We start from the raw sequence: 57,671 nt of genomic DNA on the forward strand, positions 1-57,671 counted from the left end.
GAGCTTTGTGATCTACCTCTTCACCATAAATAGTGACAAAGATTTTAGCGTGGGCTAAATCGCGCGATATTTCAACATCAGAAACCGTAATAAGAGGCATGTCGCCAACACGATGTTTATATTCGTTTTGAATAATGCTGGCGACTTCTTTATGAACCTGCTGGCCCACTCGGTCGGTACGGGAAAATTCACGTGCCATGATATAACTCCTTTAGATATTACACAGACAAAAACGGGGGCGCCCGGCCCCCGCTTTATCTAATGTGCTCGCTGCAGATTAAATCTCGCGGGCAACCTCAATCACCTGGAACACTTCGATCTGGTCACCGACCTTAACATCGTTGTAGTTCTTAACGCCGATACCACACTCCATTCCGTTACGTACATCTTGCACGTCGTCTTTGAAGCGGCGTAATGATTCAAGCTCACCTTCATAAATTACAACGTTTTCACGTAGAACTCGGATCGGTGCACTACGTTTAATTGCACCTTCGGTAACCATACAACCGGCAATTGCACCCAGTTTTGGCGACTTAAATACATCACGCACTTCAGCCAGGCCAATAATTTCTTGTCTGAACTCAGGTGCCAGCATACCGCTCATGGCTGCTTTAACTTCGTCAATCAAATGATAGATAACACTGTAATAGCGCAGGTCTATCTCTTCGCTTTCAAGCACGCGACGCGCAGAAGCGTCGGCACGTACGTTAAAGCCCACCACGATGGCGCCAGAAGCAGCAGCAAGTGTTGCATCAGTCTCGGTGATACCACCTACACCACTGCCCACAATGTTCACTTTCACTTCACTGGTAGACAATTTCGCTAATGATTCAGAAATAGCTTCTACAGAACCTTGAACATCGGCTTTTAATACAATGTTTAACTCGCTAACTTCACCTGAGGCCATATTAGCGAACATGTTTTCAAGCTTCGCTTTTTGCTGACGTGCCAGTTTAAGTTCACGTTTTTTCTGATGGCGCTTGGAAGCAACTTCACGCGCTTTACGCTCGTCGTTAACCACTGCCGCATCTTCACCGGCAACAGGTACGCCTGATAAACCCAGAACTTCTACCGGAGTAGACGGACCCGCAACTTTAATTTCCTGACCATTTTCATCGCGCATTGCCCGAACACGACCGTATTCTTCGCCGCACAACAAGATGTCACCAGCACGTAACTCACCTTCCTGAATCAGGACTGAGGCAACCGGCCCACGACCTTTATCAAGGCGTGATTCGATAACAATACCGCGACCCGGACCTTTATCAACCGCCTTAAGGTCTAACAGTTCGGCTTGCAGATTAATGGCTTCAAGCAAAGAATCAACACCCATACCGGTTTTAGCCGATACGTTAACGAACTGGTGTTCACCACCCCATTCTTCTGAGATAACGTCAAGCTGCGACAGCTCAGTTTTCACACGCTCAGGGTCAGCGGCTTCTTTATCCATTTTGTTAACAGCAACAATCAATGGTACACCGGCAGCACGGCTATGCTGTACCGCTTCTTTGGTTTGCGGCATTACGCCGTCATCGGCGGCCACGACCAGTACAACGATATCGGTTGCAGTAGCACCCCGTGCCCGCATCGCAGTAAACGCGGCGTGTCCCGGCGTATCCAGGAAGGTTACATCGCCATTATCTGACTGAACCTTATATGCACCAATATGCTGGGTAATACCACCGGCCTCGCCTGCCGCTACTTTCGCGCGACGGATGTAATCCAGTAACGAAGTCTTACCATGGTCAACATGACCCATAATTGTAACAACCGGGGCACGAGGTACAATTTCACCGTCGTTGCCATCAGCTAACAATTCTTCTTCAAGTGCATTGTCGTTAACCAGTTCGTATTTATGACCCATCTCTTCAACAACTAAAACAGCTGTTTCCTGGTCAAGAACCTGGTTTATTGTCGCCATCTCACCCATTTTCATCATGGTTTTGATAACGGTATTCGACTTAACGGCCAAACGGCTGGCAAGTTCACCTACCGTAATAGTCGCACCAATTTTTACTACACGCTCAACGGGTTGAGCTGGTTTATTAAAGCTTTGCTTCAAATGTTCTCCTGCATTTTTCTTCGACTTCTTACGACGTCGTGAAGTGCGTTCAACCTGCAGATCTTGTTCATCTTCAGCCTGTTGCGCATAGCGATTAGAATGCAAATGTACTTCTTCGGCTTCTTGACGTTTACGGCGCTCTTCTTCTTCTTTCCAGCGACGTTCGTTTTCTTCAGCCAATTTGCGTGCCTCTTCGGCAGCACGTTTTGCTTCTTCTTCGTATTTCTTTTGCGCTTCTGATTCCTGAGCCTGGCGAAGACGCTCTTCTTCTTTACGAGCGGCTTCCGCTTCGGCTTTCTCAGCGTCGGTCATTTCTGCTTCAGGTTTTGCAGCCGCCTGTTGTTCAGCGGCGTTCTTTTGCGCTTCACGCTTTGCTTTAGCGGCTTCATCAGCTGCTTTTTTAGCTGCTGCATCTGCTGCTGCTTTTTCCTGAGCTATGCGTCTGGATTCTGCTGCTTCTGCCGCTGCTTTTTCTTCGGCTTCCTGCTGCAAGCGAGCTTCTTCTTCCTGACGCTTTTGCTCTTCTACGTCACTACGTTTAACGTATGTACGCTTTTTACGAACTTCAACCTTTACTGATTTAGATTTACCTACATTCAAAGTACTGGTTGTCTTACGTTGCAAAGTCATACGGCTTGGTTCGCTATTGCCACCGGTACTACCGTGTTGTTTGCTCAGATGATCGAGAAGTTGTCGTTTTTCGTCTTCAGTCACCTGTTCATCGGCACCCTTAGTGATGCCGGCATCTTTAAACTGAGTAACCAGACGGTCAACGGTCGTTCCGATGTCACTGGCGAGCTTTTCTACAGATACTTCTGCCATTACGTGTTTATCCCCTTGTTGACCTTATTCTTCATTAAACCAAACGAGATTTCGGGCTGCCATGATAAGTTTACCGGCGCTCTCTTCGTCTAGTTCATCAATATCGCTAATATCGTCAGTGCCTTGCTCTGCCAACTCTTCTAAGTCGGTAATGCCGCGGCTGGCAAGGACATAAGCGACATGCTTGCTCATGCCTTCTATATTCAGTAAGGCTTCTGTAGGTTCAGCACTTTCCAGCGACTCTTCACTGGCCAGCGCCTTAGTGGTCAATACTGCACGGGCACGATTACGCAGCTCTTCAACCGTATCTTCATCTAGCCCATCAATAGCCAGAAGCTCGCTGACAGGCACATAAGCCACTTCTTCCAGCGTACTGAAACCCTCGTCTACCAAGACACCGGCAAACCCTTCATCAATGTCCAGATATTCAACAAATAGCTGCAACACTTTTGAATTTTCTTCTTCGTGTTTTGCATTGAGATCATCAATGGTCATCACGTTTAATTCCCAGCCTGTTAGCTGGCTGGCCAAACGGACATTCTGTCCGCTACGGCCAATGGCCTGAGCCAGATTGTCTGCTTCAACCGCAACATCCATGGTGTTGTTGTCTTCATCGACAACAATAGAAGCCACTTCAGCTGGCGCCATTGCATTGATAACAAACTGAGCCGGGTTTTCGTCCCAAAGCACAATATCAACCCGCTCGCCGCCCAACTCGCCTGAAACCGCCTGAACCCTGGAACCCCGCATACCTACACAGGCACCTACCGGGTCAAGACGTTTATCGTTGGTCTTCACCGCAATTTTTGCCCGCGAACCTGGATCACGTGCAGCTGACTTTATTTCCAGTGTTTCTTCAGCAATTTCAGGAACTTCTAAACGAAACAATTCAACCAGCATATCCGGGTGTGTACGACTGATGAACAGCTGTGCACCCCGGGCTTCAGGGCGGATAACGTAAAGTAATCCGCGTACGCGGTCGCCGGGTCTGAAAGTTTCGCGAGGTAACATGTCATCGCGATAGATAACGCCTTCAGCATTGTTACCCAAATCAACAATGATATTGTCGCGGTTAACCTTTTTAATGGTACCGGTAACCAGTTCGCCTACTTTATCTTCGTACTCAGCAATCATCTGGGCACGTTCAGCTTCACGAACCTTTTGCACAATAACCTGTTTAGCCGTTTGCGTGGTTATTCGGTCAAATTTTATAGATTCAATTTGTTCTTCAACATAATCGCCCAACTGCAATTCAGGTTCATCTACCTGCGCAGCCGATAATGTAATTTCAGCGTACGGATTAGTTTGTTCCTGATCATCTTCAATGATTAACCAGCGACGAAACGTATCGAAGTCGCCGGTGCGTTGATCAATACTTACGCGTACTTCAATGTCACCTACATTTTTCTTTTTTGTTGCGCTGGCAATTGCAAACTCCAACGCTTCAAAAATCTTTTCTCGCGGCACTTGTTTTTCATTTGAAACGGCTTCTGCCACTAACAAAATTTCTTTATTCATGTTCGCCTCACTAATGCTTCCTGATATGAAAGCGCGTGCTGTTCCATTAGTCGAATGTGGGAACAACGTTAGCTTTTTCGATATTCGCCACAGCTAACTGAAACTGCTGGCCATCCACTTCAATACTTACCATGCCGTTATCGCAGGAAAGTAATGGTCCTTTAAAGTTGCGTCTGTTATCCATGGGCATTGTCAGACGAATCTGTACTATTTCACCTACTGCCTGTTCAAAGTGTTTTTCTTTAAACAAAGGGCGATCCATACCCGCAGAAGAAACTTCCAGATTGTATTCGTTGCTGATGGGGTCTTCTACATCCAGAATTGCGCTAACCTGATAACTGACATCCGCACAATCGTCTACGGAGATGCCATTCTCATGCTCGATAAAAACTCTCAAAATCGAGTGTTTACCGGCTCGAACATACTCGACACCCACAAGTTCGAAACCTAAAGCCTCAACCGCAGGCTCCAACATTTCGGTCAGCTTATCTTCAAGCTTTGCCAATCCTAACCTCCAAAAACAAAAAAAGGGCCTAAAGCCCAACTGATATTTAACACCCTGTTTGAGCAGCTATGGCTCAATGTCGATACAACAAAAAGCCCCGGACCAGCGGGGCTTTTTGGAAAAAACTGAACCCAAACTACCAAACCGGCAGTTGCACACATTTTTTAATACGATACTTATCGTTAATTAAAAAATGGCTGAAACCAAATAATACCCGAAGGTATCTTTACTTCAGCTGGTTATGTGGCCATAGTATACTGACTCTGACCGCACTTGGCAACCTCAGGTTACTCCTCTTCCCAACGTGCTTTTATTGTCAGTATTTCATCCAAATTTTGTTCCAGCAGTTCTATTAGCCGGGGCTCAAAGTGTCGGCCTTTTTGCGCGTTCATCTCGGCCAGGGTCTCCTCTATGCTCCAGGCTTCCTTATAAGGGCGTTTGCTGGTGAGAGCATCAAAAACATCGGCAACCGCTACAATTCGGCCTTCAACAGGTATTTGTTCGCCTTTCAAGCCATACGGATAACCACTTCCATCCCATTTTTCATGATGCGTTAATGCCACTGATTTAGCAATTTGTAACAGTTTGGAGTCCGCATCGCCCAGAATTTCTGCGCCAATAAGCGGATGTGTTTTCATAATATCGAATTCTTCGTTTGTCAGCCTGGCTGGTTTTTGCATAATGGCATCGGGAATTCCTATTTTTCCAATGTCATGCATAGGTGCGGCGTGTAGTAAAATATCGGCTTGCGCGGGGGTGAAACCGTAGGCCAGTGCTAACACCTTAGAAAAGTGGCTCATGCGTAAAACATGCATGCCGGTTTCGTTATCTTTGTATTCAGCGGCCCTGCCTAACCGTTGAATAATCTGCATACGGGTGCGGCGTAATTCGTCCGCTTGAACCAACGACAGATGGGTTTTAACTCGCGCCAGCACCACTGAGGGCGATATGGGCTTGGTGACGTAGTCTACTCCCCCCACTTCAAAGCCCCGTGTTTCATCGTGTTCATCACTTAATGCGGTAACAAATATCACAGGTATTGCACTTGTTTTACGCTGTTCTTTTAAAGTTTGACACACCTCGAAGCCGGTCATGCCCGGCATCATCACATCCAGTAAAATGAGTTCAGGCAGCTGAGTGGTGGCTAACCGTAGTGCTTCTTCGCCATTTTTGGCAAAGATTAAGTGATAATAAGGGGCTAGAAGCTGTTTTAGTACGCGTAAATTAACGGGTTCATCATCTACCAGCAATAACGTAGCGGTTCGTTCCGTGTTTAGCATCGGTTATACCTCTTCTGCAACGCTTTGCAGTTGGGCCAACAATAATTGTAGCTTATCGGCCGCGTTTTCAAACTCAAAGTCGTCAATATCGGTGATGATATCTTGTAGTTCATGATTGTAATGGCCCGCTGGCATCGCCTGTACCGCTTCTAAATGTGCTTCGTTCACCTGGTTTTGAACCACACTGGTATGCAATGCCTGAACCGCTCGTCGTAATGGATCTGCATCAAAATTACCGTTTTCTTTTTTAACATCGGCGACGTTGTTAAGTGCCGACTCTGCGCGTAGATGCTTAACCTGAAATGTGAGCATCTCAATAAGATCCTGCGCTTTACTTGTTTGAGTCGCGCTTTGCTCAAGCTGTCTGAAGCTGGTCATCAACAAGTTAAGCCCTAAATTTCCGGTCACGCCTTTTAGCGAATGACTCACCGATTTAATGGTTTGAATATCGCCCGTGGCCACCGCGTTTTGCAACGTGGCAAACGAGGTATCAAACCCACTCAAAAAACGATTAATCTCAACAATATGGGTGGCTTTGTCGCCCCACAAAAGCTCACCTTTTGCCCAGTCGACCATATGAACCTGATCAGCGTCTACCAGCTCAGTAGTCGTCGGCTCGGGGATAGCATCAATAAGACCTAAAACACGGGCCATTTCGCGGTTAAGCTGTTCGTAATCAACGGGCTTGTTGGCAAAGCCTTCCATACCCGCTTCCATTGCAGCGGTTTTGTCCTGCACCAAGACACTTGCGGTTAACGCAATAATCGGTAACGTTGGCAACTTTGTTTGTTGTTCGAACGCTCTACGCTGGCGCGCCGCGCTCAGACCATCAAGCACCGGCATTTGCAAGTCCATCAACACCAGATCAAATTTATGGCAGGCCATTAAATCTACCGCTTCCTGACCATTTCTGGCTACCTCTGTGCTATGTCCGTGACGCTTAAGCATCAGACAAATCAGGTCAATATTTTGTTTAATATCATCAACCACCAGAATGTGCTGAGGCGGCACTTCCAGTTCGCTGTCGCTAATACATCGCTCGTTAGCTTTTGCTATCGCCAGAGGTAATTCAAAATAAAATTCGCTGCCCTGTTCAGGTTCGCTTTTAGCCGAAATTTTCCCGCCCATCAACTCTACCAATTGTTTGCTGATGGTCGTTCCCAAACCCGTGCCGCCAAATTTTCGACTCATGGTGGCATCGGCCTGCGCAAAAGCATCAAATACGCGCGATAACTGGTCCTTACTCATCCCAATTCCGGTATCGCGGATCGTAAAGCCGACCCAACCAGGTGCTGCTGGCCCTACTTTTAACGTAATGCTGCCCTGACTGGTAAATTTAACCGCATTGTTAATAAGGTTGCCAAGAACCTGGCGAATACGCTCAGGAGCCCCGTTATAGGCGGGCTTCAAACCGTCTTCCATAACAATTTCAAGCTCTAACGACTTACGCTTTGCTTCAAGCCAGAAAGTACTGATCACGGTGTCAACTTCTTCGCTTAGAATAAAGTTACGCAATTCTAAGTCGAGTTTGCCTTTATCAAGTTTGGCGCTATCTAGTATGTCATTTAATAAATGCAGCAGCGATCGGGCCGAACGGTTAATGTTAACCACATGCTTGTGTTGCTCTTTGTTCAACTTCTCATGCAGCATAATGTCACTAAAGCCGATGATGGCATTCATTGGTGTGCGAATTTCATGGCTCATATTTGCCAAAAAGGCAGAGCGCGACGCGGCGGCCTGCTCAGCGCCTACCTTTGCTTCAACCAGTTCTTCTTCCATAATACGGCGTTCGGTAATATCAAAAATGAAACCATCTAGCCAACTTACACCTTCGTCTTCACTTTTAACCTCAACACCCTGCTCTCTAAACCACCGAATGCTGCCATCGCGATGAATAATTCGATACTCAAGTACAAATGAGCTTTGCGACTGGATGGCTTTTTTAATACGTGAAAGATCGTCCGGGTGATAGAGATCCATAAAGCTACGTCGGGGGTTGGGTAAAACAAAGTCGCTGGCTGGATACCCTGTCATACTTTTCACCGCATCGGAGATAAAAAGCATCGGCCAGCCTGGTTCTTCTAAGCATCGATAGGCAAGGCCAGGAACATTATTAAAAAACGACCTGAACTTTGCTTCGTTGCTACGCAGCTTTCTTTCCATTTCGATGCGCTCACGAATATCGCTTATAAAGGCAACAAAGTAGTGCATACCAGCAACTTTTGTATGGCCAACACCCACCCTTACAGGAATAAAGTCTCGGGCTTTATTTAAAATTCTGACTTCTTTTGTTCCGCCAAGCAGTTCACTACCCATAGCGTGGAGGCTATTGGTCACCAACGCCTGATCGTATAAGTAACGGCGATACTCTGGAATAAGTTTTCGAACATTCTGGTCAATTAGTTCATCCCGGTGATAACCGGTAATATCGCAGACCGCATTGTTGGCATTGATGATATCGCCTTTACTATCAAAGGTAAGAATGCCATCAACAGCAGTATCCATCATAGCCAACAAGGTACGCTGACTGTGGTTGGCTTTTTTAGAGGCGTTTCGGTATTTAACCAAAAGAGTTACGCCCAATACAATTGTGATAAAAATGACAATGACTAAAGCGACGGCAGCGGCGAGAAATATCGAGATCTCCCCGTGTTCACTGGGTATTTCTGCATTGGAGGGAGCAACAAAACGGGCGGCGGTCATGCCGGTATAGTGCATCGCACAATTTGCCAGGCCCATAACCACACTGGCGGCACCCACAATACGATAACGCGTACCGGCGAAGCGCTTCAGGCGTGATAAACCAAATCGAATCCAAATAGCCAACATGGCTAAACCCATAGCCACTACAATTGATAAACCGAAAAACCACGGGCTATATTTGAGCAAAGCCGACATTTCCATGGCCGACATACCGGTATAGTGCATCGCACCAATTCCCGCACCGGTTAAGAATCCGCCGGTTAAAATTTGGCGCACAGCAATAGATTGGCCGGTGAGGATAGACAGCGCTACCCACCCGGCAATCCATCCTGGAATGTACGAAAGAAACGTAGTCCACAAGTCGTAGTTTACCGGCGTACCCAAATCAAAGGCCAGCATGCCTACGAAGTGCATGCCCCAGATACCGGTACCCAGGGCCATACTACCGACCGCCAGTAAAGTATGTCTTTGTAAAACACTGGAAACTAGAGCCGCCTGATTAGCAACAGTAAATGCCATAAACGATGCGAAAACAGCAATCGTTACTGACAGTAAAACAAGCGAAGAAGAATATGCGCCGGACAGCACAATTGCATTAGCAGGGATTTGAAAATACCCTAGCGCCCACTCGAAAAACTGCATGTTGTTCTGACATCCCTTTGTAATATAGGTGCTAGTGTAATAAAAAATTCAATAGCTGATTTCAGTTGTTCAAATACAACTTTTTTAATGTCGGTATTTTAGCAATTCAAAGGACTGGCGGGGGTATAATAGTTTTCGTTAATGTATTGGAACCAATACGAAAAAATAAAAAGCAGGCCAATAGATATAAATTTTGAAGTATTAAAGCGATAAACAAAAAAGGCCACTCGATAAGAGTGGCCTCAAATGTGGTTGCGGGAGCTGGATTCGAACCAACGACCTTCGGGTTATGAGCCCGACGAGCTACCAGACTGCTCCATCCCGCGCCAGAAATATTGTTACAACATTAACTGTTGTGAGTACTAAACGTACTTTATAGCAACTGTTCGGTTTGGTTGCGGGAGCTGGATTTGAACCAACGACCTTCGGGTTATGAGCCCGACGAGCTACCAGACTGCTCCATCCCGCGTCCGAACTAACCTTGAGTGACTCAGCGTTTAATGACTGGCTTCGCTCAAGTGGTGCGTATTATACATAGCCGCGAAGACTTGGCAAGGGCCCTATTCGTTTATTTATTCAGAACGTGTTTGTTCGATGAATAATTAATCGAAGTGAGTGTTATTCACCCGTTATTGCTAACTCGATGCTTTTATTATCTGAACTTTTCCATTTTTTCAGCTAACTTAAAATCTAATTCGCTTAAACCGTTTACATCGTGTGTAGTCAGACGAACGTCCACCTTATTATAGACATTAAACCATTCAGGATGGTGGCGAAGTTTTTCAGCCCATATTGCCATTTGTGACATCCAGCCAAAGGCTCGAATAAAGCTTTTAAATTTAAACGTCTTTTTAATACAGTCACCTTCACGCTCCCAAAGAACATCATCAGAACACAATTTATTCAGTTCATCTAAAGCGCGGTTAATTTGCTCGTCTTTCATTTTTGTGGTCATGATGTTTTTCCGTTATTGATGTGAAGATTGATGCCTATATGAATGTTTAGCAAATTAGTAGGGGTGAATCGACCTTACGGTTCTCAAACACAGCATTTCATGCCCTTTCATTTGCCAAAAAAACTTTACAAGCTTTGTACAGTAATGCGTTTTCTTACCACAAACTATTGCCCATTAACCATCCTGTTTTTACAAGATTGTATTAATGTAAATCTATTTTATGACTTTATGCCTATAAACACATACTTATATAGAAATCGCTATTTATACAAAGGCTGCATCGGCGCTGGTAGTAAAGATAAGGAGCTGCATGGATTTTCCTCAGGTAAACGAAGTTTACTCGTTGATAAACGACAAGTTAGAAATTTGGCTTGAAGAGGGCATCAAGCTTTTACCCAATCTCGTGGTGGCTATTTTTATTGCGATATTGTTTGGCATAGTATCCAAGATTGCCGGCAAACTTATACAGAGGTTACTTCGCAGTGCCTTTGAGTCAAGACAAATCGCCGACCTTATTACCGCGATATTCAAGGTCATTATTCTTGTTGCCGGTATGTTTATTGCGCTTGACTTTGTAGGGCTACAAGGAACGGTCACATCGCTTTTAGCCGGTGCGGGTATTGTCGGACTTGCCATTGGTTTTGCGTTTCAGGACATTACAGAAAACTTTATTGCCGGTATTGCTATGGGCATTCGCAAGCCGTTTCAAATTGGCGATGTTATTGAGGCTGAAGGAGTGTTTGGCAATGTTGAAGCCATTAACTTAAGAAACACTCTGGTAACCACCTTCCACGGTCAACGCGAAATCATTCCCAACAAAATATTATTTCGAAACGTAATGACGAATTATTCGGCATTGGGGGTTCGCCGGATAGAGATTCCGGTAGGCATTTCGTATGCCGATGATCCTGCTCGCACACGCGACATATTAAAAGAAGCCTTAAATAAAAAAGATTACGTAATCAATAAGGAAGAAACCACCGTATACGCTAAGGGCTTTGGAGACTCAAGTATAGATTTGTTGGTTTGGTTCTGGATTAAGTATCCCGGCGAAACCGGCTTTATGGAAGCGCGTCACGATGCGGTAGTGGCTATACATCGTGCCTTAAAAGATGCCGACATCCTTATTCCATTTCCTATTCGTACATTGGATTTTGATGCTAAAGGCGGCACTAAACTCGATACGATGCTGAGTTCCGGTCAGTCCGAAACTCACTCAGATAACGACGCTAATATAAGAAGTAGCGCCAATAGTAACTCGTCTGCCGAAGCAAGTAATGCCGATGCAGACCGTTAATATCACTATAGAAGGAAACATAAAATGACATCACTTTTAGATTCAAAACAGCTTAGAAACCGTTCTTTTGTTGTACTTGCTGCTTTTTTAGCATCAATGTTAGCCGGTTGTTCAACCATGGAAGGCGCAGGTGAAGACATCGAAGACGCAGGTGAAGAGGTTTCAGAAGCGGCTGAAGATGCCTCAAATTAATGTGCACTGATTAACGCAAAGCGGGCAGTCCTGAGCTGCTCGCTTTTTATCCCACCTACTTGACTTGCTCGTGTATTTGTCCGCTAGTTTCCCTTCCCCACTCTTTTAAAAAGCCATAGGTGCTAACAAAAGCAGAAATAATAACGTTAATTGCTATTAGTCTGTTGAATGATGTCAGGTTTTATTAATAAAATGTGATGATGGATGTTCATTGAAGCGAATAATCAGTCTTGGAAAAATCTCGTAATTCTTTACCTGTTAATTTAAATCGCATTGACCTTAATTTATTTGCGGTCTTTGATGCGATTTACACTGCAGGCAGTTTGACTAAAGCTGCAGATGTATTGTGCATTACACAGCCCGCGGTAAGTAATTCATTAGCACGCTTGCGCGACATGCTGAGCGACCCGCTGTTTGTCCGAACCGGTCATAGCATGACACCTACCCCCGTCGCTCAGAATATTATCGTTCCGGCGCGTGAAGCGCTTAAATTATTGCGAACCAGTGTTCAGGATAGCCACACTTTCAATCCTTTAACCTCTGAAAAAGCCTTCAATTTTGCCAGTAGAGATTTGCTAGAAGTCAGTATTATGCCGCGTCTTATGGCTCGTTTACAAAGTGCGGCTCCTGGAATAAGCCTCACAAACTATGAAGTAAACCGCCCTAATGTAGTTTCAGCCATGGCCAGCGGCAGTCTGGATTTTTTTGCGGACGCCTCGACATTTACTGATGCTCATCTTTGTAAGCAAAAAATTGCCGATGACAATTTTGTTGTACTTGCCAGAAAAAATCACCCGGCTCTAACCGAAGGTATCAACCTGGATATTTTTTTGAGGCTGGGGCACATTAATGTATCACAGCGAAAGTCTGGCCCCGGGCCTATTGATATCGCATTAGATAAACTAGGCAAACGCCGGCGTATTGTAATGCGTGGTCAGCATTTTCTGACTGTACCCAGCACGGTGGTAAAAACGGATTTAATTACCTGCATGCCTTATCACTTAGCTAAACACTACGACCTGGACATTTTTGAACTGCCTTTTACATTGCCTCCTATAGAGTACTTTTTATATTGGCATGTGAGCGCCGATCACGATCAGGCTCATAGATGGATGCGAGAACAGATTCTTAGTGTGGCCCAGGCTTTTCAACCTCATTAATAACGTCCGGTTGTGCCGGCGAAAAGTACCCGGCTTATCGTTTTTCATTCTTATGTATATTCCCTTGCACGCCAGCTATTTTAATCTTTGCTTTACTTACCTGTACGTCAGCTGTGTTCTGACATCTAAGCATTAAACGCCCGACGAGGATACTATGGGAATTTTGGTAAAAGGCTTGCTGGCTTCAGTTGCGATTTCATGCGCATTTTCAGTGCAGGCTGATATAGAAACTGATTTAACCAATATTTGTCATCTGGTTAATACCGATGATAGAAGTGGGTTTAGAAAGAAAATTCGTACCGTTGAAATCGATTACCGGCTAAAGCTTCAGGATTATTATGAAGGCATAACCTGCAATGGTCATAGCCTGGTGCGTACCGCGATATTAAAAAATTCGTTAGGGGTAGGCACATTACTGGTAAAAACCTTACCCAGAAACCACCTTAAGTCACCCGAACAAGACGGTGTTACTTTACAAGCCTGGGTAAACCAACGGGGCCTTCAGCGCAATAAAATAGCAAAAATTTTGCAGCATCGACTTTAATTCGATTCATTATAAGCATGCCTGGACAGTACAAGCAGCTGCATTTCTGTAATTGTTAACTGGCAACAGACCCTGCCTGTACGCGCAAAGCTAGCTTTATACAACTCAAACACCTTCTACGCCCTCTGACTACTAAGAGGGCGTAGTTCGTTTTATTAGGTAACTTTTGAGCGCCAGGACTTCCTATAATGCTATTTAAAATAGATGACACTTACGTATACAATTTTAACTTTAAATAACAATAACTTAATCAATGTTCATCCGAAATTTAGCCGTTTTGGTTATTGTTTGAAATACCTTTGTATCGGCACTGATGTTTTTCTGAACGATAAAATAGACTTTAATGTTTACCAAGCAAACACACTGTCTTCTAAATTGAACTTCACACAAAGGATGTAACCATGTTGAAAATTGTTAAAACATCTCTGTCTATCGCCGCAGCGTCATTGATTTTCTGCGGAACGGCAAACGCCAGCATTGAAAATGCACTGGCTAATATCTGTACTATTGTTGAGGCCGATGATAAAGGCGAATTACGTAAAAAAATGCGTGCGGTACAATCAGACTTTCGTCTAAAACTACACGATTACTATTCGGGTATCACCTGTAATGGCCAAAGCCTTATTCGCACCGCAATTCAAAGCAATTCTGTTGAAGTTGGTACTCTGTTGGTGAAAAAAATGCCTTCACGTGAGCTGCAAAACCCCGAATCAGATGGCAAAACATTACAAGCCTGGATTGCTGAGAATGGTTTTCAAACCAACGCTATTGCAAGCGAGGTTCAACAACGTATCTAGGCATTAGTCTGCTACGTTGAACCATGTAAAACTTTCAACATGGTAGTGGGTTCGCCCACACTCTGCGGCCTCTTATTGAGGCCGCACCTCGTTTTAGCTTAGTCTGAGTAGCGCACTTCACATGCCTTGGTGGTGAATAATTACCGCTTATGTACCACTACTTCTTGCTACGAACTATCGTTAATCTATTTACTGAAACGCTTTTTGTTATCTTTGTCGGACCTGTTAAACCCGGCTTGGTTTATCGTTTCGGCTCATCCTGATTAAGCATGCCACAATAAATCACTTCGAAAAACTTACACTGGATACTCTACAAATCACCCGTTTGTTAATTTACCCTGTGAATAACACGCTTTTTGACCCAGTGAAGAAAATTTTCTGCATATTATCCTTCGTTAAAATTCATTCTGTTTAGCTTTGCTTCATTGAACAACATTTAAATGTCGTGCAAAACACCGTATTAAACACAATAAAAAAGCGAAGCTTACAAAAGCTCCGCTTTATTGTTGATCGCCTGGCAAATCACAGGCGCGTTATTTTAATGCTCAGGCCTTAAACATATTTTCGCCAATACTCATTAAGCTGCCAGCCCCGGCACGAACACCGGCAGCATGCGACTGACTACGCGGTAACAAACGTTCGAAGAAGAATCGGGCTGTTTCAACTTTACCCTGGTAAAAATCAGACTCAGTCGAACCTTCCGATAGTTTAACTGATGCAGTTTTAGCCATTCTGAGCCAATAATACGCAAAAGTGACATAGCCTGAATACATTAAATAATCTACCGATGCGGCCCCTAGCTCGTCGGGGTTGGTCGCGACCTGGCTACCGACATGCTGAGTTAGCTGCTGCCACTGTTGCATATACTCTTGCAAGGTATCACACCATTGTTGTTGGTGCTCATCACCACTAAACGATTGACAATATTCAGCGATCTCACGAATAAACACACCCAACAGTTCGCCTTTTGACCCCAAAACCTTACGTCCCAATAAATCCAGTGCCTGAATACCGGTAGTCCCTTCGTATAACGTGCTAATTCGGGTATCGCGAGCCAGCTGTTCCATCCCCCACTCGCTAACATAGCCGTGACCACCAAATACCTGAATACCATAGCTGGTGGCTTCCTGGGCAGTTTCGGTTAAAAAGGCTTTAACAATAGGTGTTAATAAAGCCAACCGTGATTCAGCCAATTGCTGTTCTTCAGCTGATCCGCTATGTTGCGACACATCGACCTGCTGCATACAGTAATACGCCAGCGCCCGGCCGCCTTCGGCAAAGGCTTTCTGGGTCAATAGCATACGTCGTACATCCGGATGTACAATAATTTCGTCGGCGGGGGCAGAGCCGTCGCGCTGCGTGGGTGAACGAAACTGAACCCTATCTTTGGCATAACGCAAGGCGCCCTGAAGTGCCGCTTCACTGGCCGCCATGCCTTCAAGGCCAGTACCGATACGCGCCACGTTCATGAACGTAAACATACAATTCAGACCGCGGTTTTCAGCACCAATTAAAAAGCCTTTTGCATTATCAAAATTGATCACACATGTAGCGCTTCCGTTGATGCCCATTTTGTGCTCAATGCTGCCACAGCTGACCTGGTTGCGGTCGTCCACTTCGCCGTCTTCGGTCACATTGAATTTTGGTACAATAAACAATGAAATACCTTTAGTACCCACCGGAGCATCTGGTAATCGCGCTAGCACAATATGCACAATATTATCGGTAAAGTCGTGTTCGCCTGCCGAGATAAAGATCTTAGTCCCGGTTAATGAATATGAACCGTCTTCATTCGGCGCGGCTTTACATCGCAATAATCCTAAATCTGAACCGCAGTGCGCTTCGGTCAAGCACATTGTACCGGCCCACTGCCCTTCAATTAATTTAGGTAAAAAGCGCGCTTTCTGCTCATCGGTGCCATGACTTAAAATGGTTGAAATACAACCTTGCGACAAACCCGGGTACATAGCCCAGGCGTGGTTTGCACCCGAAAAATACTCGGCAATAGACGTAGCCAGAGAATACGGCAGACCCTGGCCGCCCCATTTTTCCGGATGAGACATACTGGGCCAGCCACCTTCAACATATTGCTGGTAGGCTTCTTTAAAACCTTCGGGAGTAGTCACGGCGCCTTCATTAAAAGTACAGCCCTGCTGATCACCCACCTGATTAATAGGTGCCAGTATATTATCTGCAAATTTGGCTGCTTCAGTATGAATGGCTTTTACTAAATCCTGAGAGGCATCAGTAAAACCTAACCGGTCGTAATGAGATTGAAAGTCGAAAAGTTCATAGGCAACAAATTGAGCGTCGCGTTGGGGGGATTGATAATTTTCCATCGATAGGCCTGCTTAAAAGTAACTGGTCTGACAAGACTTTGCTAATAGCCTGATACTAAGTAAGCAAACTCAATCAGCCAAGTTGATTGGGCTGATACCAAACTATCACTATATTGAATACAGCGATACAGGTCAGGTACATCGGTGCCAAACCGCCTACTGCCAGAAATACCCGGGCCTACACAACATTTGACAATTTACTTCTAGCGCGCAATAACAGTAATCAATCATTATTTCATCTGGAGTAAATTTATGGATCCGCTATTAAATTTTCAGGGGCAGGTTGCTCTTATCACTGGCGCCGCTGACGGCTTTGGCCGGTTACTGGCTGATGCACTGGCTTACCGTGGCTGCAAGTTGGTGTTAACTGATATTAACGAAGACAAACTCGCTCAGGCAGTAAAAGATTTACGTGAAGCAAGTGCCGATGTGGTCAGCATGGTGGGCGATATAGCCAAAGAAAGCACCAACGAGGCATTGGTTAAGCTGGCTTTGGAAAGCTATGGTCAACTAGATATTGCGGTTAACAACGCAGGAGTGGCTCATCAACCTGGCGCATTACATACTATGGATGAAGCCACTATCGACATGCAGCTGGGGGTTAACCTTAAAGGCGTGCTGTTTGGTATGAAGCATCAAATTCCGGCTATGGTGGCCAATGGTAAGGGTCATGTGCTTAATGTCAGCTCTATGGCAGGCTTAGGCGGTGCACCTAAAGCTGCACCGTATGCGGCGGCTAAACACGGGGTTATGGGGATCACCAAAACTGCGGCGGTAGAATATGGCCGTAAAAATGTACGGGTAAACGCCATTTGCCCTTTTTTCAGCCCCACTAATTTGCTGAATCTGGGCGGATTTACCTCTGAGGAAAGCCGTGCTCAGCTGGCTGCTGGCTGCCCTATGAAACGAATGGCTGATCCGCAGGAAGTGGTTAATACAATGGTGTTGATGCTGTCGCCGGGAAACAGTTTTATGAACGGACAGGCCATTGCCTTAGACGGTGGCATGAGTGCCTGGTAAGTAACCCGTTAAATGCCAGGTGTACAATACAAACAGGACCCAACGTCCTGTTTGTAGTTAAGAACAACCCCTTTTATTTACGTTTTATCAGGGCAGTAACACCAACTTACCCATTACAGCTCGGTCGTTTAGTTTCTGTAATGCCTGGCTAACGTTGCCCAGAGTATAGGTACTGTCGATAACCACCTTAACTTTATTCTGCTGATACCAGGTGAGTAGTTCTTGCATGTTTTGCATAAATACTTTGGGAGACTTTTGGGTAAAAACGCCCCAAAAGACGCCCACTAGCGAGTAGCCTTTTACAAGCGCCAAATTAACCGGCATTTTTGGTATCTTGCCACTGGCAAAGCCCACTACTAACAACCGCCCTTCCCAGGCCATACTGCGACTTAGCGTATCAAACGTGTCACCACCCACACATTCATACACAACATCGGCGCCCTTACCGTCGGTCAGGCGTTTAAGCTCTTCTTTTAAATCATTCTGACTGTAGTTTATACCGGCATCTGCACCGTTTTCTTTGGCCAGAGCCAGTTTAGCTTCACTCGAGCATACCGCAATAACCCGGGCCCCCATAGCCTTGCCTATCTGTACTGCAGCCAAGCCTGTTCCACCCGCTGCGCCAGTCACTACCAGCGTTTCGCCAGGTTGCAGGCCGGCGCGTTGCTTTAAGGCATGGTGGGCCGTGGCATGGGCGGTGATAAGTGCCGCCGCTTCAATCATGTCGATAAAGTCTGGTAGCGGCATAACCTGCTGAGCCGGCACCACCACCTGTTCGGCAAAGCCACCCAGTTGACACACCGCCGCCACTTTCTGACCTACCGATAAATGCTGAACCTTGTCGCCCACCGCGCTGATGATTCCGGCTACTTCACAACCCGGCGTAAACGGAAAATCAGGGGTTAGCTGATATTGCCCTTGCACCAGCAATGCATCAGGAAAATTTACGCCGCACGCATTAGCCTGAATACGCACCTCATGCGAATCCGGCTCAGGCAACGCTATCGCTTCGACCGTCAGGTCACTCACCGGCCCAAACTCATGACACTGTACTGCCTGCATAGTTAAAGAATCAGACATTCGGCTTCTCCTCATTTACAACATTCATTGCCATGGTCGCAAGTGGTGCCACCATTCGGTCCATTTCAGCGGCTTTGTCGCTTGACGCATTACCATCATGAGCGCGTTTCACCACCCCCTGAATAATCGCGGCAAGCCTGAAAAAACTAAACGCCAGGTAAAAAGGCCAGTTTTCAATGCCACCGATATTACGCCGTTTACAGTATGCCTTTACATATTCCTGCTCAGAAGGAATACCCAGGGCAGCGCGATCTAACCCGCCCAGCCCGGGCGCCTGAGGTAAGTTCGCCGGTAGCCGTAATTGCATACACTGATAAGCTAAATCGGCAAATGGGTGACCTAATGTTGACAGCTCCCAGTCAAGAATGGCTAATATCTCAGTCGATTGTTTGCTGCTAAAAATCATGTTGTCCAGACGAAAATCTCCATGCACAAGCGCAACCTGACCATCGTCTACAGGAATATTGCTGTTAAGATAGGTAATCAGCGCTTCCATAGGCTGCAAATCTTGTGTTTGTGAGGCCCGATACTGGGTGGTCCAGCGTTCAACCTGTCGCGCAAAATAATTACCTGGCTTGCCGTAGTTTTCTAGTCCAACACTGGCGGGGTCAATCTCGTGTAAGGCTGCCAGGGCCTTATTCATGGCATCGTACATCTGGCCGCGAACCGAGTTATCGGTGATTTTACTGAGCGCGGCTTCCCAATATATAGCGCCTTCGACATATTCCATAATGAAAAACAGACTGCCAATCACTGTGGTATCTTCACACAAATGAATCATTTCAGGAACGGGCACATCGGTGCTCGCCAAAGCCTGCATTACTCTATATTCACGGTCAACGGCATGGGCCGATTTTAACAGTGCGCCTGGGGGCTGACGGCGTAACACATAGCGACCGACAGGAGTCGTCAGTAAGAAGGTTGGGTTTGACTGGCCGCCACTAAATTTTTCATACGCGGTAACCTCGCCCAGTTCAGGCACCTGAGCCTGTAAATACCGGTTGAGCTCGTTCTTATCTAGCTGGTTCACTTTCATTGCGCGATTGTCTCCCTGCCTGTTTTTATCGGGCTTTCTTTTCTATAAGACTTCTGCCAAGTTGCATCATATGCACCTGATCTGGGCCGTCTGCCAGCCGCACCGTTCGGGCGTACGCATACATAGCTGCTAGTGGCGCATCCTGGCTTGTCCCCATGGCTCCAAACATCTGAATGGCTTCATCTATCACCCGGCACGCCATTTTTGGGGCCACAATCTTTATCGCAGCAATCAGATCTTTGGCCACTTTGTTGCCGTGGCGATCCATTTGATCAGCCGCTTTCATGGTCAGCAAACGTGCCTGCTCGATATCGCAGTGCATCTGCGCAATAGACTCGCGCACCGATTGCTGTTTGGCCAGCGGCTTGCCAAAAGCAACACGCTGGTTTACCCGCTCGCAGGCCATATCCAGTGCACGCTGTGCACAGCCAATCAACCGCATGCAGTGATGAATACGCCCGGGCCCCAAACGCCCTTGTGCAACTTCAAACCCGCGTCCCTCGCCTAAAATAATATTTTCGACAGGCACTTTAACATTGTCGAATATAATTTCGGCGTGCCCCACCGGCTCATCTAGCATATTCATCGCTGACATCGGGCGTACAATAGTCACGCCGGGAGTCTCGATAGGGACCAAAATCTGCGACTGTTGTTGGTGGCGGGCGGCATCAGGGTCGGTTTTGCCCATCACAATCAGTATTTTGCAATTTTCGTTCATGGCCCCACTGATATACCACTTTCGACCATTGATAACATAATTATCACCGTCGCGGCGAATAGAGGTTTCAATGTTAGTGGCATCACACGAGGCCACATCAGGTTCAGTCATGGCAAAGGCAGAACGTATCTGGCCTTCTAGCAACGGCTTTAACCAGGCTTCCTGTTGCTCTGAACTGCCGTATTTTGCCAAAACCTCCATATTACCGGTATCAGGTGCGCTGCAATTGAAAATTTCTGAACTAAACAGAACCCGCCCCATAATTTCACACAAGGGCGCATATTCTAAATTGGTCAGACCTGCCCCATACGGTTTGTACTCCTCGGGCATAAACAAATTCCACAAGCCCTCTGCCCGGGCTTTTTGCTTAAGCTCCTCCATAACCTTTGGGGTACGCCATTGATTATGCGCATCGCTAAATAGCGTGCCGTATTCCTGCTCGATGGGATAAACATGCTTGTCCATAAAGGCGGTTAACTGCTCGGCCAGGCGGGTAGTTTTTTCATTATATTCGAAGTGCATTCTGTCTCCTTCACTTACGCATAAGTGATGTGTTGAGCCCGTTCTTGTGAGCTTAGATGGGGAACCGTATTAAAGCTATGTAAGGCCCAGCTTTGGGGTTTGACAATAAGCCGGGTAATACTGGTATTCTGAACTTGCAGATTCAGCTTGATGATATCCTGAGCGCAAAGCCCCAGTGTCAGACCTACTGCGCTGGCAATAACACCACCACTGGTGGCGATAACCACGCGTTCATGCTGGTGGCTCATAATATAATTGAGCCCTTCGCGCACCCGCCCTAAAAAATCAGTCCAGGTTTCAGCGTGTTCGTTTACATCAAGTTGTCCGCTGGACCACGCATGCATGCTTTTTCGCAGCGTTTTAAACCAAACCCGGCGATCAGGCTCTGGGTTATTTTGTTCAGGGTTCTGCTTCAAAAACGCATTTACGATCTGTACAAAATCAAACTCGTTAAAATGCGGCAAAGACTCTGTTACTGGTTGCTTCAAAGCATCAGTAATGGCATGCAGCGTATGCTGCTGGCGCATAAGGGTACCGCTGTAAAAACTATCAAACTGCAGTTGACTCTGGGCCAGCCACTCGCCCAGCCACAAAGCCTGCTGGCGGCCCAGTTCGCTAAGAACATCATAGTTTTTCTGACCAAACGAAGCCTGACCATGGCGTACCAGATAAATCTCTGTCATAACTGCTGAGTATCGTGTTTTTTACAATACTAGGTGAAGCCGCTCAATAAGTTTAATTGATATTCTGAATAAGGGTTTATTCACTCATGTTATCTGACAAACTGTGCTTGAATAGCTTACTTCGGTACGCACTACGCTTATGCAGCCGGTTTGCTATGGCTTTTCGATGCTAATTAAAAATTCGGCGGCAGGCCATCCGGTTATAAGGGGGTAAGGTTCAGGAGGTATGAAATGAATGGGTGGCAAAGCGAGCGGCTACTGCCTCACCCGGATGTAATTGCAGCTGGTTAAATGCGATAACATTCAGCCGAGCGTATAACAGGGTTTCTCCACACGTCAGCGTTACCTGATAATGCCCACCGTCTTCAGGTGTCACAGCCTGAACCGTGCATATAAAACTATTCGTTGCACTGGTGGTCGCACTAAGCTCACGGTCAATAGTGACAGCTTCGGCACGAATTGACAAAGTGACTGCATTATTGTGAACAAAGAGATGTTCGGCGTATAACGTTTGTCCCTCGCAACAAAACTCAACCAAACCATGGTTGTGAACGGTAACAACATCGCCGTGCAATAAGCCAAAGCGCGACGCTGTTATTGCTGTTTTACCCTGATAAATCTGATCAAGTACCTTGCCGGTTGGCCCGTGGTAGATTATGCGTCCCTCTTCAACATACAAAAGCGAAGGGCAATACACTGACAAATCGGTTAAATCGTGACTTACCAGCAACATAGGTAGCCCGGCGGCCGATAAACGTCGTAGGTAGCTTAAAATGTCATGTCGACTGTGTGAGTCCAAAGCGCTCACTGGCTCATCAAGCAGTAAAATATCCGGCGCGTTTAAAATGGCTCGCGCCAGTGCCACACGCTGCGCCTCGCCTCCCGATAAACTGGCTGGCATCCGGCTGAGCAAATGGTGACACCGACAGCCTGACACCACCTCATCAAAATTATGGGATTGTTTGCGGGCAAAGTCAGCCGCCAATAGCAGGTTTTGCCCTACCGATAAATGCGGAAACACCAACGAATCCTGAAATACCAGTCCGACTCTTGCCGTGGCCCAGTCAAAAGATTGCCATTTACCACTCACTCTGGCTTGCGACTCAAGCCCGGCCAAACATCGTAGCAACGTGCTTTTGCCGGCACCTGAAGGCCCGGTAAGCCCGATAAAAGTATTCGAACTTTGGTGTTTAATCTGAATATCCAGAGAAAATTCGCCAACAGGGTGAAATTTTACCGAAAGTTCCACTGCCGGCCCCCACCCCGGTTAAACCGGTACAAAATGCTAAGCAATACAAAGGAAAACACCAACAGACCCAGGGCCAGTGTATGCGCCCTGCTGTAATCACCCGATTCAACATGGTCGTACAGCGCAATAGAGACCACCTGAGTCTGTTCTGGAATATTGCCTCCAATCATCAGTACTACCCCAAACTCGCCGATGGTGTGGGCAAAGCTCAGCCCAAAAGCCACAATAAAATACGACTGACATAACGGCATAACAATTTGTCTGAAGCAGGCGTAACGACTCATCCCCAAGGTATGAGCAACATCCAGATAGCGTTTATCCAGCCCGGTAAATCCGGTATAGAGTGGCTGTACAGCAAAGGGCAACGAATAAATCAGCGAGCCTAATACCAGGCCGCTAAAAGAAAACGCCAGTTGGGTACCGGTCAGGCCCTTCCACACTTGTCCCAAAATGGCATCGGGGGCAAAGGCAATCAGCAAATAAAACCCTAGTACGGTGGGCGGCAGTATCAGGGGTAGCGCTATTACTGCTAGCACCCAGTGTTTGAACCGGTGCTGCCAGCGCGCCAGCCCCCAGGCCAGAGGCGTGGCAATACACAACAACAGTACGCTGGTGATGCCCGCCAGCTTCAACGTTAACCAAATTACCGACCAGTCACCGTTCATTGACATACCTTCAGGACACACTGATAGCCCCACTGATGCAGTTTGCGTTGTATCGGCGCCGATAGCATAAAGCGAACAAATTTGCGGGCGCTGGCCAGTTCTTTAGTATTAGCGGTGATCACCAGCTGTTGCACAATAGGATCGTGTAGATTAGGAGGAATTAAAAACTGCTGATACTGCCCCTGGGGCTGATGTGAAGCGGCCACTAACGCATGATTTACCGTATTAAGCCGAAAATACTGTGTGGCCTGTAATACGTTTTTGCCCAGCACCGGCGTTAGCGTACTGTTATTCCAAAGTTGTAGGGTCTGCAAGGTTTGTTTTGCCGCCAGGCCATAGGGCGCCAAACGGGGATTGGCTAACGCCAGTCTGCTGTTACTGTGCTGCAACTGCTGACTGAGTTGTGAAACAGATTGCGGCGCGGGATCTCGGGTTAGGTAAATCAGTCGTCCGTAAGCATACGTGCGCAACGAGTCGGGCCTTGCATGATGCTGTTCGATAAGCTGTTGTGGACGCCTGGTATCAGCAGATAAAAACACATCAAAGGGTGCGCCATGGGTAATTTGAACAAACAATGTACCGCTAGAGGCGACCGTAATTTGGGTAGGAATATGATATTGGTCGGTGAACTGCTGAGCAATCTGTTTGGCTGGCGTAGCAAAGTTCGCCGCTACCGCAATATGCAAAGGCTGAGTTTGCGCTACAGCAACGTGACACCACAGCATCAAGCCTGTCAGGCACCACCATCCTGATTTTTTACTGATAAGGCTCGCTAACCTCAATGTGCTGTTTCCTGCTTGATTAATTTTTTGACGGCGTAAGCCAGGTCATGGCCGCGTGTTCGTCACTGCTTTTTACCGCTACCCACCGGGCCTCACCATGTTGATATTCTTTTTTCCATAAAGGCACCGCCTGTTTTAGTGTATCCATGATAAAACAAGCGGCATCAAATGCGTGTTGGCGGTGGGACGCACCGCAGCCTACCCATACAATTTGTTCAAAGTTAGCCAGTTCTCCGACCCGGTGGACCGCGCCCACGCCAGCCAGGTCAAATCGCTGTGTGGCTTGTTCTAATAAGTTAAGTAAGGCCTTTTCAGTCATGCCCGGGTAATGTTCCAGACTCATTCCCTCAATAGGACCATGAGCGTTGAAGTCGCGCACCAGGCCGGTAAAGGTCACAATAGCGCCGGGGGTGGGTTGCGACTGAGCCAACAGTTCATCGTATAGCGATTGCTGGTCAAAGTCTTCGGTGCAAATATGCGCAAACATGCTAACCGCCCGTCACTGGAGGAAAAAACGCCACCTCGTCGTTATCGTTGAGCCTCTGCTGAGCGTTGCACATAGTTTTATTGACCGCGATAAGAACGTTACCAGTGAATGCGTTAGCCCATGCGGCATCTTGCAGGGCCAGTTGTTCCATCAGATTGTCCACCGTCATATCTGCTTGCCATTTGATAGTTAACTCGGCGCGCCCACTGATTTCTCGAATTTGTGCAAAAGTCTTAATCGTGATCATACTGTATCTCGCTTCCAGTGGCCGGTCTTACCGCCTTGCTTATCGGTTACACAGACCGCCTCAATTCGCATGCCCGGGTCAATGGCTTTACACATATCAAATAAAGTCAAAAGCGCAATATTGACTCCGGTCAACGCTTCCATCTCTACTCCGGTCTGCCCATTGAGCTTACACCAGCAAATCACTTTAATACGATTATCCTCGGCCAGAGTTTCAAATTGAATATCAACTTTTGACAACGCCAGCGGATGGCACAGCGGAATCAGATCGCTACAGCGCTTAGCCCCCTGAATTCCAGCGATACGCGCCACGGCGAATACATCGCCTTTGGCAATACGGGCATCGCTTATAGCTGTTATTACTTCGTCACTGACCACCAAAAATCCTTGAGCGGTCGCTTCGCGGGTACTAACCGGCTTGCCTGAAACATCGACCATATTGGCCTCGCCCTGCTGGTTTAAATGGCTAAACTGGCTCATTACATAGTTCCGGTTAGGTGACCAACAAAATTACACGGTCGAAATTGAGAGTCGAGCTGGCTACGAATAATTTTTTCCCAGCCGGTGCGACAGGCTCCCGTTGAGCCCGGCAAGCAAAAAATAACCGTGGCATTGGCAAAGCCGGCCACGGCCCGCGACTGAATAGTTGAGGTGCCGATTTCTTCATAACTTAGCTGGCGAAAAAGCTCTCCAAAGCCATCCACGTGTTTATCAAACAACACGCTTAAAGCTTCGGGCGTAGAATCACGACCGGTAAAGCCGGTACCACCGGTGCTGATAACCGCATGCACATCTTGCCGGGCAATCCAGTCAGAGACTACTGCCCGCTGCTGGTAAATATCGTCTTTTACAATAGCGCGGTCCCCCAGCAGGTGACCGGCCGATTTTAGCGCATCGACCAGGTACTGGCCTGATTTGTCATCTTCCAGGGTGCGGGTGTCAGAGACGGTTAATATGGCGATATTGAGCGATACGGCAGACTGCGACATAATTATCTAAACAAACAAAAGAAACGAATAATGTTATGTTATCGTACCAGTAACCAATGTGGCTATAAGATGGCCGGTAAATTTCTGAAATTCCTTCATTTATATGTCTGACAGTCTCAATAATATTCAGGTAATGCGCTACAATCGGCAAATTGTATTGCCTCAGATCGATCTGGACGGCCAGGAGCGTTTGTTAAACGCACGGGTGTTAGTGATGGGCGTGGGTGGTTTAGGCTGCCATGTGGCACAGTCTCTGGTGGCAAGCGGTGTTGGGCACATAACGCTGGTAGACGATGATACAGTGAGTGTGACCAACCTGCCTCGTCAGGTATTATTTAACGATGCCAGCGTAGGCCAGCTAAAAGTTGACGCTGCCGCTACCCAACTGCGACACCTTAACCCCGACTGCCAGGTAACTTGTTATGCGCGCCGTCCTGATACCCACCAACTTGATACGTTGGTGCAACAACATGACATTGTGCTGGACTGTACCGACCATAAATCAGCACGAGAGCAAATCAATCAAAGCTGTTGCACTTACACCACCACGCTGGTGAGTGGGGCTGCCATTCGCTTTGAAGGACAGTTATTTGTTAGCCAATTCGGGCCTAATATGCCTTGTTATCATTGCTTGGGTCTCTTGTTTACCGATCCGCAATCTAGCTGCACCGAATCTGGTATTTTTTCGCCAGTGGTCGCCACTATCGGCTTACAACAAGCACTGATTGCCATGCAGATTCTTGGGCAGTTTGGTCAGCCCCCTTTGGGTAAACTGATTTTATTTGATGCGCTTAGTCATCAATGGCAATCTTTTGCTGTGGCGAAATCGGCTCACTGCCCCGTTTGTGGCAGTATTTAAAATAACCATAGCAAGTTTGTGAGCCGTTTCAGCATACACAATAATACAATTTTAAGGTGATGATATGACCGTTACCGTGACCAAATCTCATATAGTTGTGGCTCAAAATGCCTCGGGTCGCAATATGAATGTGCCGGTGTACCGGCTAACTGCGGGGCGCCCGGGCCCCAAGGTGTATATTCAAAGCTCCATTCACGGTGCTGAAGTTCAGGGCAATGTGGTTATTTATCACTTATTGCAAAAGCTTAAGCACCTGGCGGTGTACGGCGAAGTTATTCTGGTACCTAACTGCAATCCTATTGGCACCAATATTAAGGCAGGCGAATACACCCTGGGCCGGTTCGATCCGGTGAATGGTACTAACTGGAATCGTGGTTATTTTTACGATGAAGCGCGGGTACTCGATTTTGCCAGCACGGTTAAGCCTGGCACCTCAGTTGAGCAGATTAAAACGCGTTTTCGTGCCTACTGGCGAGAAGCAATTGAACAAAAACTGGCGTCGCCCTTGGGCCTGGGTCTGGCTCAGCAGCTTAACCTGCAATTGCAGCGACTGGCGGTTGATGCCGATTACGTTCTGGATTTACATAATGGTCCGGTATCGGCCCGACATATTTACATTCCTGAAAATGCCCGCTCAGCGGCCTACTGTTTTAACATAGAACACTGTATTTTCATTCCCAATGTGTTCGCTGGAGCCCTGGATGAAGCCACGTTTTGTCCGTGGTGGACCTTGCAATCAGCGCTGGAAGAAAGCTTTGAGCACCCTCCCAGTTTTGGTATTGAGGCTATGACACTGGAGATGGGGTCTCAAGAGGTGGTGAAATTTGATGAGGGCGAGCAAGATGCAATCAGCATTTTAACCTACCTTAACCAGCGTGGGGTACTTAATGAAAATCACTTCCAACCCAAACCCATGCGTCGGGTCGGCGTGGAATTAACAAATTATAAAACTCTGTATACCGACTTTGGGGGTATGGTGGAGTATTGCGCTCAACCCGGTAGCGCCGTCAACAAAGGTGAGCCGCTGGCCCGCGTGCTGAACATTGATGAGCTAGACAACGATGCCGCCACCTTTACGGTTACGGCTCCGTGTGATGTTATCCCCATTTTGCATTTTCCATCGGCCTCGGTGCTAAGCGGAACTCAGCTGTATAAAGTGTTTACGCAGTACTATACGTTGACCGAAAACCAATAGGCGAACCCACACCGGATACGCCTATTAGGTTTAAACTTTGATTAAATGGGCGACCCGGGGGGCAGCGCAGGCACATCGAATTCTGCCTGCCACAGTCCGGTTTCCCAATACCGGGTCATTTGCTGATGCAGCACTTTGGCTTCAATCAGGTCGCTGTCTTGTTTAAGCCAGTCAGTAAATTTGTACAACACCGCCTGCATTTCCAGTTTAACCTCAGGGGCCAGCTCAGGATTTTGTACCGCCTGCATCACTGCATTTAATGCCACCATACGCAAACGCTTTTGCAAACCATAGTCAGCCTCTTGTTTGTTGTACCAATGCTGCTCAAATATCCGTAAGGTAAGTGCATGAACACCGGGCAATGCACGTTCCTGATTAGCCTGCCAGACCAATCGGTTTAGCCGCTGGGGGTTTAGCAGCAGTTGCAGGCTGTAGTTGGCTGCCGAAGCCGCCGCCGATACCGGATCTAATGCCAGACCCATACGGCCGTTAAAATGTTCACGAGTAATATCATCACCATAAGCGGTGGGCGGGATCAATTTGATGATTGACTCAGGTAGACGCAAAAACTCAGCCGTGGTGGTATTAAGTACCGCTTTCATCGCTTGTTTCTGGACACCTGCGGCGACAGGCTGTTGTCCCTTAGGGGTGTCATAGTCGCCTTTTTGTTCGTATTCATACACCAGTCCGCCTACTTGTTTAGCTGCTGCAACGACTACAAAGCGATGTAACAGATACACCGGCACCAGAGCATCTTCTAATGCTGATAAACTGCGGTTTTCGGGCAGTGTGTTCAGACCAAAATTATTCAGCGCCAGCTCACGGATGCGCACCATTTTACTCAGCGCTTTAAGTGGATCGCTGCCATTTTCCCACATATGGCCGTTGGCAGAGGCACTGCCCGATGAGCGGCTATCAAAGTCGGTTTTAAAACTCAGTCCGGCGTCCCGGGTTTGTGTAATTTGCCCGGCAAGTCCGGTCTGCTCTTCCTGCTCATCAGAATAATCCTGATAACCATAAGCGATAGCATGTAAATCCCATTTACCCAGACCTTTATCATAAGCATCGGCCAGAGAAATTTTACCGTTGTTTAAGGTAATTTGTGGGTGCGGATAATCCATCACCGATTCGCGGCCATCTTCACTGGCTGCAAAGTTATGTGCCACACCCAAAGTGTGTCCTACCTCATGGGCTGAAAGCTGGCGGATTCGATCCAGTGCCATTTGTTGCTGCTCATTGGTTTGCGTAGAATCAGCAAAAGGACTGGTAAGCCCCAGAGCAATCAAGTAATCCTGGCGCACCCGCAGCGATCCCAACGTCACGTGCCCTTTGATAATTTCGCCAGTGCGTGGGTCCACCACTGAGCTTCCGTACGACCAGCCTCGAGTAGCCCGGTGTACCCATTGAATTACATTGTAACGTACATCCATCGGGTCAGCGTTTTCGGGTAAAACTTTTACCTGAAATGCGTTGGTGTAGCCTGCTGCTTCAAATGCCTGATTCCACCAGCTCGCGCCGTCTTTTAATGCGCTCATAACCGGTTCAGGGATACCCGGGTCGAGGTAGTACACGATAGGTTCAACCGGTTCGCTTTGTTCGGCGTCTATATCTTTTTTAGCCAAACGATGACGGGTAATGTAGCGTTGTTCCAGCGGCTCCGTGATGCCGGTCGCATAATCAAAAAAGCGGGTTTTCCAGTAACCGCTGTATGGGTGATAGACACGGGGCTGGTAGCCGTCTTCGGGTAGCGCAATAAAGCTATGGTGCAGATGTACTGTGATACTGGCCGCATCGGGCGCTACCGCCTGCACATACTTACCCGGGTTGCTACCGCCAAATGTGACCAGTGCTTCTAATTCTGTATTTTTCTTGAAGGCTTTAGAGCGCGGTAAAAACACACCGCTGCGCTGGGCATCGGCTTTATAACTGCCCTGCCCGGTTTGCTCTAATCGAGATGCAATGCCATGCACATCAGTAAGTAAGTAAGGGGTGTAATTGATAAGTATTTTGTCACTTTTGCCAGCCACCACCTCAAATCCGGCAATGACAGAATCGGCAAAGGCTTCGTTTACGCTGTTTTGTTCGGCCTGATTCTCAGTTTGAGCCCGAAACTGGGTATTCAGCTGTGTTAGCATCACCTTATTGCCGTAACGTTCAAACTGAACCAGACGGGTATCCCCTAACTGGCCGCGATCCAGCCCAATATCATTTGAACCCACACCATAAGGTAACGAGCTTTGAAACAACAATGGTGTGTCAAAGCGCGATAGCTCCAGATACACCTTGTCATTAGCCTTATCGTAGTAAAACGGTATAAACCCCTCTTTGTATGTCATGTCCCGGGTGAATTCTTTCACCCCCGGTAAGGCTGCCCAGACTACCGAGCAGTTTAAGATTAACGCTAACGCCCACCATTTACGCACCATTTTTCTCCCTGTTTTGAGCTACCACAAAGTTTGGGTTGCCGTTGCTATCACCACAACCAAATAAAAATCTCTCATTTAAAGTACCCGATTTGCAGGACACCCACACTAATATAGTCATTGGACACCCACCTTTATTGTGTACCAATTTACAGGACAGCCATCATTTGCCGGGACCTATGGAGTGTCTAACCTTAATATGAAACCTCAGCACAAAACTATTGTAAAACTATTGGACACCCACTTTTATTGTGTACCCGATTTACAGGACACCCACACTAATTTAGTCGTTGGACACCCATCATTAGCCAAGTCCTATGGAGTGTCTAACCTCAGTATGAAACCCTCAACAAAACCATTGGACACCCACTTTTATTGTGTAGCTGATTTATAGGACACCCACTCTACAGGCCAGACTTCAGCTTTGTCTCACGCCATTCGATCAGTCTCATTGTTCTGCCGTTTTTGCTGACTGTAGATGTTGTTCAAGCATATCGGCCAAACCCGAAAAGCGCTGTTGACGACGGGCTACCATCGCCTTGAAACGAGTTTCATTGCCTATCAAAGTACAGCCTTTTTTTGCCCGCGTAATGCCTGTATATAAAAGTTCACGACTGCATAAGCTGGCAATTTGCGCGCTGGTCGCCTCAGGTAACAACATCACCACCTGCTCAAATTCTGAGCCTTGTGATTTGTGAACGGTCATGGCAAATACAGTCTCCACCGCGGGCAACCGGGTAAGACTAATCGAACGTATCCCGGTATCGCTGGCAAACCAGGCTTTTAATTGCTGGTTTTCATCTGGCCAGATAACACCGACATCACCATTAAACAACTGCTGTGCATAATTATTTTCGACCACCATTACCGGACGTCCGGCGTAATGCATATGCTGAGTGGAGCCGCGATAAATCTTCAGAGCTTTTTCGATTCGCTGATTCAATGTATCTACCCCAAACGGACCGCGACGCAACGGCGTCAGCCACCGACAGCGATTCATCGCAGTAAGTGCTTGTTGTGGAGTTAGCGATAAGTCTAGCTGCGTTTTAAAGCAATCTCGGGCAAAGCGGTCAAATTGCGGTTCAAATATAGCTTCGTCTATATGTAAAACCTGTTCATTGGTGTATATCCGTGGCCCTTCATCTGGCGTAGATACACCGATACATTGCCAGGCCTGATCCCCGTTGGCCACGCGGATGGCGCTGGCTACTTTGGCTAGCTGTCCGGCAAAGCGGCGGCTGATTTGCAGCTTCTGTACATAGTCACGGCTTTGCTGGGTTACCTCTAACGCCGGTAAATGCCCGCAAGTGTTTGTCAAATGCTCAGCCAGGTCTGAACTTACTCCCGTAAATAGCTGTTGACCGGTAAGAGCTTCAAGCACATTGCCTGATTCTACGGCTGGCAACTGGTCGGCATCCCCCACCAGTATCAGTGACGCGGTATCAGGCAGCGCTCGCACCAAACGGGCCATCAGGGCCATATCTATCATTGAAGCTTCATCTACAATAAGCACATCACATTGCAATAAATTACGCTGATGGCTACGGGTATCTATCCCAAACCGATTGATGCCTAGTAACCGGTGCAACGTAACCGCGTTGGTTGGAATTGTCGCCACCAGCGTCTCGTCCAACTTGCCCTCAAGCTGCTGCAGGCTGGCAGCGATTGATTCGTTCATACGCTGCGCCGCCTTGCCTGTAGGTGCAGCCAGAACAATTCGCGCTTGCCCGGCGGCCATACTTTGCAGCGCCAGCAATAAGCGGGTAACGGTATAGGTTTTGCCGGTGCCCGGTCCGCCGCTAATAATGGTGAACCGCTGTCGCAGGGCACTAGCTGTGGCCACTTGCTGCCAGTCCTGAGTTTCACTTTTCTGGGTATCGAACAATACCGGCCATAAGGCACCAATGACCTGGCGCTGCGTGTCGGTCAGTGGTCGGCTGGCAATTTTAGGAGCCAACACCCCTGCGACATCTTGCTCAAATTGCCAGTAACGACGAGTATACAAACGGTTGGCTACCAGCACTAACGCATCTCCCGTTAATGGTTGCGCTACACCTTCGGTCGCCACCTGTAGTAACCGGTCTAAATTCGGATATTGCCAGCCAGAAAGCTCTTGCTCTGCATCATCAAATAATTTCTGCCCCGCCAATTGTTGCAGATCCGCGCAGGTATGCCCCTGACGGACCAGCGCGCTTAAACCGATAAGCAACATAAACCAGTCTTTGTACTGAGCATTTTCTTGTGCGGTGAACTGGCCGGCAAACCAGTAATCTATGGCTTCAATGCCATCGAGACTGGCCAGGGTATCGGCAAACATCTTTTGTTTCATCTAGCTTGCCTCTGCGTGCTTGAAAATAGCATCTAAAGCCAATAATTGATCTTCTGTTGGTCTTGCGTAATACACGCCTTGTTGCTGCTGGTTGTCCGGGTGCATGCCTCGCAGGTACAAATAATATACACCGCCAAAATGCTCTGACGGCGTATAGTCTGGCAATTTGGTTTGCAGATACCGGTGCAATGCTACGGCATAAATCAGGTACTGCAGGTCGTACAAGTGATGCTGATTATTCTGTGTTAATTGGGTGGGCTCGTAACCACCAAAATGGTCGCCCAAATGAGTAGATTTGTAATCAGCGATAAAATAGCGGCCGTCGTATTCAAAAATCAAATCAATAAACCCATGCATCAGACCTTCAAGCTTTTTAGTATCCAGATTCACCATAAAAGGGCCCTGCGCGGGGTCTTGGTTACGGTAGCCGCCCAGAAACTGATTCAGCTGATACAAATTGACGGTATTTAGCGGAAAATAAAATTCGGCTTCGCGTAACGTTGCTTTTTCAGACAAGGTATTTAGTGTTAGCCCGTCATCATTTAACGGGGTAGCTAACACCTCGTCAAGCCATTCAAAAAAATCCGGCAGCTGATCATTGGAAATACCAAAACGCTGGGCCATATCCATTGCGCTGGCCTGCCAGTCTGGCTCGGTGAAATCGGTATGTTCAAGAATATCGTGCAATAAATTGCCGGCGGCCGCACCTTTGGTAAAGCGAAACCGCAAAGGGAGATGTTGGGCGTCGGCCTCGCCCTCCGCAGCTAGCAACCGGGTATTGTCCAATTCGGCCTCACGCCGGGTTCGATTAACTACTTGCTGTCTACGCGCCAGTGCAGAGAACGAATATAAGCGCCAGCGTTCAGTCACCTCCCCTTCAAAGGTGTCGACGCTAAGGGGCTGAAGGGGGATATCATATTGATGCAATTGGCGCAGCGATAAATTCAGTGGAACAGGCACATACGCCGTGTGTTCCCTCCCTTCTGCTGCGATGCTTTTAATGGCTTGCTGCCAGTCATCTGCAGCCTCAATTCCAAGCGCCTGAGCCAGAGCACTTTGCTGATGTTTTTCAAAGGGCGCGACCCCCAAATAGCAACGCTGCGCCGCGCGGGTGACCGCTACATACAACAGCCTGACCGACTCGGCATTGCCCTCAAGACGAACCCGCTCGATAGCGTTTTCGCTGCGGCCCAACATCAATGTCAGTCCAGATTTCTGGTCATCGTAATAGCGGTAAAAGGCCTGATATTGTTTTCCTACTTTGGCCGGGTCTCTAAAGTCGCTGGCAAATGGAACAAACACAATAGGATATTCAAGACCTTTTGAGCCATGTTGAGTGATTAGCTGAATCAGCTGTGCGTCACTTTCAAGACGCTGAATTTGTTCCTGAGCCAGTTGCGGTTCGCTAATTTGCCGATGCAGCCAGATTAATAGCTGTTCGGCATGTTCCTGCGCCGCGGCTTCTCGTTCAAGTACCTCTGATAAATGCAGATAATTGGTCAGCCGCCGCTCCATATTATCTTCAAAGGTTGCAAAATGTTCTTCCAGTAAATATAGAATTAAGGTCATGCATCCACGGTGTACCCACATCTGACGTAACAACAGGATCTGGTCCATGATTTGCTCCCACGCGTGGTCATCTTCGTGGTACAAAAGATTGGTCAGTTGAGCATGAGAAAGCCCGAATAATGGGCTGGACAACGCCGCTGACAGACGATTGGATTGCTGATAGTTCCATATACCATCCAACACCCGGTACAAATCCTGTGCTTCTGCAGAGGCAAACAAATTGGTGCGGTTGCTTAAAAACACCGAGGCCAGATTAACTCTGCGCAGGGCATTTTGTACCACCGCGGCCTCGGGACCACTACGCACCAGAATAGCAATGTCCTGCGGTTGAACGGCGTTCTCGCCTAAGCGCGCATCATTGAGCAGACGTACAATCTCATCGGCCATCCAGCGTGCCAGTTGTTGTTGCAACTGGCCTTTGGCTGGCTTATCGCCTAATTCATCGGTGTCGACACAGGCGTAGGTCAGTGCGGCCCGCTCTGCTTGTTCGTCGTGCAACAGAGCGTTGTTGGCTTTGGCATGTTCGGTAGCCCTCACCGGCTCATAGGTAATACCAAAACCAAATACATCGGCGGGTGCATCGGTAAGCGGCGCTCCGTAAAACAACCGGTTATAACTGGCCACCATCGGCGCGGTAGAGCGCCAGTTGGTGTCCATCACCCAGCGGTGATCAGCGCTGTTTCCTGCTTCAAGATAGGTAAATATATCGCCCCCACGAAACCCATAAATAGCTTGTTTGGGATCGCCTATCATTAGCAATACCTGCAAGCAAGCCGGCTGATAAATATTAGACAAAATCTGATACTGACTGGCGTCGGTATCCTGAAACTCATCAATAAGGGCAGCGGGGTATTTCTGGCGTAATTGCATGGCCAGCGGTGTGTCAGGAGCGCTGACCTGATTTGCCAGCAACGTTATCAAATCGTCAAAATCTACCAAACCCTGCTGTCTTTTTTGGCGAACCACATGCTGGCGAATGAACTCAAACCCCTGGGCAATAACCTGCATAGCCGGAGCTTGCTCCAACATGGTGTCATGTTGTTTTTGTTGGTCTGCCAACGTTTTTTTGATGTTATTAGCAAAATCGCGAAGTTGCGCAAATATCGGTTTGAGCTCCGGACACGATTTGAACCGGCTATGGTGAGCAAACTTGTTAAAGTCTGCGGGTAACGGTTTTGCTTCTTTAGACCCCAGCCACTGCAAAATTTCCTGCCACTGCGCCGCGCGCACTTCAGAGTCTTTTACATTGGCAACCAGGCAGGTTTCGATATCACTGACAAAAGGCGCTAGTTGGGCTTCCTGTAGCGCAAATTCTGTCTGCAGATCTTCATTGTATTTGCGTAGGGATGATTCAGCCTGCTGCTTGATTTGTTCTGGCTTGAGAAACTGGGGCTCTAAACCTGAACGTATTGCACTTTCAAAGGTATTGAGCAGCGCTTCGGGGATATGCCAGCCATGCTGCATAAGCAAATGATACGCCTCTGCGTTTTTAGCCTGGTGGCGTATCCAGTCTTGGGCAGCCTGTAAATACAGCGCTCTGGTATCGGTAGATAACGACAACTGCATGGCTGCCGCGCTGGTAAAGGCCAGCTCGGACAAAATGCGATTGCAAAACCCGTGAATAGTGAATACTGCGGCTTCATCCAGCTCTAACAGGGCGGCTTCAATAATAGTTTGGTGTACAGGCTCGTGAAACTGTGCATAAAGTGCGCTAAATACCGGGTCCGCGCCATCAGGCAGATACCCCGTTTCTGCCGCATCCCGCCATAAAGTAGCGGCATCGCGCAGGGTTTCGGCAATACGACCCCGAATTTCCTCTGTGGCAGCATTGGTAAACGTCATGACCAGAATCTGTTGCACCGTAAGCTGCTTTTCTAAAAGCAAACGCAGGTACAGCCGGGTAATATTAAATGTTTTACCGGTACCGGCACTGGCTTCAATTAAATGTCGGCCAGATAAAGGCATGCTGGTGACATTTAACGGGCGGGCAGTAACAGAAGCACTGCGACTCATAGCTTTTTCTCCGAATACTGATTGAGCAATGGTCGATACAATGTCTCGTATTGTTGTAAAGGCAGGTCTTCAAGTAATAATCCATGGGGGAAAAACCACTTCAAATACGGATCTTCCTTCAGGCCCGCGCTTACGCTATTGCCTTCCCAGAGTTTTTGCCATTCAAACTGGGCATCATTTGCACCGGCCCAATCTTCAAGGGACTGGTCTTTGGCTTTACGCAGTAAGGTTAGTGCCGCATCTGCGAGCCAGGCAGACGGCTGCACGTTTAGCTTACAAAATGCCTCGGTGACTGCAGTTAGCAAACTGTCAGCGTCTTCGGCGCTAAAGGGCATCAGGGTCGCTTTATAGAGCGTCGGCTCTCCTTTTGGCCATTTACAAAAATAACTGAGTATCCCCACAGGCTGACCTTGAGCATTGGCCATTAGCATACAGATGTATTGCTGTAGCATTCGTGCCGTGTTTTGCGAACCACTATGCCAATTAACGATAAAGTGGGTGTCCTGCGTTTCTGGTTCAGACTGCTGCCACACGGTGGTAGTTAACTGACTTTGCCCAAAGTACCAAGAATAGGTTTGCTTGATTAAAGTATGGCTGTCTACGTGTGCCATCAGTAATTGCGATGCACAATCCCACTGACCAAGCAGCTCTTCTGTTAAAGGCGTAGCCGGCAACGCCCCTGAAAGCTGCGCCTGGCGAACGATGTCATTGGTATCACTTTGCTCACTTCGCGCTTCATTTAATGCGCTCAGGGTTTGATAACGAGTAAGATTATCGGCGCTAAATGGCTCAGCGTCACTAAGGATTGGCTGCACGGCTTCCAGATATAAGCCCAGTTGCTGGTTAGCAAAATATTTGAAAGGCTGACACAACGCCCGCGCTATCATCGCCGGGCTTATGGTTTCAGGTAAATGAGCTTCGGGTAAGGAGTTAAATGTGCCCACCGGTTGCTCATGATGTACCGCAATGGCCTGAGCTAGTCTCAGCCAACCTTTTTCAAAGCCAGGCTGTGGACGTTGAAATCCCGAAACACTAAAAGGATGCAAGGGCATTTGTCTGGGTTTGGCTGCGTTGGGACTGTAAGCACTTAGCACTTGCTGAAATTCAGCCAACACTAAGGATGGCTGACGCTCGCTGTTATCCTGAGCGCTGTTTGCCTGATAGCTTAAATACAAATGAGTACGGGCTGAAATCAAAGCCTCTAAAAACAAGTAGCGATCTTCAAGGCGTCTTGAACGATCGCCTATCTTGCGACTGGAGCCTGCCATCAGGTCGATACTGATAGGCTGTGATAAACGGGGAAACTCTCCATCATTTAAACCTAATATGCATACCACCTTAAACGGGATGCTACGCATCGGTAGCATAGAACAAAACGTCACCTGACCGGTTAAAAAATGATTGCCTGCATCTGGCGATGAAAAGCGCTTCATCAACACTTCTTTTATTTGTCTGAGTGTAAGCTGAGCATTGTAATCAGCTTCATCACAGTGGGTGGCTAAATCGGCGGTCGCTTTACTGATGCTTTCCCAGACATCCAGATGGTCGCTGTCTGGTTCAAAACAGTCAACACGCATGGCCATCAAAAACTGATGCCAGTCTGTGGCGGTGCGTGGCTGATTTAACTCACTGGCGTAATGTTTAAGCTGACTAACCAGGCTTATCAGTTTGCCCAGTACCACACTGTTCTGCCCTTCTACGTGAGGCACACTTAGCATATCGTTGTAAATGCATGCGGTGTCGCCCAGGGCCATGCCGGTAAGTAAACGCTCGAGCCCCCAGTACCAGCTGAAAGCGTAGTTGTCGTCGACCTGTCGGGTTACCTGACTTTTGTGCTGGCCATTTAACCCCCAATGTACGTGGGCCTGCTCTAACCAGTATTGCATAAGATCAAGATCTTCGGCTGCCAGACCAAATTTTTTTCGCATGGCATCCAAACGCAGATAATCCATAATTTTAGACACTTCAAAACGACTGTCAGGCAGGCTTAGCAAGCTTAAAAAAGCAGCAATTAAAGGTTCGGCGTCCAGTGGCGAGCGATCGGCAATAGAACACGCAATTCGGGGGGGCGTAGTTTGCGTGGGTGCAGGCGTTCCAATTCGATGAAAAACCGCATCAATCAGTGGTGCATAATCTTCGATTGCCGGGCACATAACCACAATGTCGCCGGGAGCGAGCTCGGGATTTTGTTGCATCTGGTACAACAAATAGTCATGCAAACCCTGCACTTCTCGAAGTGGGCTGTGCGCTTTAGTCAGAGTAATGCTGTCGTCGGCTTGAGCATCAGCGGCGGAGCGGCCGGCCGGCTGTGCGTGTAAAATGTCTTGTTGCACCTGACTTAACAGGGTACCGGTACTTTGCGACTCATCTGGCGCCGAGATGTCAAAGGCACTGACCTCAAAAGTATCGAGTTCGGTGAGCAAGTTAAACAGATCACGGCCCTGTTTGCCCAGGTTCCCTAATAAAGGGTTATCCTGATTAGCATGTTGCCACTGAGCTATCCCCTGCTCCCGAAGCAAACGCGCCTGTTCCCGATCGCTTTTGGTCTCTCCCCAATAAGAAATACTGGGGTTCAGATGAAACAAATGAATGTCTGTATGCTGCGCCAGCGCATCAAAAAACTGAACCAGTTGTGGGGCCATAGTGTTAATTGCAAACACAACTATCCGCTCTGGAAGCGTTTTACAGCCGTGTTCATGCAAGGCGGTGACTGCCTGCTGATGTAACCTGGCCGGGTGTAACGGCTCAACATCGACCAGCCTGCGCCATATAGCAGCTTGCCAACGTTCATCTTCATTGCCTTGCAATACCGTAGCATTATCTTCCCAGGCAAAAAGCCACTCAGGCCGATACAACTGATATTGTTCAAACACATCGGCTAAAGCAGTAGCAAACTGCAGCCTTTGAACCGCCTGCTCGTCGGCATCTTCAATATGCTGCCAATAACGACACACCGGTTTTGCTTCGGGCAGGTCGCAAAACTCCTGTTGCTGGATAAGCTTTTCTATACGCCAAACCAATACTTCGCGTCGATAAACCGATTGCCGGGGAACTTTATCTTCTCCTAGTATCGTTCGGGCCGTATCCCACATAAATCGGATAGGTAACGGAAACGTCAGGTTCATCGCAATACCCTGCTCGCGGGCCAGTTCCATATTCAGCCAATGCTGCATTCCAGGGCTTTCTACCAGTATAGTTTCGGCTTGCAGAGGCGGCCCGGGTTGTTGCTTAAGCAAGGCGCCGAGCAAAAAGCTTAAGTGTTCAAGTTTGTTTGAAGGATAAAGTGCAAGCAAGATAAGCCATTGTTATAAAGTGTTTTGCTCATAGTAAAAGATATTAACAGCGAACTCTAGCTACTCACCTTAGTTTTGATACGCACTAACCGGGGAACAAAAATTGGCCGAGACGGTGCTTTGCAGTCGTTTGTAGCTTAGGTACAATTGGCGTTTTTGCGCAAGGCTTTTCAAAATGCTAACCCAACAACACATTGCAACCATGTTGTCTTTACAGGACAAAATGAACACTAAGGTAAATCCCGAGTGGCTTAATGCCGGCTATGGCTATTTACGCGCCGCTATGGTGGAGTCAGTAGAGGCCATTGAACATCACGGTTGGAAATGGTGGAAAGCCCAAACCAAAGACCTCGCACAGCTGCAAATGGAATTAGTGGATATCTGGCATTTCGCACTTTCAGATATTTTAATAAAACATCATGGCGATATTGACCATGCAGCTACCCGGTTATCCCAAGAGCTGGATGCATCATACGATAATCTGGATTTTGATGGCGCGACTTATTACTTTGCTGAACAATCTTTACTGGATAATTTAGAGCTAATGGCCGGCCTGTGCGCCGCCAAGCGTTTCAGCGTATCATTGTTTATGAAAATTGTTGGCCAGTGTGACATGTCTTCTGCGGAATTATACCGTCAGTATGTGGGTAAAAACGTGCTTAACTTTTTCCGACAGGATAATGGCTACAAAGATGGGTCATATGTAAAAAACTGGGATGGCCGCGAAGACAACGAACATCTGGTTGAAGTATTAGAAGCACTGGATATTAATGAAGCAACCTACAGCCAAATGGTGTACGAAGGCCTGCGCCTACGCTACCCGAGCTAACGCACTTTTGGACAGTCACCCATACTATGGACAGTCACTAAGACGCTTTAACCTGCATTTATGACTGTCTTAGTTATGTTTGGACAGTCACCCATACTATGGACAGTCACTAAGAAGCTTAAGCCTGCATTTATGACTGTCTTAGTTATGCAAAGGAAAATCTTTAATGAGGTCTTATTGCGTTTCAAATATTGCGTCAAACCAAAGACTGTAGCACTCGTGCCGGCAACCGGCGTATTGTAGAGCAATTAGTTATATTTTTATTGCTGTGTTATCTCAATTCTAAACACGCTCCTGCAGAATACTTTTTTATTCTTTTGAAATAGTTGACCTTAAACCGCCCTTGACACATAAAAAGCGATATAAACAGGTTTTCAAATAAAACAATATTAAAAAGGCATGACTATGTTACGAAAATTGGCACTGGTGCTGTTAGCCGGAAGTATGGTTGGATGTGGAGATAGCGAAGTTGGCGACGTCTCGCTGGGGTTGTTCACCACCAAAGATATTAAAATAGACTCCCTGAAGGATCCCATTGTGACGGGTGTAACTTGCCATATCTCTAGTGTAGAAGCAGACCTGGATTTTTCCGATCCCTCTGATAGCTCTATCGCTTGTCGTCAAACAGGGGACATTACGGCCCAAATGATTGAGGAGATTGACAAGTCTTCTTCAGGGGAAATTGTGTTTAAGAAATCTAAAAGTGTGTTTTTCAAAAACATGAAGGTTCGTCGGATTTTTGATAAAGACTCACAAACACTCATGTATGTTTCATATTCGACCAAAGAATCATCTGGTAGTTATAAACACAGCTTATCAACCGTCCCTTTATGGAACAGCCAGGCCTACAATTCAACAAGCGTCGGCGATTGAAGATACTACCAATCGTGTTCGAGCGATTTTCATACTAATCCTGGTGCCAAATTTGGCTTCAATGGCACCGATTAGACTTTGCCAGTCACGTTCTGAAAGTTGATGTTTTTTCAAGGTGGTTGCTTTAGAAATTTCACAGGGTTTGTCACTCCTGATTATACGCTGACAGGTGGTCTGAATAAGGGCCAGATAGTCGCTCAATAAAAAAGGTAAGCCTCTGCTGTGTTGTTTCAGGTTATTATTAAAGTGACACAACCGATTTGGTTGCGCGTTGTGTTTTGCTGCGTTCAGCCGTTTTTTAATACTTGTATAGGCCGAAGATTGGGGATTTTTCGCCATATTAGCCCGAACCGGGTTCAGGTCAACATACGCCATACAGGCAAGTAGCGCTGGCTCATCGAGCAAAGCCTGTGACTTAAAACGCCCTTCCCAGAAGTGTCCAGTGCAATGGTCTTCTTTGTTAGCTTTGCGCGCAATATATTCATTTAATAGTCGCATATACCAGCTTATATCAAATAAACGTCGCCGGTAGACTTCAATCGTCGCTTTTACTGAGTTAATTTCTGCGTCAGTCAACCTGATACGCTCAGGCTCGTACATATAACGTCGGGTCAAAACAGTGCCTTTATGTAGTTTATGCCAACGCTTAAGTACTTCTAAATCTGACCATTTTAATGCTTGTTGTTTGTCTACAAATAAAACCAGGTGAGTATGATTACTCATCACCGCATAAGCACAGATTTCAATTGAAAAAACTGAACTCAGAAATAGAATTCTTTGTTCAACCCAGTGTCGTCGGTGCTCATAACTTTTACCACTAGAAGGGTCTTTACCGCATAAAAATGCTTTGCGAACACATCGAGAAATACAGTGATAGTATGGGGTATCATCCAATGATATTAGACATTTTCTTGGGCGAGGCATATTTGATGTTCAGCTCAGGATCAGACTTTGTCAGAGAGCAACTGTGCCGCTTACTGAGACCTATTTCTACTGTACGCAGGTACGTAAAATATCACACATGGTAAACAGACTACCTATACAGACAAATTGGGTAAGTTCGAAAATTTTGATTTATAAAATCAAGATGAAAGTGAGTAACACAACGGAAATAGTCAGCCAGTTTTTGTATAAAATATTTAAGTTTACTCGATGGCTATCCAGCTTTCGCTAAAGATTTCAATCATCTACCAGTTTATATTTCTAGTAGTTCAGATGTAAATACAACGGTGAAAACCAAAAAGCCGGTTACAACTTATTGAAACCAGCTTTTGAAACGGTACACAAGAATATTTCAATGATTGTTGCTTCCAGAAGCGTTTTTCTACCCAGTATTGGTTACCTGTTAACTATCGGTTATACAAAAACAATCTTTTCGTGGTAGGAAGCATGAATCGTTTCATCGTAATGCGCTTCTAATAGATGCCGTTTGACTTTAAGAGTTGGCGTTAGCAACCCGTTTTCAATAGTCCAGGGCTCATTAACGACCAATAAATGGTCGAGCTTTTGATGACTCTCTAACTTGCTGTTCACCTTATTAAGTGTTTTTTCTAGCTTTTGGCTAATTTCGGTTTTATCGTGTTGCTTTGCTGGTTCACTTAATACCAGCAACCCCACCGGTTGGGGCAGATTCGTTCCTGTCACGCAGACTTGTTCAATCAGCGAGTTCTCCATGAGCGCCGCCTCTATAGGCGATGGCGTAACATACTTTCCTTTGGCCGTTTTAAAAATATCTTTCAAACGACCAGTGATACGAATATAGCCTTCATCATCCATTTGACCTTTATCGCCCGTTTTTAAAAAGCCATCGGGGGTAAAAGTTTCTACGGTTTTTTCAGGCTCCAGGTAGTATTCGACCATGTTACAGGGTGATTTAACCTGAATTTCTCCTTCTTTAGATAAACGAATATCCACACCTTCGTAGGCTTTACCAATACAACCTATTTTATCTTCTCTGAATGGAACACTGGCGCTTCCATAAGCACTGTTTTCAGTCATGCCCCATCCTTCTGATATATCAATGCCAATTTTATGGAACCATTGAATGATAGGTGGCGCCAGCGGGGCCGAACCACTGGCCCAAAAGCGTGCTTTATCCAGCCCCAGGCCTTGTCGAATTTTACGTGCAATGATGTTGTTTATGACCGGGATACTGAGTAAAAAGCTGAGCTTTTTTTGAGACATTTTTGCCAGCACGCCCATCTGAAACTTTGTCCATAGGCGTGGCACTGAAATAAACAAGGTAGGTTGGCAAGTATGTACATCACGCTGAAATGTATCCAAAGACTCAACGAAGAAAATTTGTGGTCCCCCATAAAATGAAGCCAGTTCTACCAATACGCGTTCGGTAATATGAGCCAACGGCAGATAGCTCAATAGACGGTCTTTTTCATTCATTGTAAGTGATGACAATGAATTTTGTGCGGCCCAACATATGGTTTTGTAGGTATGCACGACACCTTTAGGCTGGCCTGTACTGCCAGAAGTGTAAATGATGGTCATCACCGCATCCAGACTTGGTTCGGGGTTATCAGCTAACGGCGCACAATCTATAAAATCATTCCAATTCTGTCCTTTACTAATGCCTGGGTATGGAAAGCACACTGTCGGGCAGGATTCAGGAATTGCGGCAAGCTGAGCTTTGGTATTGTCCAATTTACCGATAAACATCAGCTTTACGTCGGCATGTTTTATCACATACTGAATAGTGCTTTCGCCCGCCGAACCAAAAATTGGTACCGAGATATGCCCTGCCATCATTATGCCCAGGTCTGTAATAAACCATTCAGCGCAGTTTTTAGCAAATATGGCAATACGGCTACCAGGTTCAAATTCCATTTGTCGTAATCGCGCAGCAACCCGGCGAGCCTGCTCGGCCACGTTAGCCCAGGTGTACGTTTGCAGCTCTCCATCACGCGGCTGGTGTAAAAAAGCCTCTTGTGCGCGCTCGCGTTCCCATTTGTACAGCATACTCAGGGGCGTTTCTGTCACGGCTGATACTTCGGTGGCAGTAAAATCCAGCGGCATAGTTTTGTCCTTTGCGCTTTAGTTAACACAGTATTCACAAATATATAATAAGCTCCTTTTATGCTACAAGCTTATTTGTATAATTACTTTTCATGTAGACAAATAAGTCTGACTCATAGATTGTGGCTGTCTCATTTGGGGGCACCCGCTTAAATGTGACTGTCCAGCTCTAATCTTGAAAGTGACTGTCCAGCTCTAATCTTCCAGCTCTAATCTTGAAGGTGACTGTCCAGTCACTACTCGAGCTATTAGATTGGTGGATATACCCTGCCTTTTGGCAGACAAGGTTATGCACCAGGCAATTATGTGGACACCCACCAAGGCAATCTTCGGGACGGATTCAGCCAACTGCGCAGCCAACATCTTGTATCAGAGTTGATGGTTATCGTCTATTGTTAGTTGACTCGACTATGAAAGCATGGTGCTCTATCCTAAACAATTACGGAACTCCTCTTCATGATTACTCTCAAAATCAACAACCAAACTCACGAATTTGATGGCGACCCACAAATGCCGCTGTTGTGGTATCTGCGTGACGAACTTTCAATGAAAGGCACTAAGTACGGTTGTGGCATGGCTTTGTGCGGAGCTTGTACAGTGCATGTAGATGGCAATGCAACCCGCTCTTGCAGTCTGCCTATGGTCGCAGTTAAAGACAAAACCGTTACCACTATCGAAGGCTTGCACAAAAATCATGAACATCCTTTGCAAATTGCCTGGGCAGAAAATGATGTGCCCCAATGTGGCTACTGCCAAAGCGGACAGATAATGCAGGCGGCTTCTTTGCTTGCCTCTACCCCTTCACCGGGTGACCAGGAAATTGATCAGGCTATGTCGGGCAATATCTGTCGTTGTGGGACTTACCCCAGAATTAAAAAAGCGATCAAGCAGGCGGCAGGAGGAGATAAAGTATGAGCATTCCTACTTTAACCCGACGCGCTTTTATTAAAAATGCCTCATTGGGCAGTGGCTTTGTTCTTGGGGTCAGTTTAGCCCCAAAAACTATGGCGTTAGCGAATGAACCACAGCTGACTGAGCAACTTAACCCCAACGTGTTTGTGGCTATCGAAGCCGATGGCACGTTAGTTGTGACCTGCCACCGTTCAGAGATGGGCCAGCAAATTCGTACTGCTATTACTCAGATTATTGCAGATGAGCTTAGTGCTGACTGGCAAAGGGTGCGTACCGATCAGGCGCCCGGCGATGAAAAATATGGTGACCAAAACACCGACGGCTCGCGCAGTATCCGCCGAAATCTCGAACGTTTGCAGCTGGCAGGAGCTACTGCAGCGCATATGCTACGGCAGGCGGCGGCAAAAGGCTGGAATGTAAAACCTGAAGAGTGTGATTTGAAAAATCATACTGTCGTACATACTGCATCGGGCCGACAGGTTGACTTTTCGCAACTCATCAGCGTAGCCGCCACCTTACCGGTGCCCGAAGAAAAAGCGGTCACTCCTAAAGCTCGCAGCGACTGGCAGTATGTAGGTAAAGGCGTACGCAGTATTGATATGCAAAAAGTAGTCAGCGGCGATACGGTATTCGGCCAGGACGTTGAGCTGGAGAATATGCTCATTGCCGTTATTCAGCGCCCGCCCGTTATGTTTACCGAACCCAAAAGTGTTGATGATAAAAAAGCCCGGGCGATGAAAGATGTTGTGGAGGTTATTGCCCTTAAAAGCGCCAGTGCGCCAGCCAATTTTTCACCCCTTGGCGGGGTTGCGGTGCTGGCGACCAATACCTGGGCAGCAATGCAAGGTGTTAAGGCTCTGGATATAGAATGGTCGTCTAATGAACACAGTCAATATCAGTCGCAGGCCGAAAAAACAGAATTGCTAAAAACCGCACAAGCTAAAGGGGAAGTGGTCCGTCAAAAAGGCGATGTGGCAAAAGCACTGCAAAACGCTTATCAACGCATTTCAGCCACCTATTACGCGCCATTACTGTCGCAGGCTCCAATGGAACCACCAGCTGCCGCGGCCCGGGTTACTGATGACAAAGTAGAGGTGTGGACCAGTACTCAAAATCCACAGGCAGCCCAGGATCTGGTGGCTCAGGTAATGGGTGTACCAAAAGAAAAGGTCGTAATTCATGTTACTTTGCTAGGTGGCGGATTTGGGCGTAAATCTAAGCCTGACTTTGCCGCTGAAGCGGCGCTATTGGCAAAACAGGCAGGGCGGCCGGTTAAAGTTATCTGGCGTCGAGAAGATGATATACAACATGGTTTTTACCATACCGTCAGTGCTCAACATATTGAAGCCGGACTAGATAAAAATGGCAACACCACGGCGTGGCATCACAATACAGTCTTTCCTACTATCAGCTCTACGTTTGCTAAAGGCGCCAATACGCCAAGCGCCGGTGAGTTACGCCTGGGCTTTATCGACAACCCATTTGATGTGCCTAATATTCAGCTGGAAAAAGGCAAAGCGGATAATCATGTTCGAATCGGCTGGTTACGCTCGGTGGCTAATGTGTATCATGCTTATGCCATTCATACCTTTGCCGATGAATTGGCAGCGGCTGCGAAACAAGATCCGAAACAGCATTTAAAACAATTAATTGGTAAGCCAAGACACATTGATTTAGCTGCCGAAGGCGCTGAATATGATAATTACGGCGATCCACTAGACAAATATCCTATCGATACGCAACGTCTGCTTAATGTTATCGATAACGTTACTGAAGCAGCCGATTGGGACAATCGCGATAAAAACAAACGCTTTTTAGGTTTGGCGGCCCACCGTTCGTTTTTAAGTTATGTAGCGACAGTTGTTGAAGTGACGGTGGACGAGTCAGGCCAGTGGCTTATTCCAAAAGCCTATGTTTGCATTGATGCTGGAACCGTGGTCAATCCTGAACATGTAAAAGCCCAGTGTGAAGGCGGGTCAATATTTGGATTAAGCTGTGCCATTGGTGAAATTACCGCGCAAGATGGAAAAATTGAACAATCTAACTTTCACAATTATCAGGTTGCGCGGATACAGCATGCGCCGGCCGAATTTGATATTCAGATTGTCCAAAGTGAAGCGGCACCTGGTGGTGTAGGCGAACCCCCTACCCCCCCCTTTGCTCCTGCTTTGGCTAACGCGCTATTTGCTGCCACAGGCAAACGTTTTCATGAACTTCCTATCCCATTAACGATTAAGTCCAGCTGATCGTTTAATTACAACGGCGGCGAGAAAATACGAGTAAATATGGTATCTATCTCGTCTGCCGGCATAGGTTTGGCATATAAATAACCTTGGTGAAAATGGCAGCCCAACTGTAGTAAATAGTCTGACTGCCATTGTTCTTCGACGCCTTCAGCCACACATTCCATATTAAATGTATTCGCCAGTTTAATACTGGTCTCGACCAATGCGTCAGCTTGTCGATTTTGTCCCAACCCCATAATAAAGCTGCGATCTATCTTAAGTATATCTAATGGAAAGCGCTTAAGATAACTAAGAGACGAATACCCTGTACCAAAATCATCCAAGGCTAATTTAAAACCCGCATTTTGGAAGGTTTGAAGCTGCTCTACCACTCGGCTAGAATCTTCCATCAATGCGCCTTCTGTAATTTCGAACCGTAGCGCTGAACGGGGTAACCCTCTGGCCGCCAGAGCATCGCACAACAGTTCTAATTGTAAATCCGCCCGAAATTGCAGCGCAGAGATATTTATCGCAATGTAGCCGGTAAACCCCATCTGGCGCCAGCGCTGTGCATCATTAAGTGCCCGTACAATAGCCTTTCTTGTTACATCAACGATATATCTTAGCTGCTCTAATACAGGAATAAATTGATCAGGATACAAGGCCTCATTTGGCATGGGGCATCTTAGTAATAGCTCTACCCCTTCAGGCTTACCCGAGCTGATATTCATTATTGGTTGATAATAGTTAACGAAGCAGTCTTGTTGATACGCGCGCTTTACCTTATTTTCGAGTTTGAGCTGCTCTCTGGCTCTCTCATTCAACTCACATGTATAGTAGGTAAATCGGTTAACTTTGTCTTTTTTGGCACTGTACATAGCAACATCGGCTTGCTTTAGCAGCTCTGCGGGCGCCGAGGCATCTTCAGGATAAAACGCAATTCCCACACTACAGGATGTACTAACTATTTCTTCGCCAAGAGAAATTGGGGTTTCTACCGCTTCAATAAGCTGACCTACAAATGAGTTTATGTCCTGAGTGCGAACAACGTCTTCAAGCACAATTACAAACTCGTCTCCACCTAGCCGCGCTACCGTATCATCTTTGCTGGCTAAGTTTTGCATACGTCCTGCGACAACTTTCAGCAGCTTGTCACCATAGTCATGTCCCAATGTGTCATTAATGCCTTTAAAACGGTCTAAATCTACAAACAAAACCGCAACCTGAGTTCGGTGATTTGCCGCATGGCCTAGTGCATGCTCAAGCCGGTCTAACAACAAACTCCGATTAACTAACCCGGTTAAATTATCGTAATTCGCCAGTTTAAGCAGTTTTCGTTCAGCCGTTTTTTGTTCAGAGATATCAGAGATAACCACAAGATAATGGTCTATCGTGTTACCTTTTTGCTCTATGGTAGCAGCCGTAATATCGATTAATACGTCGAACTGTTGGCCGTTGACTCCAGCAATTCTTGTTTCCTGTTTCCAAAATTCACCCGGTTGTAAATCTTTAAGCGGCGACTGAAGTTTCTGAGACAACTCCGGGCGTTTTAACCGTAGTTTTTCCCACTGCTGACTCAATGAAGCTTTTGGGTTTAAACCAAAGACAACACAAAATGCAGGGTTGGCCGCAATAGGGATGGAGTCGGGGTCAAATACCAGCACCCAGTCACGGGTTTGCCGAAATGCTTGCCCCATCAACCGGAGTTGACGTTCAGTATTGGCCTGGCGTTTTAAATGCTGGTTTCGATGTGAAAAATATAAAAACAATAACACCAAAGTAGCCATAGCATACATGGCATAGGCAAACGGTGAGCGAAACGGGGGATAAGCTATTTTGAATGTTATGAATGCCGGACTGATATCGTAATTAAAGTGCGCCGTGGCCGGTTTTACTTCAAATCGATACTTCCCCGGCGCTAAAAAAGCAAATGATGCGACGCCATCGGCTGAAACGCCCTGACTTACGATACTTTTGTCACGGCTCAGGGTATAAAGATAGTTTCCCCGCCCGGCTGACTCCGAAATCATCGAAGAAAAGCTTATTTTGACTCCGAAATCGTCGTCGTAGAGGTCTATATGACGACCATTTAAATTGTTCAGTGGTAAGGTCAGTAATCGTGACGACAACTCGACACTGGTTATTGCCATACTTTGCTTTATACGATTTTGACTATCGGTAGCAATATGCGAATAAGGGTCAAAGATCACCACTCCTCGGGTTGAGCCGAAGGCTACTTTTCCATCAGACAAAGTTATAGATGCGCCATCATTGAACTCTGAAACAGTCAGCTCTTTACCGTAGCTATAGTTTTTTATCAGCTGATTACGAGGAGAAAAGCGATAAACGCCCTGATGGGAGCTAAACCAAATATTATTCGCCTGATCTACTCTAACCCCGTACACCACATCAGTACTAAGTACATTATTGGAGTTATAACGCTGAACCGCATCTCGATTAGAAAGCTCTATACCCACTAATCCAAACCGTGGAAAGCCCAGCCAAAGGGTATCGAAGTCATCAATGCCCCAAGAAGATATTGCAACTGAATTGTTTTTCTCATGGGTTTGATAATCATATAAAACATGCGCTTTTAGTGTCTCTGCATCTACTAACCAAAGCGCATCTTTGGCAGCAAGAAATAGTTGGTTATTCAGCTTTTCAGAAAACCCCAGAAAACTTACCGCGGATTGAGGTGAAATACCGTGTTCAGAAAGTGATAAATTTTCGAGCTTTTGTGTGTATGGATCGTAACGAAAAAAGTCATGAGCCATAAAGTACAATTTACCATCGGGACCTAAACTCATTCCGTACGTCCAGTCTTGCACTACTGCAGCATCCGAAGCGTTGTTTGTGGGGAGTACCGACAGCTCTTCGGTAACCGGGTCGAATAGCCTGATGCCTTCATAGGTAGTTAAGAAAAGTTTGCCCTGTGGAGCGGGTACAATCTGACTTATTAAACTGTCACTACTACTAAAACGTTCATCCGCCTGAAGATAGAAAGTGCTTTCCATAGTATCTAACTCAAGCCGCGTTAAACCGTTGGAGGTACCGACCCACAGAATCTCTGGTTCAGGCTGATAAAAGCTCCATACGGTATTATTACTTAACACTTCAGAAGTCTGATTTCGCGTATTTTGTATGGTATTAATAGTTAGTGTTTCGGGAGACCAAAATAAAGCCCCACCAAGCTCGGTTCCCAGCCAAAGGTTTTTGCCCTTGTCTATGGCCAACGCACGGATCGTTTTTTTTGCCAGTTCCACTTCGCCTGCATTAGGTTGCAGAACATGGGTTTGTTGCCATGTTCCACTACTTCCTTGTGATAACGAATATAGCCCGGAAGTCGTTGCTAACCAGTAGTCATTTGTGCCTTTTTCTATCATTTCCCAAACATTGAGGTCTTTAGATATTGTTGTAAAGTTAACCTCTTTGTTTTTATCTAAAGCATGCTCAAGGTCAGCTAGTTGAGTTTCAAATACGCCTTCTACAGTAGTGACTATGAAACGCTGTTGACTGTCTACCATTAAAAATTTGCTATTAAAATTATTGGTGTTTTTCGGGTTATCACCTAAATAGTTGACTTCAACTAACGGGGCTTGACGTTTATTGCGTAACTTTGCAAAAAGCCCTTCTGAGCTTGCGATATATAAATATTTCTCGCTTAACCAAATGTCGCGAATGAGGTTGTCTCTTTGGCGCAGAGAGGCAGGAAGAACAGCCAGGGTGTTCGCTTTTTTGTTGTGCGAATTGATGAACACTACCTCATGATCAAGTGCTACGTAGATATTCTTTTGATCATCTTCGATAAATTTTCGTGCAGTTTGAACCCAGGGTGGATGAGTGCGCGCCTGAATATAAATCGGTCGCTCAATCTCCTGCGTTTGGAGGTTTAATTTATAGACCCCCGAAGATTGCGTTCCAATCCATAAGTTTTGCGATGAATCTAAAAAAAGACTTTTGATACTGGCATTAACAAAGGCGTTATTAGGTCCGTTCAGGGTTAAAAAGTTGTAGCCATCCCAACGACACACTCCCCCTTCTGTAGCAAACCAAATAAAGCCGTCGTTATCTATTAGTATATCCTGAATAGTATCCTGGCTAAGCCCTTGTTGTGTAGAAAGGTGCTTGAACTGCGGTTCTGTAATAACCGGTGTGGCAAAAGACAGCGCCGAAAAAAGGCTTACGCATATCCCGCTTATTATCAGGCACAAACGTATGACACACCATGAATAGAAAGGAAAAACTGGCTTTAAAATTCTAAGCACACTAAACGCGATTTTCACCAAGCAACTGTCCGTTTATTATTTTTATCGGCCTATTGGTTAATATATCAATATAAACTTCACCGGCGAGTAAAATTTTGTCGCCAGCTTAATTTTATATACCTAAGATTCAGGCCATTTTAAAAAACACGATGTATCTTCAAAACAATTATCCACATTGCACACCATGCCTTAATAGCTGAATATTTTGTTAAGTTATAAATATGGCGAAGAACATAATGCTTTAGGACTATCTTATACGGGTAGTGAGTATAAATACAGCCTATTAGATAGGTTAATGCGGTTATAGAATTTAAATAATTTTAAGATTTAATCGCGGCGCAAGGCTATGCGGCCAACTTTCACTACCTGCCTGCGAATGCTTGGCGCCGGCGCAAGTCGGTATAAGTCTCCATTTAAGCCTACCTGACGTTTTTTAACACCTGTTGCTTTAGCAACCTGGGCATGAGCATTTAAATGAGCGGGTTCGCCATGTACAGGAATGGCAATCTGAGGTTTTACCCACTGATACATCAACGTTAATTCTTCTTCACACGGATGGCCACTGGCGTGAATGGGTAATGTGCTATTTTCGCTTTGAAGTGTGGCAATGCCCTTTCCTTCAAACTGCCGAAGCAGACTTGCAACCGCATTTTCATTTCCCGGGATAGTTATACTAGAAAAAATAACAATATCCCCCTTATCCAATGATAAATGTGGGTGTGAGTCTCGAGCAATACGCCCCAAAGCGGCATTCGCTTCGCCCTGACTGCCTGTAGCCACAGCGAGTACTTCGTCAGGTGGCAGGTATCCAATATGCGATGGCTCTACAAGAGACAAATCGGTGGGCCAGACATCCATCTTTTTTGCAATGCTATACATATTCAATAACGAGCGCCCAAAAAGCGCCATATATCGATTTGTTTTAACCGCTACTCTGGCTAACGAGATGAGTCGAGCGATGTTACTTCCGAAACAACTAACCACTACTCTACCCTTTTGCGGTCGTATCGTGGCAAGTAGCCCGTCATAGCAGTTTCGTTCAGAAACGGAAAAACCTGGTTTGTTGGCATTTGTTGAATCACACACCATCGCCAGAATATTTTCTTGCTGTAAGCGGCGATAAAGATGGGTATCAAAAGGCTTTCCGGTAATGGGTTGTGCGTCTATTTTCCAGTCTGCCGTGTGCAGAACGGTCCCTGCCGGGGTGGTTATCTTGATGGCGTAGGGCTCAGGAATAGAATGAGTGACAGCCAACCAGCTGATAGAAAAAGGACCAACCTGAATATGACTGTCGCCGTCGACTTCAACAATAGGAACCTTTCCCTCTAAACCTGCTTCAGCGAGCTTTCTTCGTAGCACTTCAGCAGTAAAACGTGTGGTATAAACGGGGCATTTCAAGCGAGGCCATAAGTACGGAAGCGCGCCCACATGATCTTCATGTGCATGAGTAATGACTATGCCACACAAATTTTCTTTTTGTGCAGAGATAAAGGATGGATCGGGAGCGACAACCTGAGCCCGCTCTGTGGCTGGCATTGAAGCAAGATAAGGCGCCGTCAATGGCTCATCAAAACTTACCCCACAGTCAACCATTAACCACTGGCCCGCATGCCCATAGAGGTTCATATTCATACCAATCTCACCTGTTCCACCTAATGGTAAAAACCAGAAATCGTTAGAACCGGGAGTCAACAATGAAATACCTACCTCCTGAATATGAACTTTTACGTTATAGAGTGTCTTCGATTCTAAAGGACTTGTATTTTAAACCTGCCTTAAGAAAACTGCGCTGTCTAAACCGGTTAAGTCAAAATTCTTCGAGAAGAGGCCGGGTTAATTTGCAGTAAGCTGACCTCAAGGACAGTCCGAGTCTATTTTCTTGCTGACAAATTCATTATCTTGAATTTGTTCACTGAAGGATGACTGCCTATGAATCCACCTTCAATATTTACAGGTATTTTCCGACAATGGACCACTACTATTGCAACGCTATTAAAACCGGACAGCCACCCTAAGCAGGGTAAACAAATGTGGGTGTCCAGGGCCGTTATTACTAAAACCGGACACCCACCTTAATTAATAGCAGTTCTGAACAACTTAATGCCTATGCAAATCTAAATAAAAGTGGGTGTCCAAGCGATCTTTGCTACCAAAGCGTGAATGTCCAAACCAACATCTATCTTTGCTACCAAAGCGTAAATGTCCAAACCAAAATCTAGACCACTACTATTACAACGCTACTAAAACTGGACACCCACCTTAAGCAGGGTAAACAAGTGTGGGTGTCCAGGGTTCGTTATGGAGGCTCATTGTGTACGACTCGTTGTGGACACCCGCCGTAATTAATAGCAGTTCTGAACAACTTAATGCCTATGCAAATCAAAATAAAAGTGGGTGTCCAAGCGATCTTCAGATACCCCCGCTACCAAAGTATGGGTGTCCAAACCCACCACTTCCAATATTCAGAGATTCATTCCCGCAGCTTACAATTCTACGCCTGAGTAATAAAAGGGCGAACTTATTATCTGAATTCGGGGCTGGTAGCTACTATATTCAGATTTGCTTAATCAATCGTGATGCAATTGAGTATTGAGGTCGTCTATTACTACCACCCAGGCAGCATCTTCGTGAATCGCCTGCTTAAGAAAAGCTTTTTGTCCGTCATTCCAAAATGGCGCTTCTTCGATATGCCGGCTGTCGTTCATGCCGCGATGTTTTTCGATAAACGATTCAATAGAGTCTTCGTCCGAATCCAGGCCAAGTTGTTCGAATAAATCTTTCATAGTAGGTTGTTCTGTAAACATTAAATGCTCCGAGAAGGTAAATGTATGCAGTTTAAACGCGGATGAGGAGAGGCGAGATCAGCTTTTTTGAAAGGACTTTATTGGTATAGATTAAAGAAGCAGAGAACATTCATATATTCTCTGCCTGTGTATGATTACATAACTTTTTCAGCTAAGACGTCGGGTTCAATAATTTCCCCTTCCTCGCCAGGAACCGGACAAACAACAACAACCAGACTGTCCTGCATCAATCCAGGTGTCCATTTTTTTAGCCAGTCCTTTAGGGTAATGGGCATAGGCTCACAGTCAGCCCAATCTTCAGTAGCCCAAAGTGACGCCAGACCAGCATCAGGCCACACTGGAACACCGTCTTCATCGTCGGTAGTCAGCATGACGCAGCCGTCACCGTCTTTCAAAATCCAAACTTCTTCATTATCTTTGATGCTAGAGATGGTTTCACTCATTCTTACATCAGCGTTAGCATTCAGTAGTGGATGTGAGTCTAAAGCCATAACGCGTTCCTCTATTTTATTTCTTAAAAAAGTCAATAATGACCTTTAGGATGCAAGTTATTTTCTACTTCTAACAATGGGCTCTAAACCATCTAAATCAAGTCGGATTTGTACATCCCCTAAAACAGAACAGACAAGACTGTTCATAACTATGATAATCAAATTATATTATGAAATACCGAATCGATAACCGTCTGCAATATGGGTCGTTTAATGGTTTTTAAATGATTGAGGTACACACACACTGACACTGGCGCCTGAGATTTTATCAACCTCAATTCAACCGACCTGCTTTTCTTTAATCCGATATCCAAGGGCAATACTACGTAACCCCCTTCATCCTCTAAAGAAGCCATTGCCAGTCTTAGCGAATTGGTACGTAGCCTGGCTTCTCGCAACTGCGGAAACTGCTGAAATAATGCCTCACGTGCCTTTGCCCCCCACTCTATCGAGACAAAGTCCGCTCCCGCAGGAGTCTCAGGTACTGAATTTGTAGCAAACAAACCAAGCGGTTGTTCAAACACCGGTTCACTAATCACTTCTTCCGATTTTAAAGGTTCTGACGAAAAAGCTAAATCAATCACGCGCTCATGCAGTTGTCTGGACAAACCTTCTAAGGTGAGAACCTCAGCTTTTACAGACCAATCGGGAAAGTGCTCGTAGATTTTTGTTAAAGTTTGAGTAAGTTGCAACTCACTGGCTAATTGTGTAGCGCCACATACCACAAACTCACCTGACTCCAGTTGTAACTCTCGCTTGGCCTCTTTCAATGTATCGTTTAACTGATAAGCATAGGGAAGTAACTTATCACCGGCTGAAGTCAGTTGAATACTATTTCGATGCCGTATAAAAAGAGTAGTTTGAAAATATTCTTCAAGCAGCTTAATGCGTGCGCTAACGGCTGACTGGGTTAAAAATAAATTTTCTGCGGCTTTTCCGAAGTGACGAGTGTTCGCAACTTCAATAAAAGTAGATAAAAAACGAATATCCATGAGAAATGATGGTTAGCAATGTTGCGCTAAACCTTGCACAGAAGAGCGAAAATGTAAACAAAAAACGCTAAAAGCCCAAACCTTTTGGCCGGGCCTCACTAGCGCGTTTTAAAGCTATGCACTCTCGGGGTGCAAACGGCGTTGCTTTTCCCGACGCATAAGTTCACGCTGCAGCTTGCTTTTAACCTCGTGACGGCGGTCACTTTTTTTCTTACCTTGAAACTCGCCCTCTTCTACCGAGTCCCATTTTTCAGGTTGGTAACGATAGTCTTTACTCATTGTCTTCTCTGTTGTAGATGCTTACAGGTCTATTATCTGTACCTTTGTACAAATTTAAAACAAATTTTTATCATCGTAACGATGAAATAATTTGTATGATCGATTCGTCAATAATGACGACCCAAGCTTATCAATTTTATAAAATGCCAAAGTTCGAATTTTTTTATGGTTAAGATGATTTTTTTTTGTTTTGTGATTAGCGAAAATTGACATACAAAGCGTGTTAGGCCCAGACCCAACCTCATCGAGAAAGCTCTATGACACTGTTTAACATACGCCAAGGTACTAAACTTTTCGCTGATCGCATTAAATTTCCTTATGGCTTCAAGAAGTCAGGAGATTTTAGTATTTCGGAAGCAGAACTCCTCGGTTACTACGGATTCACACTGTTTAAACTTGAACAAGGTGAAATAAAGCCCGAAACCGCTGACGAAAAACACTTTTTAGCGGTTGTAAAAGGAAAAGCCACCGCCACGACACTGCTGGAAAAAACCTGGCTAAAATACATTCGCCTTTCTCGGCATGCGCGTCCCTTTCATACGCTGCACGGTAAAGCCAAAAATCAAAGTGACTTTTATGAAAATGATGTCGAAGATTACGATATCGCTGGATAAAAATCTGAACCGGTAAATACGTTACGCTGCATACAGAAGTGATATAAAAGGCATGTGGTCATAAATACGGGCAACGTGCCTTACCGTGCTTCGTCATCTTGCTACTCTATAATGTGTCGTACACACGTTGTTAGCTACTGCGCTTGTCAACTTACCCCCGCTCGTCAATCCTTTTATCAAGGGCCCTTTTTTGATCCATCAGCCCGACCATAACGAATTGAATATTAAATCGTCTTCACCTTTGAAGGCCAGACTTTCCAGAAGGATTGTAAAATATGATTTCCCATAAGCAGATGAAGCAATATTCAATTCACGCCACTGATGGTGATATCGGCGGCTGTAAAGACATCCTTTTTGACGATCAGGACTTTGTTGCAAGATATTTG

At 46.4% G+C, this 57,671-nt stretch carries 46 protein-coding genes and 2 tRNA genes (2 of these 48 cut by a window edge); 15 read left to right on the top strand and 33 right to left on the bottom strand.

Annotation, left to right across the window (positions count from 1 at the left end):
- From rbfA to JK130_RS03265, 9 genes are all read right to left on the bottom strand, one after another.
- On the bottom strand, window positions 1-199 hold the 5' portion of the coding sequence (rbfA, locus tag JK130_RS03225) for a 30S ribosome-binding factor RbfA (RefSeq protein WP_218352778.1). It extends 197 nt beyond the left edge of the window; the window shows 199 of its 396 coding nt (coding positions 1-199); its start codon is at window positions 197-199; its stop codon lies beyond the left edge, outside the window.
- 78 nt (window positions 200-277) lie between these two features.
- Complete coding sequence (infB, locus tag JK130_RS03230; protein ID WP_218352779.1) at window positions 278-2,884, bottom strand: translation initiation factor IF-2; 2,607 nt, start codon at window positions 2,882-2,884, stop codon at window positions 278-280.
- A gap of 24 nt (window positions 2,885-2,908) precedes the next feature.
- Complete coding sequence (gene nusA / locus JK130_RS03235) at window positions 2,909-4,402, bottom strand: transcription termination factor NusA (RefSeq protein WP_218352780.1); 1,494 nt, start codon at window positions 4,400-4,402, stop codon at window positions 2,909-2,911.
- 46 nt (window positions 4,403-4,448) lie between these two features.
- Window positions 4,449-4,907 (bottom strand): ribosome maturation factor RimP, encoded by a 459-nt coding sequence (gene rimP, locus JK130_RS03240; protein ID WP_218352781.1) that lies wholly within the window; start codon window positions 4,905-4,907, stop codon window positions 4,449-4,451.
- Window positions 4,908-5,194: 287 nt separating this feature from the next.
- Window positions 5,195-6,187 carry a response regulator gene (locus JK130_RS03245; RefSeq protein ID WP_218352782.1) on the bottom strand — a complete coding sequence of 331 codons (993 nt, stop codon included), beginning with the start codon at window positions 6,185-6,187 and terminating at the stop codon, window positions 5,195-5,197.
- A 3-nt stretch (window positions 6,188-6,190) separates the two neighbouring features.
- Window positions 6,191-9,532: an MHYT domain-containing protein gene (locus JK130_RS03250; protein WP_218352783.1), complete on the bottom strand. Its 3,342-nt coding sequence runs from the start codon at window positions 9,530-9,532 to the stop codon at window positions 6,191-6,193.
- A 249-nt stretch (window positions 9,533-9,781) separates the two neighbouring features.
- A tRNA-Met gene (locus JK130_RS03255) sits at window positions 9,782-9,858 on the bottom strand.
- A gap of 66 nt (window positions 9,859-9,924) precedes the next feature.
- A tRNA-Met gene (locus JK130_RS03260) sits at window positions 9,925-10,001 on the bottom strand.
- A 183-nt stretch (window positions 10,002-10,184) separates the two neighbouring features.
- The gene (locus tag JK130_RS03265; protein WP_218352784.1) at window positions 10,185-10,487 is read right to left on the bottom strand and encodes a 4a-hydroxytetrahydrobiopterin dehydratase; all 303 of its coding nucleotides are present in this window, start codon (window positions 10,485-10,487) and stop codon (window positions 10,185-10,187) included.
- A 310-nt stretch (window positions 10,488-10,797) separates the two neighbouring features.
- Between JK130_RS03265 and JK130_RS03270 the strand changes: the two genes are divergently transcribed.
- The 5 genes from JK130_RS03270 to JK130_RS03290 all read left to right on the top strand — a co-directional run bounded on the left by JK130_RS03270 (window position 10,798) and on the right by JK130_RS03290 (window position 14,477).
- Window positions 10,798-11,784, top strand: coding sequence for a mechanosensitive ion channel family protein (locus JK130_RS03270; RefSeq protein WP_218352785.1), 987 nt, complete (start codon window positions 10,798-10,800; stop codon window positions 11,782-11,784).
- Between the two features lie 24 nt (window positions 11,785-11,808).
- Entirely contained in the window at window positions 11,809-11,976 is a 168-nt protein-coding gene (locus tag JK130_RS03275) for an entericidin A/B family lipoprotein (protein ID WP_218352786.1), read from the top strand.
- A 230-nt stretch (window positions 11,977-12,206) separates the two neighbouring features.
- Window positions 12,207-13,136: a LysR family transcriptional regulator gene (locus JK130_RS03280; protein ID WP_218352787.1), complete on the top strand. Its 930-nt coding sequence runs from the start codon at window positions 12,207-12,209 to the stop codon at window positions 13,134-13,136.
- Window positions 13,137-13,290: 154 nt separating this feature from the next.
- Complete coding sequence (locus tag JK130_RS03285) at window positions 13,291-13,680, top strand: DUF3718 domain-containing protein (protein WP_218352788.1); 390 nt, start codon at window positions 13,291-13,293, stop codon at window positions 13,678-13,680.
- A 401-nt stretch (window positions 13,681-14,081) separates the two neighbouring features.
- A complete protein-coding gene (locus JK130_RS03290; protein ID WP_218352789.1) occupies window positions 14,082-14,477 on the top strand; it encodes a DUF3718 domain-containing protein in 396 nt (131 codons plus the stop codon).
- 545 nt (window positions 14,478-15,022) lie between these two features.
- On the opposite strand, the gene JK130_RS03295 is transcribed toward JK130_RS03290, so the two are convergent.
- A complete protein-coding gene (locus JK130_RS03295; protein WP_218352790.1) occupies window positions 15,023-16,816 on the bottom strand; it encodes an acyl-CoA dehydrogenase C-terminal domain-containing protein in 1,794 nt (597 codons plus the stop codon).
- Window positions 16,817-17,068: 252 nt separating this feature from the next.
- On the opposite strand from JK130_RS03295, the gene JK130_RS03300 reads away from it, so the two are divergent.
- A complete protein-coding gene (locus JK130_RS03300) occupies window positions 17,069-17,836 on the top strand; it encodes an SDR family NAD(P)-dependent oxidoreductase (RefSeq protein ID WP_218352791.1) in 768 nt (255 codons plus the stop codon).
- An 87-nt stretch (window positions 17,837-17,923) separates the two neighbouring features.
- On the opposite strand, the gene JK130_RS03305 is transcribed toward JK130_RS03300, so the two are convergent.
- The 11 genes from JK130_RS03305 to moaB form a co-directional block, all read right to left on the bottom strand.
- Window positions 17,924-18,898 carry an NADPH:quinone oxidoreductase family protein gene (locus JK130_RS03305; protein ID WP_218352911.1) on the bottom strand — a complete coding sequence of 325 codons (975 nt, stop codon included), beginning with the start codon at window positions 18,896-18,898 and terminating at the stop codon, window positions 17,924-17,926.
- A 10-nt stretch (window positions 18,899-18,908) separates the two neighbouring features.
- Window positions 18,909-19,952: a phosphotransferase family protein gene (locus JK130_RS03310; protein ID WP_218352792.1), complete on the bottom strand. Its 1,044-nt coding sequence runs from the start codon at window positions 19,950-19,952 to the stop codon at window positions 18,909-18,911.
- 25 nt (window positions 19,953-19,977) lie between these two features.
- A complete protein-coding gene (locus JK130_RS03315; protein ID WP_218352793.1) occupies window positions 19,978-21,192 on the bottom strand; it encodes an acyl-CoA dehydrogenase family protein in 1,215 nt (404 codons plus the stop codon).
- 14 nt (window positions 21,193-21,206) lie between these two features.
- The gene (locus JK130_RS03320; protein WP_218352794.1) at window positions 21,207-21,875 is read right to left on the bottom strand and encodes a histidine phosphatase family protein; all 669 of its coding nucleotides are present in this window, start codon (window positions 21,873-21,875) and stop codon (window positions 21,207-21,209) included.
- 217 nt (window positions 21,876-22,092) lie between these two features.
- Window positions 22,093-23,124, bottom strand: coding sequence for an ATP-binding cassette domain-containing protein (locus JK130_RS03325; protein WP_218352795.1), 1,032 nt, complete (start codon window positions 23,122-23,124; stop codon window positions 22,093-22,095).
- Window positions 23,109-23,795: a molybdate ABC transporter permease subunit gene (modB, locus tag JK130_RS03330; RefSeq protein WP_425514580.1), complete on the bottom strand. Its 687-nt coding sequence runs from the start codon at window positions 23,793-23,795 to the stop codon at window positions 23,109-23,111. The genes JK130_RS03325 and modB overlap by 16 nt, the downstream gene beginning before the upstream one ends.
- The gene (gene modA / locus JK130_RS03335; protein ID WP_218352797.1) at window positions 23,786-24,571 is read right to left on the bottom strand and encodes a molybdate ABC transporter substrate-binding protein; all 786 of its coding nucleotides are present in this window, start codon (window positions 24,569-24,571) and stop codon (window positions 23,786-23,788) included. The genes modB and modA overlap by 10 nt, the downstream gene beginning before the upstream one ends.
- Window positions 24,572-24,590: 19 nt before the next feature.
- A complete protein-coding gene (locus tag JK130_RS03340; protein WP_218352798.1) occupies window positions 24,591-25,058 on the bottom strand; it encodes a molybdenum cofactor biosynthesis protein MoaE in 468 nt (155 codons plus the stop codon).
- 1 nt (window position 25,059) lies between these two features.
- Window positions 25,060-25,305: a MoaD/ThiS family protein gene (locus JK130_RS03345; RefSeq protein ID WP_218352799.1), complete on the bottom strand. Its 246-nt coding sequence runs from the start codon at window positions 25,303-25,305 to the stop codon at window positions 25,060-25,062.
- The gene (gene moaC / locus JK130_RS03350) at window positions 25,302-25,784 is read right to left on the bottom strand and encodes a cyclic pyranopterin monophosphate synthase MoaC (RefSeq protein ID WP_218352800.1); all 483 of its coding nucleotides are present in this window, start codon (window positions 25,782-25,784) and stop codon (window positions 25,302-25,304) included. Before moaC ends, JK130_RS03345 begins: the two co-directional genes overlap by 4 nt.
- Window positions 25,784-26,293 (bottom strand): molybdenum cofactor biosynthesis protein B, encoded by a 510-nt coding sequence (gene moaB, locus JK130_RS03355; protein ID WP_218352801.1) that lies wholly within the window; start codon window positions 26,291-26,293, stop codon window positions 25,784-25,786. Before moaB ends, moaC begins: the two co-directional genes overlap by 1 nt.
- Before the next feature lie 103 nt (window positions 26,294-26,396).
- Here moaB and moeB point away from each other — a divergent pair, with 103 nt between their 5' ends.
- Window positions 26,397-27,152, top strand: a complete 756-nt coding sequence (moeB, locus tag JK130_RS03360; RefSeq protein ID WP_218352802.1) for a molybdopterin-synthase adenylyltransferase MoeB — start codon at window positions 26,397-26,399, stop codon at window positions 27,150-27,152.
- A 64-nt stretch (window positions 27,153-27,216) separates the two neighbouring features.
- On the top strand, window positions 27,217-28,347 hold the full coding sequence (locus tag JK130_RS03365; RefSeq protein WP_218352803.1) for a M14 family metallopeptidase: 1,131 nt from the start codon (window positions 27,217-27,219) through the stop codon (window positions 28,345-28,347).
- Window positions 28,348-28,388: 41 nt separating this feature from the next.
- Here JK130_RS03365 and JK130_RS03370 read toward each other — a convergent pair whose 3' ends face one another.
- The 4 genes from JK130_RS03370 to recC form a co-directional block, all read right to left on the bottom strand.
- The gene (locus JK130_RS03370) at window positions 28,389-30,773 is read right to left on the bottom strand and encodes a zinc-dependent metalloprotease (protein WP_246587679.1); all 2,385 of its coding nucleotides are present in this window, start codon (window positions 30,771-30,773) and stop codon (window positions 28,389-28,391) included.
- 445 nt (window positions 30,774-31,218) lie between these two features.
- Window positions 31,219-33,099, bottom strand: a complete 1,881-nt coding sequence (gene recD, locus JK130_RS03375; RefSeq protein ID WP_218352804.1) for an exodeoxyribonuclease V subunit alpha — start codon at window positions 33,097-33,099, stop codon at window positions 31,219-31,221.
- Window positions 33,100-36,681, bottom strand: coding sequence for an exodeoxyribonuclease V subunit beta (recB, locus tag JK130_RS03380; protein WP_218352805.1), 3,582 nt, complete (start codon window positions 36,679-36,681; stop codon window positions 33,100-33,102). It lies immediately after the preceding gene.
- A complete protein-coding gene (gene recC / locus JK130_RS03385; protein WP_218352806.1) occupies window positions 36,678-39,974 on the bottom strand; it encodes an exodeoxyribonuclease V subunit gamma in 3,297 nt (1,098 codons plus the stop codon). The genes recB and recC overlap by 4 nt, the downstream gene beginning before the upstream one ends.
- Window positions 39,975-40,149: 175 nt before the next feature.
- Here recC and JK130_RS03390 point away from each other — a divergent pair, with 175 nt between their 5' ends.
- Window positions 40,150-40,803 (top strand): dUTP diphosphatase, encoded by a 654-nt coding sequence (locus tag JK130_RS03390; protein WP_218352807.1) that lies wholly within the window; start codon window positions 40,150-40,152, stop codon window positions 40,801-40,803.
- A 405-nt stretch (window positions 40,804-41,208) separates the two neighbouring features.
- Window positions 41,209-41,676, top strand: coding sequence for a CreA family protein (locus JK130_RS03395; RefSeq protein ID WP_218352808.1), 468 nt, complete (start codon window positions 41,209-41,211; stop codon window positions 41,674-41,676).
- On the opposite strand, the gene JK130_RS03400 is transcribed toward JK130_RS03395, so the two are convergent.
- Together JK130_RS03400 and JK130_RS03405 are read right to left on the bottom strand one after the other, a co-directional pair.
- Window positions 41,656-42,399, bottom strand: coding sequence for a transposase (locus JK130_RS03400; RefSeq protein WP_425514581.1), 744 nt, complete (start codon window positions 42,397-42,399; stop codon window positions 41,656-41,658). The two genes, JK130_RS03395 and JK130_RS03400, sit on opposite strands and share 21 nt — an antisense overlap.
- A 633-nt stretch (window positions 42,400-43,032) precedes the next feature.
- On the bottom strand, window positions 43,033-44,703 hold the full coding sequence (locus JK130_RS03405; protein ID WP_218352810.1) for an AMP-binding protein: 1,671 nt from the start codon (window positions 44,701-44,703) through the stop codon (window positions 43,033-43,035).
- A 456-nt stretch (window positions 44,704-45,159) separates the two neighbouring features.
- Here JK130_RS03405 and JK130_RS03410 point away from each other — a divergent pair, with 456 nt between their 5' ends.
- Both JK130_RS03410 and JK130_RS03415 read left to right on the top strand, forming a co-directional pair.
- Window positions 45,160-45,618: a (2Fe-2S)-binding protein gene (locus tag JK130_RS03410; protein WP_218352811.1), complete on the top strand. Its 459-nt coding sequence runs from the start codon at window positions 45,160-45,162 to the stop codon at window positions 45,616-45,618.
- A complete protein-coding gene (locus JK130_RS03415) occupies window positions 45,615-47,861 on the top strand; it encodes a xanthine dehydrogenase family protein molybdopterin-binding subunit (protein WP_218352812.1) in 2,247 nt (748 codons plus the stop codon). The genes JK130_RS03410 and JK130_RS03415 overlap by 4 nt, the downstream gene beginning before the upstream one ends.
- Before the next feature lie 8 nt (window positions 47,862-47,869).
- Here JK130_RS03415 and JK130_RS03420 read toward each other — a convergent pair whose 3' ends face one another.
- Window positions 47,870-52,123 (bottom strand): EAL domain-containing protein, encoded by a 4,254-nt coding sequence (locus JK130_RS03420; protein ID WP_218352813.1) that lies wholly within the window; start codon window positions 52,121-52,123, stop codon window positions 47,870-47,872.
- Window positions 52,124-52,432: 309 nt separating this feature from the next.
- Entirely contained in the window at window positions 52,433-53,800 is a 1,368-nt protein-coding gene (locus JK130_RS03425; protein ID WP_218352814.1) for a ribonuclease J, read from the bottom strand.
- A gap of 234 nt (window positions 53,801-54,034) precedes the next feature.
- Between JK130_RS03425 and JK130_RS03430 the strand changes: the two genes are divergently transcribed.
- Window positions 54,035-54,181: a hypothetical protein gene (locus JK130_RS03430; protein ID WP_218352815.1), complete on the top strand. Its 147-nt coding sequence runs from the start codon at window positions 54,035-54,037 to the stop codon at window positions 54,179-54,181.
- A 491-nt stretch (window positions 54,182-54,672) separates the two neighbouring features.
- Here the strand turns inward: JK130_RS03430 and JK130_RS03435 are convergent, their stop codons facing one another.
- From JK130_RS03435 to JK130_RS03450, 4 genes are all read right to left on the bottom strand, one after another.
- Window positions 54,673-54,909, bottom strand: coding sequence for a DUF2789 domain-containing protein (locus JK130_RS03435; protein WP_218352816.1), 237 nt, complete (start codon window positions 54,907-54,909; stop codon window positions 54,673-54,675).
- 134 nt (window positions 54,910-55,043) lie between these two features.
- Window positions 55,044-55,400, bottom strand: a complete 357-nt coding sequence (locus JK130_RS03440) for a DUF2750 domain-containing protein (protein ID WP_218352817.1) — start codon at window positions 55,398-55,400, stop codon at window positions 55,044-55,046.
- Between the two features lie 158 nt (window positions 55,401-55,558).
- Window positions 55,559-56,392, bottom strand: coding sequence for a LysR family transcriptional regulator (locus JK130_RS03445; RefSeq protein ID WP_218352818.1), 834 nt, complete (start codon window positions 56,390-56,392; stop codon window positions 55,559-55,561).
- 114 nt (window positions 56,393-56,506) lie between these two features.
- Entirely contained in the window at window positions 56,507-56,671 is a 165-nt protein-coding gene (locus JK130_RS03450) for a hypothetical protein (RefSeq protein ID WP_218352819.1), read from the bottom strand.
- A gap of 257 nt (window positions 56,672-56,928) precedes the next feature.
- On the opposite strand from JK130_RS03450, the gene JK130_RS03455 reads away from it, so the two are divergent.
- Together JK130_RS03455 and JK130_RS03460 are read left to right on the top strand one after the other, a co-directional pair.
- Window positions 56,929-57,285: a MaoP family protein gene (locus JK130_RS03455; RefSeq protein ID WP_218352820.1), complete on the top strand. Its 357-nt coding sequence runs from the start codon at window positions 56,929-56,931 to the stop codon at window positions 57,283-57,285.
- Between the two features lie 275 nt (window positions 57,286-57,560).
- Window positions 57,561-57,671 carry the 5' portion of a PRC-barrel domain containing protein gene (locus JK130_RS03460; RefSeq protein WP_218352821.1) on the top strand. It continues 618 nt past the right edge of the window, so the window shows 111 of its 729 coding nt (coding positions 1-111); the start codon lies at window positions 57,561-57,563; the stop codon falls past the right edge of the window.

Source organism: Alteromonas lipotrueiana (assembly GCF_019249245.1).
Lineage (GTDB): Bacteria > Pseudomonadota > Gammaproteobacteria > Enterobacterales > Alteromonadaceae > Alteromonas > Alteromonas lipotrueiana.

Excerpts from the sequence above, each read along its gene's own strand:
- JK130_RS03305 (WP_218352911.1), bottom strand. The coding sequence starts at position 18,898 with ATGCAGGCAGTACAGTGTCATGAGTTTGGGCCGGTGAGTGACCTGACG.
- moaC (WP_218352800.1), bottom strand. The coding sequence starts at position 25,784 with ATGAGCCAGTTTAGCCATTTAAACCAGCAGGGCGAGGCCAATATGGTC.
- JK130_RS03285 (WP_218352788.1), top strand. The coding sequence starts at position 13,291 with ATGGGAATTTTGGTAAAAGGCTTGCTGGCTTCAGTTGCGATTTCATGC.
- JK130_RS03400 (WP_425514581.1), bottom strand. The coding sequence starts at position 42,399 with ATGAGTAATCATACTCACCTGGTTTTATTTGTAGACAAACAACAAGCA.
- JK130_RS03345 (WP_218352799.1), bottom strand. The coding sequence starts at position 25,305 with ATGATCACGATTAAGACTTTTGCACAAATTCGAGAAATCAGTGGGCGC.
- JK130_RS03245 (WP_218352782.1), bottom strand. The coding sequence starts at position 6,187 with ATGCTAAACACGGAACGAACCGCTACGTTATTGCTGGTAGATGATGAA.
- JK130_RS03265 (WP_218352784.1), bottom strand. The coding sequence starts at position 10,487 with ATGACCACAAAAATGAAAGACGAGCAAATTAACCGCGCTTTAGATGAA.
- JK130_RS03430 (WP_218352815.1), top strand. The coding sequence starts at position 54,035 with ATGAATCCACCTTCAATATTTACAGGTATTTTCCGACAATGGACCACT.
- nusA (WP_218352780.1), bottom strand. The coding sequence starts at position 4,402 with ATGAATAAAGAAATTTTGTTAGTGGCAGAAGCCGTTTCAAATGAAAAA.
- JK130_RS03390 (WP_218352807.1), top strand. The coding sequence starts at position 40,150 with ATGCTAACCCAACAACACATTGCAACCATGTTGTCTTTACAGGACAAA.
- modB (WP_425514580.1), bottom strand. The coding sequence starts at position 23,795 with ATGTCAATGAACGGTGACTGGTCGGTAATTTGGTTAACGTTGAAGCTG.
- JK130_RS03295 (WP_218352790.1), bottom strand. The coding sequence starts at position 16,816 with ATGGAAAATTATCAATCCCCCCAACGCGACGCTCAATTTGTTGCCTAT.
- JK130_RS03300 (WP_218352791.1), top strand. The coding sequence starts at position 17,069 with ATGGATCCGCTATTAAATTTTCAGGGGCAGGTTGCTCTTATCACTGGC.
- JK130_RS03290 (WP_218352789.1), top strand. The coding sequence starts at position 14,082 with ATGTTGAAAATTGTTAAAACATCTCTGTCTATCGCCGCAGCGTCATTG.
- moaB (WP_218352801.1), bottom strand. The coding sequence starts at position 26,293 with ATGTCGCAGTCTGCCGTATCGCTCAATATCGCCATATTAACCGTCTCT.
- JK130_RS03320 (WP_218352794.1), bottom strand. The coding sequence starts at position 21,875 with ATGACAGAGATTTATCTGGTACGCCATGGTCAGGCTTCGTTTGGTCAG.
- JK130_RS03445 (WP_218352818.1), bottom strand. The coding sequence starts at position 56,392 with ATGGATATTCGTTTTTTATCTACTTTTATTGAAGTTGCGAACACTCGT.
- infB (WP_218352779.1), bottom strand. The coding sequence starts at position 2,884 with ATGGCAGAAGTATCTGTAGAAAAGCTCGCCAGTGACATCGGAACGACC.
- JK130_RS03365 (WP_218352803.1), top strand. The coding sequence starts at position 27,217 with ATGACCGTTACCGTGACCAAATCTCATATAGTTGTGGCTCAAAATGCC.
- JK130_RS03310 (WP_218352792.1), bottom strand. The coding sequence starts at position 19,952 with ATGAAAGTGAACCAGCTAGATAAGAACGAGCTCAACCGGTATTTACAG.
- JK130_RS03455 (WP_218352820.1), top strand. The coding sequence starts at position 56,929 with ATGACACTGTTTAACATACGCCAAGGTACTAAACTTTTCGCTGATCGC.
- JK130_RS03370 (WP_246587679.1), bottom strand. The coding sequence starts at position 30,773 with ATGGTGCGTAAATGGTGGGCGTTAGCGTTAATCTTAAACTGCTCGGTA.
- JK130_RS03275 (WP_218352786.1), top strand. The coding sequence starts at position 11,809 with ATGACATCACTTTTAGATTCAAAACAGCTTAGAAACCGTTCTTTTGTT.
- JK130_RS03395 (WP_218352808.1), top strand. The coding sequence starts at position 41,209 with ATGTTACGAAAATTGGCACTGGTGCTGTTAGCCGGAAGTATGGTTGGA.
- JK130_RS03315 (WP_218352793.1), bottom strand. The coding sequence starts at position 21,192 with ATGCACTTCGAATATAATGAAAAAACTACCCGCCTGGCCGAGCAGTTA.
- JK130_RS03440 (WP_218352817.1), bottom strand. The coding sequence starts at position 55,400 with ATGGCTTTAGACTCACATCCACTACTGAATGCTAACGCTGATGTAAGA.
- recB (WP_218352805.1), bottom strand. The coding sequence starts at position 36,681 with ATGAGTCGCAGTGCTTCTGTTACTGCCCGCCCGTTAAATGTCACCAGC.
- JK130_RS03340 (WP_218352798.1), bottom strand. The coding sequence starts at position 25,058 with ATGTTTGCGCATATTTGCACCGAAGACTTTGACCAGCAATCGCTATAC.
- JK130_RS03450 (WP_218352819.1), bottom strand. The coding sequence starts at position 56,671 with ATGAGTAAAGACTATCGTTACCAACCTGAAAAATGGGACTCGGTAGAA.
- JK130_RS03415 (WP_218352812.1), top strand. The coding sequence starts at position 45,615 with ATGAGCATTCCTACTTTAACCCGACGCGCTTTTATTAAAAATGCCTCA.
- JK130_RS03270 (WP_218352785.1), top strand. The coding sequence starts at position 10,798 with ATGGATTTTCCTCAGGTAAACGAAGTTTACTCGTTGATAAACGACAAG.
- JK130_RS03405 (WP_218352810.1), bottom strand. The coding sequence starts at position 44,703 with ATGCCGCTGGATTTTACTGCCACCGAAGTATCAGCCGTGACAGAAACG.
- moeB (WP_218352802.1), top strand. The coding sequence starts at position 26,397 with ATGTCTGACAGTCTCAATAATATTCAGGTAATGCGCTACAATCGGCAA.
- JK130_RS03250 (WP_218352783.1), bottom strand. The coding sequence starts at position 9,532 with ATGCAGTTTTTCGAGTGGGCGCTAGGGTATTTTCAAATCCCTGCTAAT.
- recD (WP_218352804.1), bottom strand. The coding sequence starts at position 33,099 with ATGAAACAAAAGATGTTTGCCGATACCCTGGCCAGTCTCGATGGCATT.
- JK130_RS03435 (WP_218352816.1), bottom strand. The coding sequence starts at position 54,909 with ATGTTTACAGAACAACCTACTATGAAAGATTTATTCGAACAACTTGGC.
- JK130_RS03410 (WP_218352811.1), top strand. The coding sequence starts at position 45,160 with ATGATTACTCTCAAAATCAACAACCAAACTCACGAATTTGATGGCGAC.